Source organism: Natronomonas sp. EA1, from assembly GCF_051195035.1.
Classification (GTDB): domain Archaea; phylum Halobacteriota; class Halobacteria; order Halobacteriales; family Haloarculaceae; genus JBNTJV01.
Window position 1 is genome coordinate 51,753 of sequence record NZ_JBNTJV010000004.1, and the last position, 53,945, is coordinate 105,697.

Here is a 53,945-nt window from a genome sequence, read left to right on the forward strand (position 1 = left end):
CACCGTGGCGGGCGCGGGCGTGCTGGCCGCGACAAACACGAGAAGGCGCTGTATCCCCCCCGGAAGAAGTACGGCTTCAGCCGACCCCAGAAGACGGACACGGTCGTCGAGACCATCAACGTCCGCGAACTCGACGAGGACGCGGTCGTCCTCGCCGCCGAGGGGCTCGCCGAGGAGTCGGACGGTGTCTACCACATCGACGCCCGTGACGTGGTCGAGGACGGCCACGAAGTGGACGTCGTGAAGGTGCTCGGTGCCGGAAGCGTCCACAACGCGCTCGTCGTCACCGCCGACGACTTCTCCGACGAGGCGGAGACGCAGCTGGAGGCCGCAGGCGGCGAGGCCGTCCTCTCCGACCGGGCCGAAGAAGCTACCACGGACGAGCCTGAAGAGGACGAGTAGCAATGAGTTGGAAGGAGACCGCTGAACCAGTACTCACGCGGATGCCCAACGTGGCCCGACCGACGGGGCACGTCCCGTTCCGCCGGAAGCTCGGCTGGACGGGGGGCGTCCTCGTGCTGTACTTCTTCCTGACGAACGTCTTCCTCTACGGGCTGGGGGCGGGGAGTCAGGACGCCTTCGGAGCGTTCCGGACCATCCTCGCGGGTGGGCAAGGTACCATCCTGCAGCTGGGCATCGGGCCGATCGTCACCGCGTCGATCGTCCTGCAACTGCTCGGCGGGGCTGACCTGCTCGGGCTCGACACGTCGAACCCCCGGGACCAGGTGCTGTATCAGGGGCTCCAGAAGCTGCTGGTCGTCGTGATGGTCGTCTTGACCGGCCTGCCGATGGTGTTCGCGAGCGGTTTCCTGCCCGCCGACCCGCAGGTCGCGCAGTCGCTCGGCATCGGCCTCGTCGGTGTGAAGTGGCTGATGTTCATCCAGATCTTCATCGGCGGTCTCCTCATCCTGTTCATGGACGAGGTCATCTCGAAGTGGGGCGTCGGCTCCGGTATCGGGCTGTTCATCGTCGCCGGGATCTCCCAGAGTCTCATCGGGGGGTTCTTCGGCGTCGGTGGCATCACCGGTCAGGACGGGTTCTTCGCCGCCTGGTACGACATCCTCGTGGGGAACACGCAGGTCCAGCCGCTGACGGCCGAGGGGATCCAGACCCTGCTGCTCGGCGAGGGGCAGATCATCGCCCTCATCACGACGGTGCTCATCTTCGCCGTCGTCGTGTACGCCGAGTCGGTGCGCGTCGAGATTCCGCTGTCGCACGCCCGCGTGAAGGGTGCCCGGGGTCGCTTCCCCGTCAAGCTCATCTACGCGAGCGTCCTGCCGATGATTCTCGTCCGCGCGCTGCAGGCGAACATCCAGTTCCTCGGGCGCATCCTGAACGCGCAGTGGCAGAACATGCCCGCGTGGCTCGGGGTCTACCAGACGGGGCAAGGTGGTGCCCAGCCCGTCGCCGGGCTGTTCTACTACTTCGCGCCCATCTACGCCCCCGCGGACTGGATGTGGTGGGCGGGGACGACCACGGCCGAGCCGTGGCAGATCATGCTCCGCATCGGCGTCGACCTGACGTTCATGGTCGTCGGCGGCGCCGTCTTCGCCATCTTCTGGGTCGAGACCACCGGCATGGGGCCGGAGGCGACCGCCCAGCAGATCCAGAACTCCGGGATGCAGATCCCCGGGTTCCGCAAGTCGCCCGGCGTCATCGAGAAAGTGCTCGAGCGGTACATCCCGCAGGTGACGGTCATCGGCGGCGCGCTCGTCGGCGTGCTCGCCGTTCTCGCCAACATGCTCGGCACCATCGGACAGGTCTCCGGCACGGGCCTCCTGCTGACGGTCTCCATCACGTACAAACTGTACGAGGAGATCGCAGAGGAGCAGCTCATGGAGATGCACCCGATGATGCGCCAGATGTTCGGCGATTGAAACTTCCCCGTTTCAACCGCTAGGCGTTAGTTTTGTCCGCCATCCCAATAATTCGTAGAGATCCCGAGGAGCATCTCGATTCAGTGTGTCCGCCTCGACCGGCTCACAATTGACTTCAGGGGGGTACGTCCCCCTCTCACGGTGAGGAGGGTACCGCCGTCTCGACAAGATCCAGAGCGAGCGACGCCCGGGAAGGGGTCGGTGAGGCTCGGTACCGTCAATTTGCAAACAGAATTTCGAGGCCGTGCTGCACACAGAGGGTGTATTCAGCACGAGCATCCGCGCGAGCGAAGCGAGCGCGGTTCCCGGACGGCGAGGCCGGAGGCCGAGCAGTCCGCCTTTTTCATCGACGTTTTTAGCGTCATCAGAACGCTCCGCGTTCTGATTGCCCGTGGAATCGCTCCGCGATTCCACGACGCCGAGTGGTGCGCCGGAGGCGCACCCGAGGCGAAAAAAGGTCGCGCCGTATATTTTGCACGCCGTTCCTATCAGGTTCGACGAAAGTCGCATTCATCTGCTAACTCCGCTGTCGATACTGATCCTCTGTGGTTGTCCTCACCCGCAAGATTTTGGTATTACGGGACGTATTACCACTCGTGAGTCAGAGCACACGCGTGACGGAGAAGGGGCAGACAACGATCCCGAAGGAACTACGCGAGAAGTACGACCTCGACCCGGGCGACGAGGTCGTCTGGATCGACACGGACGAGGGGATCGTCGTGAAAAAGCGCACGCGCACCGGCGCTCGCGGATTGCTCGTGCCCGAGGACACGTCCGACGAGAAGCGAGCGGAGATCGCCGAAGAGCTGAGTCAACGCCTCCGTGATCGCCGCGACCGAAACTACGAGGAAACCTGACGTGGCGACGTACACGGCCGACGCGGTCGCGCTGCTCGTGTACCTCGTCGATAGCCTGCCGGACGGTGCCGATCAGGTGTTCGCCGAAGCCGAGGCCGGTGAGAGCGTCATCCATGCCCCGAGTACAGCACTAGCCGAAGTGATTTATGCCGTCTCTCGGGACAAAGACGTCAGAGGTGTCCAGCTCGCCGGCTCGCCCGAGGAGTCACGGCAGGCGCCCCTGGCCAACGGACCGGTGTCGGTGGCTCCGGTCGGTGAACGGGAGCTTGCCGAGTACGTTCGGGTGGTCGATGCGTTCAACATCCACGACGGGCTCATCGTGGCCAGTCACAACGCCAACGAGACCGAGGCAGTGATTACCTCGGATAGCGCCATCGAGGACGCTGGCGTCGCCACCATCTGGGAATAACTGGCGTTCGAACAACAGTCCCCGAAGGTCAACAGTGGCACTACGCAGTCGATGGGTCCCCAATGGAGCCCATTTAACTAATGATGCGCCAGATGTTCGGCGGCGGCAACTGACCATCCCTCGCGTTCCTCGTTTTTTCACCCGCGTAGCGGCAGCTAAAACAGGTTCGCGATGGGGGCGGGGACGTAGGGTTCGACGGCCCACGATGCCTTCCGGGCCGCGCCGATGAGGTAGTGATTCGCGCTGGAGCGCAGCGGCTGGCGGTGGCCGTGGATGTCGGCGTTCCCGCTCCGGATGGCGTCGACCACGTCCGTGCCCTCCAGGTCGTCGACGGCAGCGACGCCGTCGATGGTGAGTTCGGTGTACGCGCGGCCGATGAACGCCGCGGAGTGGGCGTCGCTGGCGGCGACGCCGGGGTAGTCGTGCCGCTCGGCGAAGCGCTTCGCGCGGCGGTTGCGATACCCGGTAAAGAGCCAGGAGTTGTACACCTCGATGGCGTCGCAGTCGGTGAGCCGGCGTTTGGCGACGCCGTGGCGGGTCCGCTGGAAGGGGTGGGGGACGACGGCGACTCCTCCGAGGTCACGGACGGTCTCGACGGTCTCTGCGAGCGGCCGATGGGGATCGGGCTGTTCGTCGACCCCGATAGCCAGGAGGTGCCCGGCGGCGGTGGAGACCTCGACGCCCGGGATCCCGAGCAGGCCGTACTCCGGGGCGAGCGCGGCCGCGCGACGCGACTCCTCGATGGTGTCGTGGTCGGTCACGACGATCCCGTCCAGGCCGATCTCGGCGGCCTGTTCGAGGAGGAGTTCGACCGGCTCGTGCCCGTCGTACGACCCCTCGGAGTGGACGTGAGGGTCGATACGTACCGAGACCGAGTCCGTCATTGGCCGGGTGTTCGCGCTCCGTGAGTAAAACCCCTTGGCGTCCGTGCCGGTCGGTGTCGCACTCGGAGGAAGATGACCCCTCTGGCGGCCGGCTGTGGAATGGCGTCGTTCGGGCCGGTTCGCCGCCGTCGGCGGACGGTTCTCCACCTGTCAGCGCACACCTGAAATACTCGGCGTGCCTATCTCTGACATGGTTGCTGCCACTTCCACCTACGACGGGGCGGCCTACTGTGTGGACCGTGCCGTCGACCTCGCCCTGCGCGGTGCGCGCGAGGAGGCCGCACAGGCGGTCGTCGACGCCCACCGTCAGGTCGCGGCCTCGCCGTACCCGCATCTGGTTCGGGACTTCCAGACGTACGGGACGGCGGCCGTGGCGGCGATACGGAGCGGCGAGCTGGAGCGGGCGGTGACGTTCCTCTCGCTGTGTCAGCACGTCATCGACGATATGCGGCGGTTCGAGAGCGACGAGCTCGACATGCCGGTGTAAAAAGGGGTCGGTTTAGTCGGGGCTCAGTAGGCGATCTCCTCGTCGACCGCCTGCATCTGCTCCTGATAGCGGTTGCGGATGGTGACGACGGTGACGTCGGCGGCCTCCGCGGCGGCCTGCTGGGTGAGCTTCGGGCCGACGATCCGCGAGGCCGAGTAGAGCGCCGCGGCGGCGAAGCCGGAGGGTGACTTCCCGGAGTGGAGCCCGCGGCTCGTCGTCTCCTCGATGATGCGCTCGGCTTTCAGCTGGATCTCGTCGCTCACGTCGAGTTCGGAGGCGAGCTGCGGGAGATACTGCTTCGGGTCCACGGGCTCTACCGCGAGTTCGAGCTCCTGGGAGATGTAGCGATACGTGCGGCCGATCTCCCGGCGCTCGACCCGGGAGACCGTGGTGAGGTCGTCGAGGCTCCGGGGGATGTTCTCCTGGCGGCAGGCGGCGTGCAGTGACGCGCTCGCGACGCCCTCGATGGAGCGGCCGCGGATGAGGTCACAGTCGAGCGCCTGCCGGTAGATGACGGAGGCCACCTCCCGGACGGAGCGGGGGACGCCCAGCGCCGAGGCCATGCGGTCGACCTCCGAGAGGGCGAACTGGAGGTTCCGCTCGCCGTTCTCCTGCGTGCGGATGCGCTCCTGCCAGGTCCGCAGGCGACGCATCTGGGAGCGCTTCTCCTGTGAGAGGGTACGCCCGTTGGCGTCGCGGTCCTGCCAGTCGATGTCCGTGGTGAGCCCCTTGTCGTGCATCGCCTGCGTCGTGGGGGCACCGACGCGGGATTTCGACTGCTGTTCGGCGTGGTCGAACGCGCGCCACTCGGGGCCGCGGTCGATGTTGTCCTCGTCGACGATGAGGCCGGTTTCCTCGTCGATGAGCTCGCCGTCTTCGGTCCGAACGAGGTTCTCGGGGTCGATGTCGTCGAGCTCGTCGTCGGTGGTCGATTCGGTTCGTCGGTCGTCGCGGCGGGATAGTCGTGTCATGGTCCGGTCGAGGGGATTGTTGTCGACACGTGACACTCGTGGTTAGTCGCCCGAGGCGGGGGAGGCCTCGGGCATGATGCATCCGAGGGCACGGTGGATGCATCGAACCCTGACTGTCACAACGTCTTCAGTTCGGACTGAAGGGACTCCTTCCGTATATACCATGACGTTTACACACGTATGTGTATGTCGACTGTCAAAACAGGGCTGGCAAAACGAGGGGACGCGTCCTCAGCGGCCGAACAGGCGCTCTCTGAGGCTGCGGTCGCGGGCCTTCTCGGCCAGCAGGACGGAACACTCCACGTCGTCGACGACGTTGAGGACGAGCGAGCCGGTGACCATCCGGCGGAGCAGGCCGCGTTCCGTCGCCCCGACGAGGAGGAGCGTGGCGTCCTCGGCGGCCCGTTCGATGGCCTCCTCGATGTCGCCGTGGCCGACCCGGAGGGTGACGTTCGAGAGGTCCTGGTCGTCGGCCCACGACTCGAGGAACGCCTCGCCGGCGGCCTCGTTCTCCGCGACGTGCAGGAGCGTGATCTCCGAGCCGTACTCCTGCTGGAGCAGTTTCGCCACGGCGGCCGAGAGCTCGGAGTCGGGGCCGCCCGCAGTCGGGACGAGGATGTGGTCGGGGTCGAACCCGCGGTCCTTCAAGACGAGGAAGTCACAGGGGACGTCCTCGACCATCTCGTCGAGACCGGACTCGACGCGGGCGTGGCCCTCCTTCCCCCAGCCCATGACGACGAGGTCGGCGTTGTGCGCGCGCGCCGCGTCGAAGATCTCGCCGAACGCGCGGTGGGAGATGATGGTCTTCGTCTCGACGGGGACGCCGAACGTCTCGGCGTCGCGTTTCGCCGACTCCAGCAGCTGTTTCGAGGTGGAGTCGATGTCGTCGACGTGCTCCGCGGCACCGGCGAGGGCGGTCTGGTCCGGCACCTGCACGATGTGGACGGCCTCGACGGTCCCGCCCTTCTGTTTCGCCACCGCGGAGGCGAGCGTGATGAGGTCCGTCTCGTTCTTCGGGTTCGCGAGCGGCACCATCACCCGGTAGTCACCCCCGTCCGGCTGGACGGTGGCGGCGGCGGTGACGGCCGGCTCCGGCATCTCGGCGGCCCGGCGCAGGACGTACCGGCCGAGCACGCCCTGTTTCGTCGTCCGGTCCCGAGCGTAGAAGAGATACCACACGGCGGCGAAGCCGATGATGCCGCCCGTGAGCAGCAGCACCTCCGGCTCGAAGAAGGCGATGAGGGCGAACGAGACGATCGCGCCCGCGACGGGGACGAAGGGGAAAAGCGGGACACGGTAGTCCGGCTGGTAGTCGTCCGGGTCCGCGACGCGCATCACGACCAGCGCGATGTTGAGCAGGCCGTAGATGACGAGGTGGAGCACGCTGCCGGCGGTCGCGAGCAGCTCGACGCTCCCGAGCGCGATGAAAAGCAGGATGAGCCCGCCCGTGATGGCGATGGAGCGGTAGGGCGTCCCGTACCGCGGGTGGATGTCGTTCAGCTCCTGGCTGACGAGCTCGTCGCGCCCCATCGCGAAGTTGATGCGCGAGGAGGCGAGGATGGAGGCGTTCGCCGAGGAGGCGGTCGCGAGCAGGGCGGCGAACAGCATCACGGCGGCCCCCAGCGGGCCGATGAGCATACGAGCCACGTCCACGACGGCGGTGTCGTTGCCCGCGACGAGTTCGTTCGGCACCGCGGCGAGCACGGCGAGCAGGACGAGCGCGTAGATGACGGTGACGATGAGGACGCTCCCGACGACGGCCCGCGGGAGGTTCCGTCCGGGGTCCTTGATCTCCTCGGCGACGCTCGTGATCTGGACGAACCCGAGATAGGAGACGAAGATGAGTCCCGTGACGGGGAGCAGGGGGGTGATCCCCTTATCCGGCGGGACGAACGGCTGGAGCTTCGAGAGGTCGGCGTTCGCGACCCCGAACGCCGTGAAGACGGCGAGGATGGCGACCAGGAGGATGACGATGACGTTCTGGAGCCGGCCGGTCTCCTTCGCCCCGACGTAGTTCACGCCGATGAACAGCGCCGCCCCCAGGAGGGCGATGAGCTTCGCCCACGGGAGCGCGACGGGGCCGAGCGGGATGGGTGTCAGGGTCATCCCGAAGCTTCCGATGAGGAGCTCCTCGATGTAGCGGCCGAAGCCGAACATGTAGAACGCGCTGGCGAAGGCGAGCCCGAGCCAGTTCGACCAGCCGGCGATGGAGCCGAACAGGGGCCCGAGCGCGTGGTTCACGTAGTAGTACGCGCCGCCCGATTTCGGCATCGCCGTCCCCAACTCGGAGGCGGAGAGGGCGGTGAGCAGCGCGAGCCCGCCGCCGATGACGAACGCGGCGACGGCGAGCGGCCCGGCCTGTTTGACGGCCGCGCCGGGGAGGATGAAGATCCCCGCGCCGATCATCGTCCCGACCCCGATGGTCAGGGCGGCGAGGGGGCCGAGGTCCTTCGCGAGCTCCTCGTCGCTCATTCCGCCCCCTGCTCGTCGGTGGTTACCGGCGGTGTCTCGCCGGGCTCACGTACGGCGAGTCCGGTCGCGACGGTCGGTCGGGGCGGGGGGCCGCGGACCCGTCCGCTCGTGGACGGGCGGTCGAGCCCCATCCGTACCCGTTCGATTGGCTGGCGCTCCGCGTGACGGTTCATACACGCATAGAGCGGGCCACCACCCTTAACGGTTGATGCACCGGCTCGATAGTAACCGACTTACCCGCGGAATGTGAGAGTCGGGACATGATTGAGGGTGAACGATGCGCGTAGTCGTCGTGGGTGCCGGCGAGGTCGGCTCCTCGATCGCGGAGAGCCTCGCCGACGTACACGAGGTCGTCGTCATCGACCGGGACCGCTCGCGCGTCGAGTCGCTCACCTACTCGCTGGACGTGCTGGCCGTCCACGGCGACGGCGCGTCGATGAGCACGCTTCGGGAGGCCGGCATCGAGGAGGCGGACATGCTCATCGCGAGCACGGACGACGACGAGACGAACATCGTCACCTGCGGGACGGCCGCCACGGTCTCAAACGCCTTCTCCATCGCCCGCGTGAAGAACCCGCAGTACCTGGAGACGTGGCAGGGGGCGCCGGAACGCGCCTTCGACGTCCACTTCATGGTGTGTACGGTCCTGCTCACCGCCCAGAGCATCGTCCGCGTCATCGGGCTCCCGGCCGCACAGGACGTGGACGCCTTCGCGGAGGGGGCGGTCCGGATGGCGCAGTTCGAGATCCCCCAGGACTCACCCGTCGCGGACCAGACCGTCGCGCAGGCCGACCGGTTCGACTCGCTCACCTTCGCGGCGCTCATCCGCGAGGAGGAGGTCGTCATCCCCTCGGGGGACACGACCATCCACAGCGGCGACGACGTGGTCGTCATCGGCTCACCCGAGTCCGTCCGGAGCTTCGGCGCGGCCATCGCGCCGCGTGAGGGCGGCCCACGCGACATCGTCATCGTCGGCGGCTCGGACGTGGGCTATCAGACCGCCCATCTGCTCGAACAGCGGGGCTTTCACCCCCGGCTCATCGAGCACGACCCCGAGCGCGCCCGCTGGCTCGCCGAACACCTCCCGAAGACGACGGTGATGGAGTCGGACGCCACCGACCGGGAGTTCCTCGAACGCGAGAACGTCGGGGAGGCCGACGTGGTGGTGACCTGTCTCGAACGCGACGAGCAGAACCTGCTGGCTGGGCTGCTCGCGAAGCGCCTGGGTGCCCACCGTACCGTCTCCGTCACGGAGACGGGCGAGTACGTCGAGCTGTTCGAGGCGGTCGGTATCGACGTGGCCGTCAACCCGCGTGAGGCCACCGCCGAGGAGATCACCCGGTTCACCCGCGAGCAGCGCGCGGAGAACGTCGCCATCATCGAGGGGGACCGCGCCGAAGTGCTCGAGATCGAGCTGGACACGGACAGCGTCCTCGCGGGCCGGTCGATCAAGGAGGCCGTCCAGGACCTCCCCGAGGGGGTCGTCATCGGGGCCATCACCCGTGACGGCAAGCACATCACCCCCCGCGGTGACACGATGCTGCAGGTGAACGACCACGTCATCGTCTTCGCACGGGCGGACGTGGTGGACGAGACGACGGCCAAGCTATGACGCTCCGGGTGGACTGGCGCGCCAGCGTCTCGCTCACCGGGCGGGTCATCAAGTACCTCTCCGTCGCGCTGCTGCTCCCGCTCTTCGTCGCCGTCATCTACGGCGAGGACGTCGCCGTCTTCGCGGCGACCATCGTCATCTACGTCCTCATCGGACTGGGGCTCGAACGGCTCGACCCCGACCCGGATCTGGGCGCACGCGAGGGCTTTCTGATGGTCGCGCTCACGTGGCTCGCCGTCGCCGTCGTCGGCACCCTCCCCTATCTCCTGGCGGGGATGAACGGCCCCAGCACCCTGGCGAACCCCGTGAACGCCCTGTTCGAGTCGATGTCCGGGTTCACCACGACGGGCGCGACCGTGATGGGCGAGATCTCCACGGAGCGCCACTCCCACGCGATTCTCATCTGGCGCCAGCTCACCCAGTGGCTCGGCGGGATGGGGATCGTCGTGCTCGCGGTCGCCATCCTCCCCGAGCTGTCGGTGGGGGGCGCACAGCTGATGGACGCGGAGGCCCCGGGACCGGGTATCGAGAAGCTCACCCCGCGTATCGCGGAGACGGCGCGGGCGCTCTGGCTCGCCTACTTCGCGTTCACCGTCGTGCAGTTCGTCCTCCTCTATGGCTTGCATCTCGCCGGGCTGGCCCCGAACATGACGCTGTACAACGCCGTCGCCCACCCACTGACGACGATGCCGACGGGTGGGTTCTCCCCGGAGGCGCGCTCCATCGAGGCCTTTTCGGCGGCGGTCCAGTGGCTCATCATCCCCTTCATGATCGCCGCGGGGACGAACTTCGCGCTGTTCTGGCGTTTCCTCACCGGGGAGCGCGACGCGCTGGTCGACGACGCGGAGTTCCGCTTCTACCTCGGCGTGATGGGCGCGATCACCGCGATCATCACCGGTGGGCTGGTCGTCGGTGGGGTCTCCACCGCGGGTATCGAGGTGCCGGCCCGCTTCGCCGAACAGTACGCTATCGCGGGCGATCTCGAGGCATCGGCCCGTCACGCGGCGTTTCAGGTCGTCTCCATCGTGACGACGACCGGCTACGCGAGTATCGACTTCAACACGTGGTCGCCGACGCTCCAGACGCTCCTGCTGCTCGTGATGTTCGTCGGCGGGAGCGCGGGCTCGACGGGTGGCGCCGTGAAGATCGTCCGCTGGCTCGTCATCCTCAAATCGCTCAAACGGGAGCTGTTCACCACGGTCCACCCCGAGGCGGTCTCCCCGGTCCGGCTCGCGGGTCGCCCCCTCGACGAGCGTGCGATCAGGGGTATCTACGCGTTCACGCTGGTCTACCTGCTCATCTTCGCCGTGGGTGCGGGGCTGCTCATGCTGGACGCCGCCCGCGTCGGCTACTCTATCTCCGTGCTGGAGGGCTTGAGCGCCGCCGCCTCCACCCTCGGCAACGTCGGCCCCGGCTTCGGGGCCATCGGCCCGATGAACTCGTATCTCGGGTTCCCGGCCACCTCGAAGCTGCTCATGGTGTTCCTGATGTGGGTCGGTCGGCTGGAGATCTTCCCGGTCCTCGTCCTGCTCACGAGCGCGTACTGGCGCTCGTAGAACCGCCGACGAGGTGAGAGTTTTTACGGTTCCGCGCCCGTGTTCCGGTATGGGTATCCTTTCGCGCACCTCCTACGTCATCCGGTCGAAGCTCAACGCCATCCTCAATCGGGCGGAGGACCCCTCCGAGACGCTCGACTACTCGTACGAGAAGATGCGAGACGAGCTGCAGGACGTGAAGGCGGGGATCGCCGACCTCACGACCCAGAAGAAGCGCCTGGAGATCCAGAAGCGCCGGCTGGAGGAGAACGTCGAGAAGCACAACGACCAGGCGCGGGAGGCCGTCCGCCAGGACAGAGAGGACCTCGCGCGGAAGGCCCTCGAAAAGAAGAAACAGAAGATGGCGCAGATCGAGGAGCTGGAGACGCAGATCGCCAGCCTGCAGGATACCCAGGACTCGCTCGTCGAGAAGAAAAACGAGCTGCAGTCGCAGATCGAGCGGTTCCGCACGGAGAAGGAGACGATGAAGGCCCGGTACGAGGCCGCGGAGGCCTCGGCACGGGTCTCCGAGGCGATGTCCGGGGTCGGCGACGAGATGGCCGACGTCTCCCGGTCCATCGAGCGGGCCCGCGAGCGCACGGAGGAGATGGAGGCGCGCTCCGCGGCGCTCGACGAGCTCCAGGACTCCGGGGCGTTCGAGGACGCCTTCTCCGACGAGGACGAGATCGACCGCGAGCTCTCCCAGTCACGGACGGACACCGAAATCGAGGCCGAGCTGGAGACGCTCCGCCGGGAGGCCGGCAAGGAGTCGTCGACGGCGGAGTCGACCGAGGGGTCGACGGCGGAGTCGACCGACGTGGCCGACGAGGAGGTCGAAGCCGAGCTGGACGCGCTGCGGGACGAGGAGGGGTCGTCCTGATTTGGTAACACGGCACAAACGCTTTTCGCGGTCGGGCGGATATCTACTGTATGTGTCAACGGACAGCGACGGGGGTTCCGGGGCTGGATGATGTCCTCCACGGCGGGTTTCTGCGAAACAGGGCCTATCTGGTCCGCGGACCTCCCGGTGTCGGGAAGACGCTCCTCGGGTTACACTTCCTGGCCCGCGGCAGCGAGCGGGGGGAACGGTCGATGTTCCTCAACCTCGGTGCGTCCGTGGAGGACATCCGCGAGGACGCCAGGGCGTTCGGCATCGACGTTGAGGAGGTCGGCTTCCTCGATCTCAGTCCGACCTCCGACCGCTTCGTGGGGCAGGACCCCTACGACATCTTCGCCGCGAGCGACATCGAGGGACCGTCGTTCTCGGAGACCATCATGGACGCGGTGGTCGAGGCGGCCCCGGACCGGGTGTTCATCGACCCGCTGACCCAGTTCCGGTATCTCACGTCCGACCTCCACCAGTACCGCGAGCAGGTGCTCGCGTTCCTGCAGTTCCTCAAAGAGCGGGACTGCACCGTGCTGTTCACCTCCCAGCACACGAGTGAGGCCCCCGACGACGACGTGCGATTCCTCTCGGACGGCATCCTCGAGTTGGGATACAACGACAAGGGCCGGGTCATCGAGGTGACGAAGTTCCGCGGCTCGTCGACGGAGGCGGGGACCCACACCGTCACCATCTCGGACGACGGGATGTCGGTCTACCCGATCCTCGTCCCCCGAGAGGTCGCGGAGACGCTGAACCCGGAGGTCCTCTCGTCCGGCAACGACGGCATCGACGGCCTGCTCCACGGCGGGATCGAACGCGGGACGGTCAGCGTCATCTCCGGCCCCTCCGGCGTGGGGAAGACGACGACGGGGACGCTGTTCATGCGGGAGGCGGCCGGCCGCGGCGAGCGGTCGGTGACCTTCCTGTTCGAGGAGGCGAAATCGACGTTCCTCAAGCGCTCCGAAGCTATCGGGCTCCCGGTCCTGGAGATGATCGAGGAGGAGAAACTCGCGGTCTACCCCATCCGGACCCGGCAGTACTCCCCCGACGAGTTCGCGGGTATCGTCCGCGACGAGGTGGAGCACCGCGGGGCCACGGTGGTGATGATCGACGGCATCGACGGCTACAGCGTCTCGCTGCGCGGCAACGAGGCGGAACTCCTCGAAGAACTCCACTCGCTCGGCCACTACCTCCGGGCGCTCGACGTGACGACCATCCTCACCGCAGAGGTCCACGACATCACCGGCGACTTCCGCGTTACGGACCGGCAGGTGAGCTTCCTCGCGGACAACGTGGTGTTCCTCCGGTATCTGGAGATCGACGGCGAGATGCGGAAGGCCATCGGTGTCCTGAAGAAGCGGGCGTCGGACTTCGAGCGGATGCTTCGCCAGCTCGATATCACGAAGGAGGGTGTCGTCGTCGGCGAACCGCTCACTGGGCTCCGGGGGATACTGGAGGGGACGCCCGTCTGGACGGAGCAGCCGGACGACCGATGAGCCGCGAGCCGCGGGGGGGCGGTCGGCTCCCGTTCGACGTGCCGGCCAGTATATGTCTGTCAAGGCCGTACCTCCTAGGATGAACGTTCGGGTTTCGCGTGGACACCCCGGTCGGGGCGGGGGTCCACACGGATGGGATGTACCGACCCGAGAACGGCCGGCCGGGGGGTGGGACTGATGGCCGCGACCGGCCACCCTCCCGAGCGGCTCTCGGAGATGTGCGTGTTGTTGCTGGTCCACCGGCGCAACCGGGAGCTCCTCCAGCAGTGTCTCTCGGGCCACTACACCGTCCGGACACCGGACGACGCGGAGCTCCCCGCGTCGTTCGACCTCTGTATCGTCGACCCGCCGTCGCTCCGGTGCCACCGGGAGGCGCTTCGGGCGAGAAAGGAGGCGGCTGGGGCCGTCTTCCTCCCGTATCTGCTCGTCGTCCGCGAGTCCGAGCGGAGCCGCCTCGGTGCGTCCGTCTGGGAGCAGGTCGACGACCTGCTTTTGACTCCGGTGACTCCCGCGGAGCTCGGTGCCCGTATCCAGAACCTCCTGCGGATCCGTGAGCAGTCGCTCCGGCTGGAGCAGCGCAAGGAGCGGGAGCTCTCCGAACAGCGCGCGTTCATCGAGAGCGCCATCAACGCCATCCCCGACATCTTCTACGTCTACGACCTCGAGGGGTCGTTCCTGCGGTGGAACGACCAGGCGCTCGCGGTGACGGGCTACACCGAGGCGGAGCTTCGGGAGCTGGACCCGACCGATTTCGTCCCGGCGGAGGACGCCCAGTGGCTCGACGCGCAGATGCAGACCGTCGTCGAGACGGGGGTCCCCGTCACCGCCGAGACGGCCATCGTCACGAAAGCGGGCGAGGAGCTCCCCTACGAGCTGAAGGTCGCCCCGCTCGTCGGCCCCGACGGCGAGACGCTGGGGCTCGTCGGTATCGGGCGTGACATCACCGACCGGAAGATGCGCAAGGAGCTCGCCCGCCAGAACGAGCGGCTGGAGAAGTTCGCGTCCATCGTCTCTCACGACCTCCGGAACCCGCTCGGGGTCGCGAACGGCTATCTGACGCTCGCCCAGTCGCAGGTCGACGACGACCACCTCGACGGCATCGAGCAGGCGCTCGACCGGATGGAACGGCTCATCGACGACCTGCTCACGCTCGCTCGCGAAGGGCAGGTCGTCGGCGAGACGGAGGCGGTCACCCTCTCGACCGCCGTCAACAGCGCGTGGACGGAGGCCGGCCCCCCTGAGGGGACGCTCACCGTCGAGGCGGACCTCGATTTCCTCGCCGACGGGAACCGGCTCTGTTCGCTCCTCGAGAACCTGTTCCGCAACGCCCGCGAACACGCCGGCGAGGACGCGACGGTCACCGTCGGCCCCCTCGCAGACGGCTTCTACGTCGCCGACGACGGCCCCGGTATCCCCGCGGAGCACCACGAGAAGGCGTTCGAGTACGGCTACACCTCACGCGAGGGCGGGACGGGGTTCGGCCTCGCCATCGTGAAGGAGATCGCGGAGGCGCACGGCTGGTCGGTGCGGGTGACGGACGGGGAGGAGGGGGGTGCCCGCTTCGAGTTCACGGGCGTGACCCTGATTTGAGCCTACGCGAGGAAGTCCGGCTCGGTCCGCTTTTCGGCGTACTCGTCGTCGAGATGTGACCGGAAGTCGTCGAGTTCCACGTCCTGGGCCTCGCGCTCCTTGCGGTCGCGCACGGAGATGGTGCCGGCCGCCTCCTCGTTCCCGCCGAGCACGAGCATGTAGGGGACGCGGTCCTCCTGTGCTTCCCGGATCTTCCGGCCGAGCGTCCACGAGCGGTCCTCCACGGTGACGCGGTAGTCGTCCAGTTCGTTCTTCACGCGGTGGGCGTACCCCAGCTGATCGTCCGAGATGGGGAGGATGCGTACCTGCTCGGGCGCGAGCCAGAACGGGAACTTCCCGTCGAAGTGCTCGATGAGCACCATGAAGAAGCGCTCGTAGGAGCCGTACAGGGCGCGGTGGATCATCACCGGGCGGTGCTCCTCGTTGTCCTCACCCGTGTAGGTGAGCTCGAACCGCTCGGGCATGTTGAAATCGAGCTGCACGGTGGGGCCGTCCCACTTCCGGCCCAGCGCGTCCTTGAACGCGAAGTCGATCTTCGGGCCGTAGAACGCGCCGTCGCCGGCCTCGATGCCGTAGTCGATGCCGCTCGAATCCAGCACCGAGCGGAGCTGTGACTCCGCCTGCTCCCAGATCTCATCGGAGCCGACGGACTTCTCGGGTCGCGTCGCGAGCGCGACCTCGGCGTCGAGCTCGAAGGTGTCGAACACCTCGAGGATGCTGTCGATGATGAGGTTGATCTCGGCTTCGATCTGGTCGGGGCGGACGAACAGGTGGCCGTCGTCGATGGTGAACGCCCAGACGCGTGAGAGCCCGGAGAGCTCGCCGCGCTGTTCCTTCCGGTACACCTTCCCGTCCTCGAAATATCGCACGGGAAGGTCGCGGTAGGACCACGATTTCTGGTCGAAGATGGTGGCGTGGCCGGGGCAGTTCATCGGCTTCAGGCCGTACTCCTCGTCGTTCACGTCCAAGAGGAACATGTCGTCGACGTAGTTGTCGTAGTGGCCCGACTTCTTCCACAGCTCCGTGCGGAACAGGTGGGGGGTCTCGACGGGGTCGTAGCCCGCATCGAGGTTGAGCTGTTTCGCGTAGTCCGCGAGTTCGTCGAGGATGCGCTTCCCGTTGGGGTGGTACAGCGGGAGGCCGGGGCCGGTCGTCTCGTCGATGGAGAACAGCTCCAGCTCCTGCCCGAGCTTCCGGTGGTCGCGCTCTTTGGCCTCCTCGCGCATCTCGAGGTACTCCTCCAGGTCGGACTGGGAGGGGAACGCCGTCCCGTAGACGCGGGTGAGGGTGTCGTTCTCCTCGTCGCCGCGCCAGTAGGCGGAGGAGATGTTGAGCAGTTTGAACGCGCCGATTTCGCCCGTCGACGCGACGTGCGGGCCGCGACAGAGGTCCTCGAACTCCCCCTGCTGGTAGAAGGAGACGGGGTCCTCGCCCGCGGCCTCGGTCTCGAGGATCTCGCGTTTGTACTCGTTGTCGGCGTACTGTTCGAGTGCGGTCTCGCGGTCCTTCTCGACGCGCTCGATGTCGAGGTCCGCCTCGACGACGTTCTGCATCTCGGCTTCGATCTCCTCCAGATCGTCGGCGTCGAGGTCGACGTTCGTCACGTCGTAGTAGAAGCCGTCGTCGGTCCACGGGCCGATGGTGAGTTTCGCCTCCGGGTAGAGTCGCTGGAGGGCCTGGGCGAAGACGTGGGCCGCGGAGTGGCGAAGCACGTCGAGATACTCCTCCGATCCCTCGGTGACGATGACGACGTCGTCCCCGTCGGAGACCGGGGTGGCCTTGTCGACGAGTTCCCCGTTGATCTTCCCGGCGACCGTATCCTTGCCGAGTCCGGGGCCGATCTCGTAGGCCACGTCCTCGAGCGTGGCTCCCTCCGGCACCGAGAGTTCGGAGCCGTCGGGCAGCGTGACGGTGATATCGCTCATACCACCGAACAGTCGAGGGCGCGGGATAAGTGTTTAGAGACGGTGCCGCGGTGTGTCACAGGGTGCGTCCCCACCCCCCAGTGGGTACGGCCGTGTGGTGGCGGCTCAGTCGTCGCTGGGCATGCCGGCCGGAATCGCGACCGGCTCGGCCTCCTCCGTGAGCGAGTCGAGGTGGTCGGCGACGGTGTAGGTCGTCCCCCCCTCCGTCCGCGGTGCGATGGCCTCGAGCTCCCCGTCGCGGTACTCGACAAGCGTGACCGTCGGCGGCCTGACGACCTCGCGGCTCTCGCCGAGCATCCCGCTCGTCTCGGTCGGCGTGAGCCCCTCCGGGAGCTCGACGCCGTTGACCTCCCCCCACGTGCGGAGTGCCTCGACGTGGTCGCGGATGGCCTTACACCGCGGTGTGTCGGCGGCCGCCCCGTTCAGCGGGATGGCGTCACCCCACACCTCCACGTCGTAGTCGGCGATGGTCCCCCGCTCGGCCAGCGCCGAGAGCCGCTCGATGAGTTCGTCCTGCCGCTCGTGAGCCGCGGTAGGTGAGAGCGAACGCACGAACAGTTCGATGGTGACCGTCTCTTCAGCCGTCATGTTCCCCATGGATAGACGTGTGCCAATCTCGGATAAAAGCCTTGCTCAGGGTGTAACAATACGTCTCGGTATCCGTCTAGAGTGTTATCTTTCAATAAACTCCTAGTACTCTTTCAATCGTTCACTCGTAGCCGAGCTCCTCGTCGAGCGCCATCGAGGACTTCGCGAAGGTGCCGGAGCCGCGCGCGAGCTGGTTCCCCTCGTCGTCGTGGGCGACGGCCTCGGCGATGAGCTGTCTGGGGTGGTCGTTCACCACCTCGCCGACCGCGTGGATGTGCCCCGCCGAGACGGGCCGGGTGAGGTGGATGTTGAAGTTCGTCGTGAGGACGAACACGTCCTCCACGAGGGAGTTCGCGGCGAAGAACGCGGCGTCGTCGAGCGCTTTGAAGTAGACCGAGCCGTGGACGGCGTTCGCTGCGTGGTGGTGTTTCTCCGAGACGGGGACGGTCACCTCCGCGCGTCCCTCCTCGATGGAGATGTCGGCGTCGTAGTGGTCGTTCGTCGGCGCGTCGAGATACATCCGTTCGAGTTTCTCGAAGTGGTCCATCGGTCGGAGTCGGCGAGGGCGACGCAAAAAGCTACTCCCCGCGCGCGGGTGGCCACGCGACCCCTCGCGGGCGCGACTACTCGCGCGGGAACGTCCCCAGTCCGGGTCGGGTCACGTCCGTGAGGTCGATGTGGCCACCCTCGAACGTGGGGCCGCCGTACGGGTCGTCGGCGAGCAGCAGCGACCCGTCGAGGTCGGCGTAGTCGAGCAGCGGCGAGAGATGGACGCCCGCGGCGATGGCGAGGTTCGTCTCGATCATACAGCCGAGCATCGTCTCCAGGCCGTGGGCCTTCGCGGTGTGGAGCAGTTTCACGGCGGGGCGAACCCCCCCGGTCTTCATCAGCTTCGCGTTGGCGATGTCGGCCATCTCCGCGACGCGGGGGATATCCGTGGCCGTGAGACACGACTCGTCGGCCGCGATGGGGAGCGCCGCGCGCTCGTAGACGTACTTGCAGCCCTCGTGGTTCTCGGCGGCGACGGGCTGTTCGACGAACTCCACGTCGTACGCCACCAGCGCCTCGATCTTCGAGACCGCTTCCCGAGGCGACCACGCCTCGTTCGCGTCGACCCGGACGGTGGCGTCGGGTGCCGCGGTACGAATCGCGTCCATGATCTTCAGGTCGTGGCCCGTGCCGAGTTTCACCTTCAGGGTGTCGTAGCCGGCGGCGACGGCGTCCTCGGCCTTCCGCCGCATCGCGGGCGTGTCCGCGAGCCCCACCGTGAACGAGGAGGTGACCGTCTCCGCGGGGTCGAGCCCGAGCAGCCGATAGCCCGGCACCCCGAGCTGTTTCGCCGCGAGGTCGTGGAGCGCGATGTCGACGGCGGCCTTCGCCGCGGGGTTGTCGTTGATGACGTGCGCCATCTCCGCGTGCGCGCGCTCGAACTCGAGGGGGGAGTCGAGCCGGTCGAGGGCCTCGAACAATCGAGGAAGGACGGCCTCGACGGTGTCGGCGGTCTCGCCGTAGTGGGTGGAGGGGGCGGCCGCGCCGAGTCCCACCTCACCGTCGTCCTCGATGCGGACGACGACGTTCTCCACGGTCTCCTGCGTGCCGCGGGCGATGGTGAACGGCTCCTCCAGTTCGAGGGTGTGGCGTTCGAACGTGGCGTTCATAGGATACTCTCGAGGAGGTCGCCCGCGTCACCGCGCACGGGGTCGACGGCGGGCGCGTCGATGGTCTCCGCGTAGGCCTGAATCGCGCGCCGGGCTTCCCCGTCCCCGAGCGACCGGGTGTTGAGCGCGCCGCCGACCACCTCGGTCGGGGCGACCGGCTCCGCGAGCTGTTCGTAGAGCCCGGCGACGTGCGCGGGGTCCGGGATGGGGTACTCCTCGTAGCCGTGGATGGCCTCGCGACCGGCCTCGTGACACATCACGAGCGCGTCCGGCTGGGCGCCGTGGAGGATGCCACAGGTGACGGCGGAGTAGGCGGGGTGGATGATGCTCCCCTGCCCCTCCACGAACAGCACGTCGGCCTCTGCGGCCCGTTCGACGCACATCCGCTCGACGGCGCCCGCGGTGAAATCGGAGACCGTGCGGTCGATGGGGATCCCCCAGTTCTCGATCATGATGCCGGTCTGCCCGGTCGGGATGAACGCGGCGTCGATGCCCTGCTCGCGCGCGGCCTCGTACAGCTCGCGCGTGGTCGTCATCTTCCCCGTCGAGCAGTCCGTGCCGACGGTGAGGACGATCCGTGCATCCAACTCGCGGGCCACTCCCTCCGCGACGGTGAGGTCGGATGGGGGGTTGCGCACGTCCCAGAGGTCACAGCCGTTCGCCTCCGCGCGGCGTGCGAGGTCCGCGTCCTCCGAGAGGAAGTAGTGGAGCCCCGAAATCACGTCCGCGCCGCGGTCGAGGGCGGCCTCGATGTCCGGGCGCCAGGACTCATCGAGCCCACCACCGATGGGCGCGATACCGATGACGAGCGCGTCGAACTCCGGCGCCTCGTCCGTCCGGCCGACGATGGGGGCGTCCTGTACCCCGTCCAGATAGTCGGCGACGCGCGCGTCCGGGTCGGCCTCGGCGATCTCGCGGTCGAGGACGGCCACGACGTCGTAATCGGCGTATCGGAGGACGCCGACGGCGGTCTTCGCACGGTCCGGGAACCCTTCGTGGGCAAGCAATGCCACTCGTTTTGTCATACTCGGAGGGGCAACGCGGGGGGGCTTAAATCCCGTATCTCCGCGTCGTCCAGAACGACCGGTGGGCGTCGTCGAGCGCGGCCTCGGGCTCACCCGTCGCGTCGACGGCCTCCGTGGCCGCCGCGGCGTCGGCGAACTCCCCCAGGAGCGCGTGTTCGCCGACGACGTACAGCGGGCGCACGTCGAGCTCGTCGATGGCCGCGCGACACTTCTCCAGGTGGTCGTGGATCTGCCCGTCGCGGATGCGCTCGAACCGCCCCTGCGAGAACCCGCCCTTGGAGTGTTTGCTCTTCACGTCGGTCGTAAACCCCCGCATCGAGACCCGCTCGCGGCCGTCGTAGGTGCCGAGCGCGAACAGGTCGGAGCGCACGAGCGCGAGCGCGTGGGGGCCCGCGGGCCGGAACCAGTCGCGTTCGACGCGGAAGCGGTCGCCCCACGTCACGAACGGCTCGGGGGCGACGGCGGGGTCGAGTGCCTCGGTGACGAGCGCCTCGTCGTCGGCGTAGACGAGACACGGGGAAGCGCGCTCCACCAGGGGTGTCCGGTCGCCGAACACCGCGCCGACCTCCTCGGGGATGTCGTCCTCGACGTACGCCGAGAGCGCCCCCTCCGGCTCCGTGTGCAGGGAGGTGAGCCGGTCGAGCAGTTCGGTCAGGCGCGTGCCGCGGAGTTCGTCCACGCGTCGGTAGCGGAGACCACCCTCCTCCTTCGCCTTCTTGAGTTTTCCCTGCAACCCGGAGATCTTGTCTTCGAGACGGTTGACCCGCTCTTCGGCCTCCTGTTTGGCGGTCGAGGCCTCGCTCCGGCGGCGCCGCTCGGCACGGAGTTCCCGTTTCGCGTGTTCCAACTCCTCTTCGAGCGCCGCGATGCGCTCTTTCAGGGGCGTGCGCCCGAGCAGGTCGTCCAGCATCGTCCCCAAATGGGGAGGGGCGATTAAAAACCGGTTCCCTCGAAGAACCGCTCCGCGACTTCGGGTTTCGCCAGCAGCACCTCGGAGAGCGTGGGGGCGTTCCGGATGCCCGCCCGTTCGAGGGTCGCCTCGGGGAGCGAGAGGGTGCGCTCCGGCACCTCCGGGGCGCCGAGCACGGGGACGTGCGACTGCCCGACCTTCATCAGCAGGGGGTTGTCGAGTCGCTCGATACCCTCGCCCGTCGCGTAGAGCGCCTCGTTGAGCCGCTCGTGGATGTCTTCGTGGATGACCGCGTGCTCGCTCGCGCCCGGCTCGACGTACAGCCGACCCAGGTAGTAGCCGCTGGAGAACTGTTCGAACATCGTTACGCCACTGTGTGAGTTACTCCCACACATAAGCGTTGTCGGGAAGGCTTATTGTGGCGCGCAAACAATCCACACGGTCATCCCGCCTTCCCGCAACGGTTTTGCGGGTCCCCCACGCCCTGGGAGTGTGAACCCGCTCCCGGAGCGCTACGCGCGCTACTACCTGGAGAACGCGCCGAGTCTCGTCTGGCTCGTCGTCGTGAACGTCACGTTCACCGTGCTCGGCGCGCGGTTCTACGTCGACCGGGGACTTGCCGATATCTCCACCTTCCTCTGGCTCTTCTTCGCCGACTCCCCCACCGCGACGGCGATTGGCGCGCTCTCGCTGGTCACGCTGTGGGCACACGTCGGCGAGCCCATCGAGGATTTCCCTCGCAACCGCGTCCTCGCGTACCTCCACACCTTCGCGTTCGTCTGGCTCGTGAAGTACGGGCTCTGGACCGCGGTGGCGCTTAACGTGGGGTTTAGTGCCTACTTCCCCGAGGCGTACGGCTACTTCGGCGTCATCGTCAGCCACCTCGCGTTCGTGGCGGAAGCGCTCCTCATCCCGTACTACGGGGCGACCACCCGAGGGGCGCTCGCGGCCGCACTGGGCCTCCTCCTGCTCAACGACCTCCTCGACTACGGCCTCGGCTACCACCCGCCGCTCCGGTACGAGCCGGGGCTGTTGCTCGCCGTGGCCACCGTCGCCCTCTCCGTGTTCGCCGTCGGGCTCGCCGCGCGGCTCTTCCCCCGATTAGGGGCACAGAACCGTCTCTAAACGTTCTCGGATGGTTTCAGGCGGTTTCACGGCGGGATGAACGGTTTGAATCACGCGAACGAGCGGCCGGGTTTTTAGCTACGGGCGGAATAAGGGAGGACAGAGATGACGAACCGACTCTTCGCCGTGGTCCTCGTGGTGGCGCTCGCACTCGCCGGTGTGGCACCGGCCGGTGCGGCGCTGGCTCCTGCCGCAGACGGACCGTCGGCGTCGATGCCCGCGGTCCAGGAACAGCCGGGCAACGAGACGAACAACACGACGCAGGCCTCGAACGCCTCCTTCGGCGCCTCCATCTCGGCGTTCATGCAGGCGAGCGCCGCGGACGCCGCGGGTGAGGTGGCCACCGGGATGTTCGCCGCCGCGTTCAACGCGAGCAACGACAGCGAGCGCCGGACCGCGCTCGTCGAGAAGCGCGTGGCGACCATCGAACAGCGAATCGACCGGCTCGAACGCCAGCGCGACCGGCTGCTCGCCTCGAACGCCCCCGAGGTCGTCAAGCGAGCGAAGGCCGCCCGCCTGACGGCCCAGATCAACGCGCTCGAGAGCGCCATCAACCAGACCGAGGAGGCCGCAGCCCGGGCCGGAGTCAACGTGACGACGCTGGATACGCTCCGGACGAACGCGCGCAACCTCACCGGTCCGGAGGTGCGCGAGCTGGCGACGGACCTCGTCGAGGACCGCCGCGAGCTGGCGAAAGAGCGCGCGGAGGAGCGCCGCGAGAACGCCCGTGACCGGGGCCAGCGCGGTACCGGCGCGAACGGCGCGAACGGCGCGAACGCCACGGACACCGAGGGAAACGTGACCGACGCGGCTGAGGACACGCCGGGAAAGAGCGGTGAGGCCCCGGGGAAGAACAAGAAGGGGAACGCCTCGGAGGACGACGGGTCCGGGAACGCCGCCGACCGGTCCGGGAACGCCAATAGCGCCGCGGGGGCCGTCACCACCACTGAGGACCCCGTGGCTGACGACGCCGAGCCCACGACCAACAGCACGGACACCGGCGACGACACCCTGGGCGAATAACCTCGCCGTCCCGTGGAATCGCTGCAGGGCAGCATCCTTTTAGCCGCGTAACGCAAACGAATGGTACGATGGACTCCGCCGCGCTCTTAGACCTCCTCGGGAACGAGAACCGCAGGCGTATCCTCCGCTTGCTCGCGCGCAAGCCCTGCTACGTGACGGAGATCTCCGACTATCTGGGTGTGAGCCCGAAGGCGGTCATCGACCACCTCCGGAAACTGGAGGAGGCGGGGCTGGTGGAGTCGCGCGTCGACGACCACCGCCGGAAGTACTTCTCTATCGCTCGGAACCTCCGGCTGGAGGTGAACGTCTCCCCCTACCAGTTCGGGACCAAATCCGCCTATCCGGCCTCCCCGTCGCTCGATATGACCGGCTGTCGCTATCTCTCCTTGCACGTCGAGCAGGGGGATCCCGAGCCCGCGGGTGAGGACGTGGAGGATCTCACCGCCGAACTCGAACGCCTCGAAGGGCTGGAGAACGAGCTCTCGATGGCCCAGCGGTGGGTCCAGGGCCGGCTCACCGACGTGATGGACCGGCTCAGCGCCCGCTTCGGGGAGAACGGCCGCTTCTACGCAGAGGTGCTCTCCGCGCTCGCCAACGGCGCGCAGACGACGAACCGGGTCGCCCGGAAGGTGGACGCCGCCCCGGACGTCGTCGAGGAGGTGCTCACGTCGCTCGCGGAGTCGGGGCTCGTCGAGCGCGACGGGTCGCGCTGGCAGCTCACAACTCGCGGGTGAGCCCCGCCCGGAGGTCCGTCCCGAAGTAGTAGCCGAGCAGCGCCGCGAGCGCGCCGCCACCCGCGCCGAACAGCGCGAGCGGGACGCCGAACCCACCCAGAAGCGAGACGACGAAGAAATCGAGGAGGACGGTGACGCCGGCCGCCCCCGCCCCGGCCGCCGCGGTCTCGAGGTAGCCGCGCTGGCCCAGGAGGCCCAACAGGAAGGCCGCGGCGAACACCCCCAGAAGGCCCGAGAGGGGGATGGGGAGGCTCCCAGCGAGGAAGATACCGACCGTCGAGAGGGCGAGCGCGACGAGGAAGGCCTTCGGCGAGAACACCCGGCCCGGGGAGAGCCGCGCGCGGAGGCCCGAGCGGGACGTCTGCTGTGGCTCCGCCGGTGCGGTGGACTCCTCGCGTTCCAGTTCGCGAAGCCGTTCGCTCATACTCGGTTCTGGGGAGCGTCACCTATCGGCCTTTCGCCCGGAACGAGTGGATTCAAGTCCGTTCCCGGACCAGTCGTGAGCATGAACGCAGGGGACCGAGTCCGCGTCGCACGCGACGGGACGACCTACGAGGGCGTCCTGATGCCCTCCACGTCGGCCACGCATCTCGTCGTCAAGCTCGACGGCGGCTACAACGTCGGCATCGAGCGCGAGAGCGCCGACGTGGACGTACTGGAGTCGGACGTCTACGACGTCGAGAGCGCACAGGGGGAGACCGGCGAGACCTCCGAGATCGAGTTCGACGAGGAGCTGCCCACCATCTCGCTCATCTCCACGGGGGGGACCATCGCCTCGACCGTCGACTACCGCACCGGCGCGGTGACGGCCCAGTTCGATGCCGAGGACGTGCTCCGCGCCGTCCCCGACCTCGCGGGCCGGGCGAACTACCGCGGCCGGGTCGTCGCCAACATCCTCTCCGAAAACATGGAGGTCCCCATCTGGCAGGACCTCGCCCACGCGGTCCACGAGGAGATCGAGAACGGCGCGGACGGCGTCGTCGTCATGCACGGGACGGACACGATGCAGTACACGGCCAGCGCGATGGCCTTCATGCTCGACCTGCCCGTCCCGGTGGTCTTCACTGGCAGCCAGCGCTCCGCGGACCGGCCCTCCTCGGACAACGTGATGAACGCCGTCTGCGCCGTCGAGGCGGCGAAAAGCGACTGCGCGGAGGTGCTCGTCTGCATGCACGCCTCCGAGAGCGACGACGTCTGTGCCCTCCACCGGGGGACCAGAGTGAGAAAAGGCCACACCTCCCGGCGCGACGCCTTCGAGACGGTGGGCGCGAAGCCGCTCGGCGAAGTGGACTACGACACCGAGACGGTCACGTTCCGTCGCGAGTACACGAGCCGCGGCGAGCACGAGCTCGACATCGCCCCCGACCTCGAGGAGGACGTGGACCTCCTGAAGTTCGCGCCGGGGATGCACGAGGGGATGCTCGACGTGCTCTCCGACAATGCGGGACTCGTCATCGAGGGCACCGGCCTCGGCCACGTCCACACGGACCTCATCCCCACCCTCGAGTCCTACGTTGACGACGGGATGACCGTCGTGATGACGAGCCAGTGTCTGGAGGGGCGGGTCTGCGACCGCGTCTACGACACCGGCCGCGACCTGCTGGACGCCGGTGTCGTGGAGGGTGAGGACATTCTCCCCGGCACGGCGATGGTGAAACTGATGTGGGTGCTCGCCAACGCCGACGACCCTCGTGAGGCGATGCGGAGGAACCTCGCCGGCGAGATCCAGGAACGCTCCGTCCCGTGGGAATGAGGGTCCGACAGGCCACCCTCGACGACTCCGACGACGTGGTCGCGTTCACCGAGAACACGTGGCCCGAGCAGGGCGGCGACTACATCCCCCGCGTGTTCGAGTCGTGGGTCGAGAGCGACGGTCCCACTCAAAGGACGTTCGTCCTCGACGCGGGCGAGGAACTCGCCGGCATCTGTCAGGGCGTCCTCCTCTCCGAGCACGAGGCGTGGGCTCAGGGGATGCGCGTCAACCCCGACTATCGAGGGAAGGGCGTCTCCCCCCAGCTGACGTATGCGCTGTTCGACTGGGCACGCGAGCGGGGGGCCTCGGTCTGCCGGAACATGGTGTTCTCGTGGAACACTCCTGGATTGGGCCAGTCCCGCTCGGTGGGGTTCGAACCGGCCACGGAGTTCCGGTGGGCGACCCCCGAGCCGGACGCGGACGCGGAGTCGCCCCTCCCGGTCACGAACGACCCCGACGCCGCGTGGTCGTTTCTCAAACGAGACGACGGGTTCTCGCACCTCAAGGGCCTCGCGCTCGACCCCGAGGAGACGTACGCGCTCTCGGAGCTCACCCGCGAGCGGCTGCACGACGCGCCCGCGGTGGTCACGGTACAGGACGACGACGGGACCCACGCCGCGGCGTTCCGGGTCCGCACCGTCTCCTACTCCGATGACATCCTCAACGCCGAGTACGGGATCGGCGCGTGGGACTCCCTCGAGGGTGCGCGCTCGCTGCTCGCCGCGGTCGCGCGCGACGCGGCCGATATCGGCGCGGACGAGACGCGCGTCCTGATCCCGGAGACGCCGGGGTACGTCAGCGACGCCGCCTACGCCTGCGGTGGCATCAGCGAGGAGCCCGATTTCGTCCTGGAAAAGGACCTCTCCGCGAGCGACTCCTGAGCTCTCGTCTTACCCCCCGCTCACCGGCGGGAACAGCGCCAGCTCGTCGCCCTCGTCCAGTCTCGTCTCGAACCCCTCGTCCTGCACGAACGGGTTGTGGTCGTTGCGCAGGACGCGGATGTGCTCCTGGATGTTCCCCTCCTCGTCGAGGACCTCCTCGCGGAGTTCGGGGTGGGCATCGAGCAGCGCGTCGAAGGCGTCGCGGAAGGTGTCGCCACCCCCCACGTCGACCTCCACTTCCTTCGTCCCGGCCGTCTCAGCGAGGTTGGCAAACAGTCGCCACTTCATTAGCTATCCTTCCGCATCCGCCCCGTATAGGGGTTTTCCTGCCCGCGGGCGGCATGGCCACTGAACACCAAGATGGAGTATGTGCGACGACTGCCACACCATCGACCGGCGAACGTACCTGACGGCGGCCGGCGTCGGCGCGACGGCCCTCCTCGCGGGGTGTTCCGGCGCGGGCGTTCAACGGGAGTTCGACCCGATCCCGGGGAACGCACAGGGGCCCGCCATCCCGGAGACGGGGTATCTCGTCGACCAGATCGGCCCGCGGCTCCACGTCATCATGGACGGGACGTATCAGGTCGTCTTCCTCGACACCGACGAGGGGGTGGTGCTCCTCGACGCCCCGCCGAGTCTCGGAGACAAGATCCAGCAGGGTATCGCGGAGGTGACCGACCGACCGGTGACGCATTTCATCTACAGCCACGCGCACAACGACCACGTCGGCAACGCCGCGGCGTTCGCGGGCGCGACCTACATCGGCAACGAGCGGACGGCGGCCCTGCTCGACCGCTACGACGACCCGAACCGACCGGTCCCCGACGAGACGTGGGACGAGGAGGAGGAGCTGGAGATCGGCGGACACACCATCCAGCTCTCGTATCGGGGGCAGAGCCACTCCGACGACACGACCTACACCTACTTCGAGGGACAGCGGGCGCTCGTCGTCATCGACATCGTCTATCCGGGGTGGGTACCGTTCCAGGGCTTTGCCGCGTACGTCCCGGGGTTCGTGGACGCCCACGACCACATCCTCGCCTACGAGTTCGACACCTTCGTCGGCGGGCATCTCACCCGACTGGGAACGCGAGAGGACGTGCGGGTCCAGAAACAGTACGTCGGGGACGTGTTCGACGCCGTGCGTGCGGCCGCCCGCGAGGTCTCCTTCGCGGAGGCGACCGAGGGGGTCAACCCCGCGGACCGCTGGGCGAGCACGGGGGCCTACTTCGATGCGGTGACCGAGAACGCCGTGGGGCGCGTAGTCCCCGCGTGGGAGGACAGACTGGGCGGGGTCGCGGCGTTCGCCCCGAGCCACTGTGCCGCGGCGTTCCGGGCGGTGCGGGTGGACTACGGCCGGTAGCTCACTCGTCGATGTCGATGTCCTCGATGACGACATCGTCGCGCGGGGCGTCGTTGCGGCCCGTGGGGACCTTACCGATCTCCTCGACGACGTCCATCCCGTCGATGACGTGGCCGAAGACGGCGTGTTTGTTGTCGAGGTGCGGCGTCGCGTCCAGCGTGATGAAGAACTGCGAGCCGTTCGTGTTCGGGCCGGCGTTCGCCATCGAGAGAATGCCCGCGCTGTCGTGGGTGAGCTCGGGATGGAACTCGTCGTCGAACTGGTAGCCGGGGCCGCCGCGGCCGGTCCCCTGCGGGTCCCCACCCTGGATCATGAAGCCGTCGATGATGCGGTGGAAGACGGCGCCCTTGTACAGCGAGTCGCCCCGCGTCTCGCCGGTCTCGGGGTCCTCCCAGGTGTTCGTGTCGGGCGCGGGCTCGGCGTCCGCGTTGGGGTCGAAGCGGGCCAGCCCGAGGAAGTTCTCGACGGTGCGCGGCGCGCGGTCGGCGAACAGCTCGATGGTGATGTCGCCGTGGTTCGTCTGCAGCGTGACGGTCGGGTTGTCCGGATTGGACACCTCGTGGTTCTCAGCCATGGGTCTCTCTCCGCTCGTCCGACGCAAAAGGGTGGCGTTCACCTCACGCGACGAGCTGCAGCCCGACGAGCAGCCCCGTGGCCGCGAACGGCGGGATGGTGAGGTTGTCGTCGATGATGTACCCGCGAACGGAGAGCTTCACGCCGTCCGCGAGGGTGGCCCCGAGCGCCCCGAGCGCTGCGGCGGGGAGAGCGACGAACGGGACGGCGAGCAGGAGGCAGGTGGCGAACATGCCGAGGAGGACGCGCGGGCGTTTCACGGTCCGAAGTTCGCCCGTCGAGAGCAGGCCGCTCACGGGGTCACCGAGCGAGAGCATCAGGATGGCGGGGACGCCAACCGTGGGCTCGGTGAGCAGCATGACGGTGGTTCCGGAGATGGCGTACAGCGCGTAGCCCGCGAGGTTGTCCCGTTCGTACTCCCGGGTGAGCCGGTCGTAGAGCGCGTGGTCGAACCCCGCGAGCAGCCGCAGGGCCTCCAGGGCGAGCGCGAGCAGGGTGCCGGCGACGGCCACGAGCCGGACCTGCGGCCACGTGGCGACGCCGGCGACGTACGCGAGCGGTAGCAGCGAGCCGGTGGCGTGGACGGCGCGGCGGCCGAGTTCACTCATCGGTCCTCATATTTGGCTCTCCACGGCGAAGGACTTGTGACTGCTGGCTCCGCCACAACGGATTATTGTCCCGGCGTCGAAAGGGGGGTATGAGCGACGAGCCTGTGGAGTCCCCGGACGCGGGGGGAGACGCGACGGACGAGGCGGGTCCCTCCCGTCGCACGCTGTTGAAGGTGGGGGCTGCCGTCGCGGGGCTGGGTGCCGCGGGCGTCATCGGCGGGTCGCTGGTGGACGACGAGGGGCCCGCACCGGGGCCGGGCACCGAAACGCCCTCACCTACGGCGGCCACGCCCACCACGGAGGCGGAGCTGGTCGCGCAGTTCGCGCCGGACCTCCACTTCGGCCGGCTGGAGAAGTGGTTCCCGACCGACCCGCGTCCCTACGTGGTCGAGCGCGACGGCGAGCGCGTCTGTGACGGCTTCCGCGCGCTGAACGACTACTCCAGCGAGTACCTCGAAACGGGGGAGCCGCCCAACCCCATCGCCTTCTACAACGTGGTGGAGGTCACGCCCGAGCTCTCCGTCGTCCAGTACTGGTTCTACTACGCGTTCGACCAGTTCACGGTGAACTTCCACTGGCACGACTGGGAGCTGTTGCAGGTGTTCGTCGATACCAGAACGCGCACGCCGATGCTCCTCTCGGCGTCGTCCCACTCCCGGAAGGTGCCGAACAACGAGTATCTGGACCCGGGTGACGGCGACACCGTGGGGGTGCTCTCGGAGGTGGGGTCACACTCCTCCGCGACGGCCGTCAACGAGGAGGCGACGACGTTCCAGCGCACGGCGTTAGGCGAGGTGACCGCGGACATCACGAACCGCTTTGCCGCCATCGCGAACCGCATCGGCGACTTCCCGCTGGCGTACGGCCTCCCACGCGACGAGGGGGGTCGGCTCCCGTTCGTCCTGCCGGAACTCGACGGGGTCCCCCTCTACGACCACCCGGACGTGACCGTGGGGCCGGAGGCGTTCGTCGACCGCGAGGTGACGGTCCGGAACTTCGCGGACCTCGCCCGCCCGCCGAGTTCGATCCCCAAACGAGAGCACGGCGCGACGTGGACCTACGAGGGGAGCGCTCGGGCGGGGGACGTGGGCTACGCACTCGAACCCATCGAGGCGGTCTCCGATATCGACGCGTTCGTCGGCCCGCAGCTGAGCTTCGAGTTCGCCATCCCGGGGTTCGTGGAGGACCAGTTCGCGAGCCACATCACGACGGCGGGGACGCCGTGGACCCAGTCGCGGTTCGAGGACCCGCTCGCGGACGTGACGGATTCGAGCCACCGGGCGGCGCTCGCAGAGCGCTACGACCTCGAGACGGGCGGGGGACTCGGGGGTGCGGTCGTCGGCGCGGTTGAGACGCTCGCGAGCGGCGTCTCGGGGACCCTCCGGGGAGCCGACGGCTCCGACCCCGCGATTCGGGAGCAGGCGACCGTCTCGTTCACCAGTCCCACGAGTGAGGTCGTCTGTCTCCTCGAGAGCCCCGAGCCCGCGGCCGTCGCGAGCGCGCAGGGGGTCTTCGGCTTCGTCGACGTGGAGCCGCAGGAACACCGGCTCACCGTCAACGGTCCGGGGTTCGCCCCCCGCTCGGAGCGGTTCGAGGTCGGGGACACCCCAGTGCAGGCGGGCGTCGAGGGGAACGTCGGGCTCGTCCACAACGAGGACGCCGTGAAGGTGGCGGCCGACCCCGGGAGTACGCGCATCGCCCGTGCCCGGCTCACCGACGATTTCGCCGGGGCGCTCTACGACGCGAAGCCCGCGACGGACGGCCCGTTCGCTGTCTATGTCCACCGCGACGGGAAGTACACCCTCGAAATCGAGGACGAGAACGGGGAGACGGGGGCATACCGCGTCGAACCGGGGGACGACGACGAGGTCACGCTGACAGTGGAGACCGGACAGGCCTCGCTCGCGGGCTATCTCGTCCCCTATCTCCGTGAGTCGGCACGACTGGCCCGAAAGTTCGAAGGGGAGGACGAGGAAGACGGGGAGACGGCGACGCCCTCCCCGACCCCCACTCCAACGCCGACGCCGACCCCTACCGCTACCCCGACGCCCACGCCGACACCGACACCAACGCAGACCTCGACACCGACCCCGACCCAAGAGCCACGCCGGACGCCCACCCCCACACCGAGCCGTTCGGACGACTCGGACAACAGCCTCGAACGCTTCTCGTTGCAAGCGCGTGAGAGCGTTGCCGCGAAGTTCGACTCCACGCGGAAGGCCGCAGAACGGGCCGCGGAGTTCGCCGCCGCAGGCGACGAGAAACAGGCGAACGAACAGCTCGAAACGGTCATCGAACGGCTCACGTCGCTCATCGAGTTCCTGCGCTCGGGCGAGGAGGAGCGATTCTCGCCCGCGGTCGCGGACCTGCTCATCGGGCGAGCGGAACACGCCCGCGAAAAAGCGGAGAGGGCGATTCGCTGACGGTGAGTTGCTGAGGCGATTCGCGGTTAGAACGCCTGAAGCGATTCGAGCGTCGCGGCCGCCTCGCCATTCTCGATGGCCTCGCGGGCCATCTCCAGCCCCTCGTCGAGGTCCGCACAGTCCTCGCGGGCGAAGATGCGGAACGCGGCGTTGAGGGCGATGGCGTCGGCGAACTGGTCGTCGCGCTCGCCGGTCAGGACCTCCTCGGTGATGGTCGCCGAATCGGCGGCCACGTCGTCGACGCCGAGGTCGGCCTCCTCGAAGTCCATCCCGTACTCGGACGTCTTGATGGTGAAGTCCTCCACCCCGTCGGCCGCCTCGTCCCGACCGGGCTCGTCCGTCCGGTCGGCCCCGCGGTTCCAGACGGCGACGGTCGTGGAGCCGGGACGGATGTCGTCGTATCCTTCCATCCCCTGGAACATGACGACGCGGTCCATCGCCTGCGATTCGGACGCCTGGAAGGTGTCGATGATGCGGATGGCGTACGGGAGGTGATAGAAGCTCCCGAGGTGGACCGAGGCTCCCGCCGGGTTGGCGAGCGTCTCGATGGTGTTGACGAAGGTGCGGACGCCCATCTGGTCGCGGCGGTCCTCTAACCCCGAAAGCTTCGGCGCGAAGTTCGGCTGGTAGTAGAAGCCGAAGCCGACCTCGTCGGTCATGGCCGCGGACTCCTCGGGCGCGAGGTCCGTCTCGACGCCCAGCTCGTCGAGGACGTGCTTGTAGGCGTCCTGTTTCTGCGTCGGGACGCGGTCCCCGGAGTGGGCGACGACCGGCGTGCCGGCCGCGGCCGCGACGAGCCCCGCACCGACACCGAGGATCGCTGTTCTTCCTTTCCCGTCGTAGTTCGCGCCGCAGTCGACGGGGTCGGCGTCGGGCTGGGCCACCGCCACGTCCTCGGCGATGACGTCGACGTAGGCGCCGAGTTCCTCGGGGGTGTTGCGTTTCCAGCGGTTCGCCAGCCAGAAGGCGCCAAGCGTGGTGTGGTCAGGCTCGCCGGCGAGGATGCGCTCCATCGCCTCCGTCGCCTGCTCGCGGGTCATATCTTCCGCCGATTTGTGGCCGGTCCCGACGACTTCGGTCATCAGGCGCTTCAGCGGCCACTCGCCGAATTCGCTCATACCTGATGTGAGAGCGCGCGCGTCAAAAATCGTCCCGTTCCGGTCGTCGATGGGTCAGGGTCAGTCGGCTTCGACGCCGACGAGCTCGGCCGACACCTGCCAGAGCTTCCGGGCGGTCTCGTCGTCGCGCGCGGCCTGCGAAGGGGTCGCCTCCCGTTTCCGGTCGAAGTACGCGCCCGTCGTCCCCGCGACCGCCGGCGAGGCGGCGAGGTGGACGAGGGGGTCGGCCCCGCCCTCCTCGGTCGTCGTGAGCCCCGGCACCAGTCGGAGGGAGCCGAACAGCAGGCGGGAGATGGTCGAGGAGTGGCGGGTGAGCCGTGATCCCGGGATCACCCCCGGGTGGACGGCGTTCGCGGTCTGCCCCTCGGGCAGGCGCCGGGCCAGCTCGCGGGCGAACAGCACGTTCGCGAGCTTCGACTGTGCGTAGGCCGTCACCCCGGAGTAGCCGTCCCCGAGCGTCAGGTCGGCGAAGTTGATGCGCCCGCGGCGGTGGAGTTCGGAGGAGACGGTGACGACCCTGGCGTCGGGCGCGAGCTGGTCGACGAGTTCGTGGGTGAGCAGATAGGGCGCGAGGTGGTTCACGGCGAAGGTGTACTCGACCCCCGCCGTGAGCTCCCGCTCGCCCATCCAGACGCCGGCGTTGTGACAGAGGACGTCGAGGGCGTCCGTCCGGTCGCGGACGCGGGCCGCGAGCTCGCGCACCTGGTCGAAGTCGGCGAAGTCGGCCGCGAGGAACGCGCCCTCCCCCCCGGCGCGCTCGATCTCTCGGACCGTCTCGCCCCCGCGTTCGCCGTCGCGCCCGGTCACGAGCACTGTCGCGCCCCGTTCGCCCAGCTGGACGGCCGCCGCGCGCCCGATGCCGCTCGTCCCGCCCGTGAGCAGGATGGTGGTCCCAGCCATCGACTCCCGCGTCTCGGTCATGGGTTGCCTTCGACCGCCCACGGAATAACGGTGTGCTCGATTCGTGCGGCTGTCCGGGACCGACAGCGAGTAAACCCGCCCCTCCCTAGAAGGGCCAATGAGTTCGCTGGACGACGACTGGCGGGCCGGCCTCGATGAGGTGGACGCGCGGCTCATCGACGAGTACCAGAGCGGCTTCCCCGTCGTCGAACGCCCGTTCGCCGTCCTCGCCGAGGCGCTGGACACCACCGAGGCGGACGTCCTCTCTCGCGTCGAGCGCCTGCGCGAGCGCGGCGTCTTCCGCCGGTTCGGTGCCGTGCTCAACCCACCCGTCATCGGCTCCTCGACGCTCGCGGCCGTGCAGGCCCCCGAGGACCGCTTCGCGGAGGTCGCTGAGGTCATCAATTCGTATCGGCAGGTGAACCACAACTATCGGCGCGCCCACGACTGGAACATGTGGTTCGTCGTCACCGCCGGCTCACGCGAGACGCGCGACCGCATCTTGAAAGAGATCGAGGAGCGCACCGGCTGTGCGGTCCTCAATCTCCCGATGCTGACGGACTACTACATCGATCTGGAGTTCCCCGTCGTCAACGACGACCGGTTCGCCAGGGAGACGCAACCGGGAGGCGCGTCTCCGGATGGACGAGCGGGCGATGCCCGCGAGTCGCGCGAGTCGCTGGCCGAGACGACGGTCTCTGCCACTCGGATTTCGGAGGACGCCACGGCCGACCTCACCGACCTCGACCGCCGGCTCCTCCTCGAGATTCAGGACGGCTTCCCGCTCACGCTCACCCCCTACACCGACGTGGCCGCGGCCATCGGGGCCGACACGGAGGAGGTGCTCGCAGCCATCGAAACCCTCCTCGAAAACGGCTGTATCAAGCGCATCGGCTGCGTCGTGAACCACGTCGTCACGGGGTTCACGAACAACTGCATGGTCGTCTGGAACGTCCCCGACGAGGAGCTGGATTCGCGGGGGGAGGTCGTCGGGAGCCTCCCGTACGTCACCCTCTGTTATCACCGCCCCCGTCGCCCCGAACAGGGCTGGGAGTACAACCTCTTCACGATGGTCCACGGGCGCGAGCAGGAGGCAGTGGACGAGAAGATCGACGAACTCGCCGCCGAGTACCTGCCGTTCCCCCACGAACGGCTGTATTCGACGGAGACGCTGAAACAGACGGGCGCGCAGTACGAGCAGCTGGTCGGTGAGTAGTCGTTTTTGATTCTTCGCTGCCGGTGAGAACGCCTCGAAAGCCCCGATCTGTTGTAGGACAGCGACGGCCGTCAACAACGGGTATTGGGCTACCGGGGCCGTCAACAACACGTAGAAAGCCCCCCGGACGCTCGCGGTCACTGCGCGGGATATCCGCTTCGCGGATAGGGCCCGCGCAGGTGACTCCCCTCCGGCGCGAGCGCCGGGCCCCTTTCAGTCCCACCGGATTGATTGTGGAACAGGCCATCGCGGGTCGGCTGGTGGGTCAGCCGTTGGGGTTCGAAAGTCCGGAAGCTACCGCGGGGTGGGACTGAAAGGGGGCGACTGCGCGGCGGCGGAGCCGTTCACGAGACGCGCCGCGTCTCGTGAGCGCACGAGAACGCTGTTCTCGTGAACGCCGCGACTTGCCGAGGCCGGCTTCGCCGGCCTCGCGCGCGGTCTGCGAACGAGACAACGCGAGACGACCAGCGGGAGTCTCGCGGAACGCAGCCGCCGAGCGCGTCGGGGCTTTCGAGGTGATGTTGGCGGACCCGTTTCCTGCGACTGCCGCTGCGGAACTGACGCTAGCAGGCAAACTTGAACGGACGTGAGAACACGAGAAAGAACGAAATTCGAAGCCTACCGCTTCGCCGTCACGACGAGCATCGGGCCGATGAAGACCAGTGCGATCCCGAGGAACTTGAAGTGGATCGGCTCCAGCGAGTCGGGGGTCAGGATGAACAGCAGGCCGAAGACGACCGTGTTCAGCCCCAGCACCTTCTGCGACTTGAGGGGGAGCGCCGCGAGGGTCGAGAGGATGAACAGGAAGAGGATGGCCTGCCCCGTGTTGTAGTTCAGGATGAAGTTGTCAATGACCTGAAGCGGTAGCGCGAACATCGTTGTTCGAAGTTGGCGGTGATTCGGCCTTAATGGTTCCGTTCGCCGTCGTCCGTCTCGGTGACGCCGTGGTCCGGCGCGAGCTCGAGATCGCGAAACCAGATGAGCCAGACGGCGAACACGGCGCCGCCGTAGCCGATTGCCCAGACGAACGCGCCGAGGCCGCCGTAGCCGAGCTGTGACAGCAGGAAATCGAGGATGCCGGCGGAGACGACGCCCCCGGCGAGGATGGTCATACCGACGGCCCAGCCGGGCAGCCGCTGGAGACGGGACATAGAGGGCGTTGGGAGTCGAGCCGCCTGAATCGTTCGGTCTGGCGTGAGGGGGCTGTCACACTGCCGACGCGGTTTTGTCCCCCCGCGTGCTGCCCTCGGCATGGAGCTCCGCCCGCTTTCGGACGACGAGCTGTTCGTCCGCTACATCCGCTACGCCTTCCGCCCCCAGGACGGGCCCGACCTTCCGGACGACTGGCAGGAGTCGATGGACCCGCCCATCGAGGAGTTCGGGCTCTACGGTGCCGACGAGGCCCCCGTCTCGGTCTGTTCGTACTACACCTTCGACACCCAGCTCCGGGGAGTGCGGTTCGACGTGTCGGGCATCTCCACGGTGGCGACACCCCCCGAACACCGCCGGCAGGGGTACGTCGCCGAGATGCTCCGGCAGCTCGTCGACGCGACGCGGGACACCCACCCCATCTCCGCGCTCTGGCCGTTCGAGTACCCCTTCTATCGGAAGTACGGGTGGGCGCAGTGTAGCACCTACGTGGAGTGGACGGCCCCGCCCGCGGCCCTGCACGCGGCCGCGAGCGACGGTTCCGGGGCGTTCCGCCGGGTCGAGGCCGACGACTGGGCGCTGCTCGATGCGGTCCACGAACGGGCCGTCGCCGACACGGCACTCGGCGTCTCCCACACCGAGGACTGGTGGCGCGAGCGCGTCTTCCGTGGCTGGCGCGAGGACCCCTACGTCTACGTCTACGAGGAGGATGGCGAGCCACGCGCGTACCTCTCCTACAGCGTGCTCGGCGACGAGGAACGGACCCTGCAGGTGCGGACGCACGCGGCCACGGAGGGGTACGTCGGGCAGCTCCTGGGCTTCCTCGCGAACCACGACTCACAGGTCGCGCAGGTCCGGTTCACCACGGCCCGGGAGTTCGACCTCCTCGCGCGCGTCGAGGACCCGCGGGAGCTCACCTGCGAGGTGAAGCCCGGCCCCATGGTTCGGCTGGAAGACGTGCCGCGCACCCTGGACGCCATCGACTACGCGGCGGACGGCTCCGTGACGGTGACACTCTCGGACCCGCTGTTCGACCGCGAGGACACCTACTCGCTCGTCGTGGCCGACGGGCACGCCACCTGTGAGCCCACGGCGGAGCCACCGGACGCGACGCTCGAACTCGGCGCGTTCTCACAGCTCGTCGTCGGCCACCGCGAAGCCGCGACGCTCGCGGACGCTGACGAACTCGATGCCGACCCGGCGACCGTGAAAACCCTCGGCGCGCTGTTCCCCGGGACGGGGCCGTACCTGCGAGAAGGGTTCTAGAGCGACTCCAGCTCGTGCAGCCGGGCGATGAGGTCGTCGATCCCGCGGTTGATCGTCTCGACGTCGCTGGCGATGTCGTCGGTGGGGATAGCCCCCTGCGGCGTCGCCTCGATGAGGCCGTCGTTCTCCAGCATGCGCAGCGAGTACCGGACCTTGTGCTGGGGGACGTCCGTCTCCTGTGCGAGCTTGACGATCCCGATCGGGTGCTCGCGGATGACCGCATCGAGGATCTGCAGGTCACGCTTCTCCTTGCCCAGTTGCCGTTCCAAGCGCTCGATCATTCGGTGGGTCGTACCCGTGGGGCGGTGAAAACACTACCGGACCAGTAACACGTCACGCGAGTGAGAACCGTCGCTCGGAGGGTGACGACCGGCAGAAGTTAGGTGGCTGGGGAGGCGTACCGTTGACCGCGATAGTGGGCCAACGCGGATTTGAACCGCGGACCTCCCGGTTATCAGCCGAGCGCTCATACCTGGCTGAGCTATTGGCCCAGGTCAGCGCGTTTCATCGTACTGCGGTTGGTTGTTTAACGGTTTCGTTTCGGCAGGGGGACGCACGCTGTTCACACGCGCCGCAGTCGGGCGGTTTTCCGGGTCGAAAAGGAGATGTGGATGTGAACGACGGTCTCTGGCTAGGACCGACACTAGGTGCGGAACACGGCTGGGGGTTAAGGCTCGCTAAGAGCACACCGGAGCGCTATAGAGGACTAATCAGAGGTGTTGTCGCTCCGGTCGTCCACGCGCGTGCCCTCCACGTCGATGGTCTCGCCGTCGAAGTCGTCGTCCGGGCCGGGGTCGCTTCCCCCCGCGTCCGCACCGGGGAAGCCACCGGGGCCGCTTCCGTCGCCCGCTCTATCGCCGGGAAACCCGCCGATGTAGACGTTGCCGGAGGCGAATCCGCCCGTCTTCGCGTCCACGTAGGGCGTGATGACGTACGTCTTCGCGAGCTTCCGGAAGACGAGTCTGGTGGGGGGGAGCGCGAACAGCAGGGCGATGGCGTCCGTCACGATACCGGGGGTGAGAAACAGCGCCCCGGCAACGAGGAGAAAGCCCCCGTCGACCAGCTCGTTCGTCGGTGGCTCTCCCTGCGCGAGCTTCCGCTGTATCTTCCCGAGCGTGTGGCGCCCCTCCGCGCGCACGAGGAGCATCCCCAGTAGCGCGGTCAGGACGACGATGAGCACCGTCGGGGCGAAGCCGATGTACCCCGACAGCACGACCAGCAGCATCACGTCGAGCAGAGGGATTAACAACAGCACGCCGATGACCCGCAGGTCCATGATGCTGTGTGAGGGCTACGGTCGTATACGCTTTGTGAGTACGATGGTCGTCTTGATTCGGCTTTCGTGTTTGGTGGGGCGTCGTTCTCGGTGTCGTGAACACCTGGGAAGCCCTCGCTTGGTTCGGTCGTGGGGCCGCAAACACTTGGGAAGCCCTCGCTTGGTTCGGTCGTGGGGCCGCAAACACCTGGGAAGCCCTCGCCCGCTCGTCGCGCCTGTCTCGCTGTGCTCCTCGTCGTTCGCTTCGCTCACTCCTGCGGTGCTTGCGTCGCCAGCCACGACGAGCGGACTCGCCCTTCCCGAGTCCACCAGGAACCGACCCGCACAGCACCGCAGCCCTACCTTTCCCTTGTGGTGCGACCCGTTCGCGTTCGCTCACGGGCACGCACACACAGCCGTGTGGCCGGTCGCGCGTAGCGCGAACAGTCGTGAGCGCGAGCGCGACTTCGGGGGTGAGCCGAACGACAGTGAGGCGAACGTCGTGGGACGAGTGGAACGAGTCCCACGGAAAAGGGCTGGTGCGGTGCGGTTGCGGTGCTGTTGCTGTCCTGGCGGACTTACAAAGGTCTCGTGAACCGGGCGGGATCGAAGGTCCCGCTGGAAGCCGGCGCTACGCGCCGGCGACGAAGTGAGCGAGAGCATGTGAGACGAGCCGAGCGAGTCTCACAGCGGGCGAGCAGTGTGCGGGAGCGTGCGTCAGCAAGCACCGCAGCGGAGCGAGGAGCGTGGTTCGAGAGAGCTCCGCTCTCTCGTCATCACGAAAATCTTCGATTTTCGGACGACAGCGACGCAGGCGACTGCAGACTGTGAGGGCTTTGCAGGTGTTTGCGGTCCCACGACCGAACCAAGCGAGGGCTTCCCAGGTGTCCACGACACCGAAAGCACGGACCAACCCAAACCCAGACACGCACCGGAAGCAGAAAAACAGACCAAAGTGCAAACCCCTAACCACACGCAACCGTACCTCAAATCATGGACGAGTACGCCGCGGAATCGCTGGTCGAGTGGCACGAGTGGGGGCCGGAGCCGTTCGAGATCGCGAGCCGGAAACAGCAGCCGGTCCTCCTCTCGCTGTCCGCGTCGTGGTGTGAGGCCTGTCACGAGATGGACCGAACCACCTACTCGACGCCCCAGATCGCGGCGAACATCGGGGACGGGTTCGTCCCCATCAGAGCCGACGTGGACCAGCACCCGCGGGTGCGCGAACGGTACAACATGGGTGGGTTCCCCTCCACCGTGTTCCTCACGCCGAAGGGGGAGATCATCACGGGCGCGGGGTTCATGAGCCTCGATATGATGCGGCAGGCGCTCGATACCGTCAGAGGAACGTGGGACGCGAAGGGGGTCCAGGCCGGGCGCGTGCCGCGCGCGCTCCGTGACCCCGAGCCCCCGCGCGGGGAGCTCACCGCGGACATCGAGGCGCACTTCGTCGAACAGGTCGCGGCGTCGTTCGACGAGGAGTTCGGCGGGTGGGGTGACGGCGCGAAGTTCCCGCTCCCCCGGACCATCGAGTTCGCGGCCAAGCGGGACCGCGACCGAGCACTGCGAACGCTCGAAGCCGTCGCCGCACACCTGGTGGACACCTACGACGGCGGGTTCTACCGCTACGCCGTCAACCGGGACTGGTCGGAGCTCCACCGCGAGAAGCTGCTCGACGAGAACGCGGCGCTCCTCCGCGCGTTCGCGACGGGGTATCTCTACACGGGTGAGGACTCCTACCGCGACACTGCGGAGGGGGCGATCGAGTACCTGACGACGGACCTGTGGACGGGCGACGCGTTCGCCGGGAGCCAGGCCGGGGGCGACTACTACACCCTCGAACCCACCGAGCGGGAGGCGGCGGACGAGCCGGTCATCGACGACCGGCTCTACGCGGACCGAAACGGACTGGCCGTGGACGCGCTGTTCCGTTACGGCGCGTACAGCGACGACGAGCGGGCCACCCGCTACGCCGAGCGCGCGCTCGACCACACGCTCGACGAGCTGGTCGACGGGGGCGAGATCACCCACTGCGAGGGCGGCGAGACGGACCTCCTCGTCGACAGTGCGCGCCTGCTGACGGGTCTCACGACCGCGGAGCAGGCCGTCGGGGGGTATCTCGACCCGGCCGTCGAGGTGGCGGACCACGCCATCGACGCACTCTGGGAGGACTCGTTCCTCGATGGCCCGCGAGAAGGACCGGGGATGCTGGACCGGCCCCTCCGCCCGCTGGAAACGACGGTCGAACTCGCGGATGCGCTCATCGACCTCGCGGCGCTCACCGGAGAGGATGAGTACCACGACCTCGCGTGCGAGGCCCTCTCGACGTTCGCGGGCGCGGCCGACCGCATGAGCGCGGAGGTGGCGAGCTACGGGGCGGCCTGTGCCCGCGCGCACTACCGCCCGCTCGTCATCGAGACGCCCCCCGCCGAAACGGACCTCCACCGCGCCGCGTGGCGCGTCGCCGACCACGAGAAGGTCGTCGTGCCGGGCGAGCGCGACGACGCCGTCGTCGTCCGCGGCGGCGAACGGGGGAGCCCGGCAGAAACCCCCGACGAGCTCATGTCCCGCGCGGCGGCCGACGACCCCTCCCTGAAATAAACTTCCCGAACCGGTAAACGGGCGATGTGTTTTTCTCCCCCGGGGCTGTGGAACGTGCATGGCTAATCTCAGAGACCTCGGGCTCTCGGAGTACGAAGCGCGTGCGTATCGCGCCCTCCTCCAGAGCGGGCCGACAACGGCCAAGGAGTTGTCTCGCGCGAGCGACGTGCCGATGGGCCGCATCTACGACGTGCTCACGAGCCTCGAACAGTACAACCTCGTGCGCTCACAGAGCGCCTCCCGGCCGAAGAAGTACGTCGCCGTCGAGCCCGCGACGGCGCTGGATCGCTTGCTGGAGGACAAGAAACGCGAACTCGACGCGCGAGCCCAGCAGTACGAGGAGATCGTCGACGACCTCGTCGGCGAACTCGACGCGGCCGAGCCCGTCGAGGAGACGTTCTGGACCGCCGCCGTCGGCCCCGAGGAGACCGTCGACCTGCTCATCGAACGCCTTTCGGCCGCGGACGCCCAGATCGTGATGGTCTTTTCGAGCTACACGAAGGAGTTCTTCGACATGGACGCGGTCGGCACGCTCGTCGTAGACGAGCTCTCGAAGGCGCTCGACCGCGGTGCGGAGGTGAAACTCCTCATGCGCCCGGAGATCGTCCCCGAGCTCCCGGAGAGCATCGGCCGGCGGTACCGGGAGACGCTCGCGGAACACGACGGGTTCGACGTGCGCACGAGCGAGAACGTCTCGGGGACGTTCACCCTGATCGATAGAAACGAGGTCGTCATCGAGGTGCCACACCCACTCAAGAGCGAGGCCGTCTTCGGGATGATCGACCTGAAAGACCTGGAGTTCGCGGAGAGCGTCCGCGGGGAGTTCGACCCCCGGTGGGCCGACGCGGACCCGCTCTCGCTCGATCTTTAGTTCTCGACCGCTAGTTCTCGACCGCTAGTTCTCGCCGTTCAGCTCGGCCTTGAGTTGGCCGAACTCCGCCAGCCGCTCCGCGTGGGCGTTGTGCTGGTGGATGGACTCGTCGTTTGACTGCTCCATGTAGACGACGGCGTCGTCCGGGAGGTCCGGGAACCGGTCGACGACCCCCTCGGCGAGCGCACGCACGCAGTCCTCCACGAACTTCGCGTCGGCGTGGGCGTTGTACGTCATCCAGTCCTCGTCCGGCCGCTTCGCGAGGTTGTAGATGCGCGCGCTCATCGAGTCACGCGCGACCTCGATGAGTTCGTTCAAATCGACCTCGGGGGCGCCGTCGCTCTCGACGGTGAGCGTGGCGTGCCCGCGCTGGCTGTGGCCCGGCTGCGGAACCTCCTCGAGGAAGGCGTCGATGGTCTCCGCGTCGATGTCGAGATCCTCCATCACCATCCGGGCGCGGGACTCCGACATCCCCTGCGAGCAGGGGCAGACCGTCATGCCGACGACGCGTGCGCCGATCTCCTCGCGGGTGCCCTCCGCCGTCGCGGTCGCCGACGCGATGATATCGGCCGTCGCCTGCGTCGGGATGTTCGAGGCGGGCGTCTCCTCGCGGATGATGTACTCGGCTTCCATCCGGACCTCGGCCTTCGTCGTGTAGTCGTGGCGCTCGAGCAGGCGCTCTGCGGCCTCGCCACAGACGTCCTCGACGCGGAGCGCGGGCTTGGCGGTCGCCTCCTCTAAGATCTCGTCGACGACCTCCATGTTGCGGGACATGTCGATCCCCTTCCGCCACGATGGGAGGTCGACGAACACTTCGAACGACGCCATCAGCACGATGGGGCGGTCGTCCTCGCGGGCGATCTTCACGAGCTTTTCGACACCCGTGACGCCGACGCGGTTGAGACCGACGCTGACCTCCGGACTCGATGACTGTACGTCCGGGAGTTGGTGACTCATTGCTCTCGAGGAGGTGACGAAGCCAATTAGCCCTTTCCAAACCGGGGACCTACCCCGCTTTCGGGGTCAGTCGAGCTTCCCGAGCGCCGTGAAAAAGTCGAGTGGTGGCCCGGCGACGCGCACCGGCTCGGGTGCACGCCGGATCTCCACCTGCGTCGGCGGTGAGAGCTCCTCGCGGGTGCGCCCGTCCGCCACGGCGTACGCGAGGTCCGCGCCGTCGATCTGCACCGTGACGGTGCTCTCGGGTGAGACGACGAGCGAGGGCATCGGCCCGTCGGCACACATCTCGGTGACGACGAACCCACCCACCGAGGGGTTGACGAGCGGCCCACCCTCCGAGAGGTTGTACGCCGTCGAGCCGGTGGGGGTCGCGACCAGCACGCCGTCGGCGTGGCTCCCGGTGTAGAGGTCGCCGTCCACCCGCACCTCGATGTCGATACCGTTGCCGTGGCCCCGCTGCGGCCCCAGCACCGCGATCTCGTTCAGTGCGGGCGGGAGCCCCCAGCCGTCGCCCGACGCCGTCACCTGTGGCATCTCCTGGAACTCCGGGTCCGCGGTCGTCCGGAGCCGGTGGACCTCCTCGCGGACCGCCTCCACCGCCTCGCCCGGTGCCGTGACGTTCAGGAAGCCGACCTCCCCGAGGTTCACCCCCATCACGGGCGCGGGCGCGACGGCTCGCGCGGTGTAGAGGAACGTCCCGTCGCCCCCGATGGAGACGACGAGCGAGCAGTCGGCGAGCGCCTCGGGCGGTCGCCCCTCACGATCGAGGGCCGCGGCGGTCGCGCTATCGAGCGTCACCGCGACAGCCGTCTCGGTGAGGGCGCGGCGGATCTCTCCAGCCAACTCGGCAGCGCGGGAGTTCCCCCGCTGGGCGACGATACCGACCTCCATCACCCGCGCTTCTCGGGGCCGGGGCATAAGCCTCCCGACGTCCACCGCAGGAGGTTCCTTCACGACAAGCTTAATCTATCGCCGGACCGACGGCGTAGTATATCCGGCATTCTCGCCGGCCTGGGCTCCCATGAGCGAAAATCCGGACGACGACTGGTTCGAAAGCGGTGTCGAAGGGTCGGACCCCATCGAGGGTGACGACGAGGAGGCGCTCTTCGAGGACGACTTCGCCTCCGCCTTCGAGGGCGGCATGGGTAGTTCCGACTTCGACGAGGACTTCGAGTCCGATATCCCCCGCATCAACCTCGGTATCAAGGGGTTAGACGAGATGATCCAGGGGGGTGTCCCCGAACGCTCGCTCATCGTCGTCATGGGGTCGGCCGGGACGGGGAAGACCACCTTCGGCCTCCAGTTCCTCCACGAGGGGCTCCAGCGCGGGGAACAGACCGTCTTCATCACCTTAGAGGAGAGTCGCGAGGCCATCCTCGACGCCTCCGCCGAGAAGGGGTGGGTGTTCGACGAGTTCGAAGCCGACGACCAGCTCGCTATCGTCGATTTAGACCCCGTCGAGATGGCGAACTCCCTCGGCTCCATCCGCAACGACCTCCCGCGGCTCATCGACGAGTTCGACGCCGACCGCCTCGTGCTCGACTCCGTCTCGCTGCTGGAGATGATGTACCAGGACCAGGCGGAGCGCCGCACCGAGGTGTTCGATTTCACCAAATCGCTGAAGGAGGCGGGCGTCACCACCATGCTCACCTCCGAGGCCAGCAAGGACAACCCCTACGCCTCCCGGCACGGCATCATCGAGTATCTCACCGACGCCGTCGTCGTCCTCCAGTACGTCCGCTCGGAGTTCCGCGAGACCCGCCTCGCCGTCGAGATCCAGAAGATCCGGAACGCCAACCACTCGCGTGAGACGAAGCCCTACGAGATCACGGGCGACGGCATCAGCGTCTACCAGCAGGCGAACATCTTCTGAAGCCACCTTTTTTTGCCTCGGGTGCGCTCCGCGCACCACTCGGCCAAAAAATCTGGACCAAAAAAGCCGCAGGCTCGCTCTGCTCGCCTGCGAGGGATCTCGCGAGGGCGCAGGCGCGCCCTCGCTCGGACATCCCGCCAACTGCCTGTTCGGTCAGTCGTCTCTCAGTTGTCTGTTCGGTCAGTCGGTAAAACAGTACCTCAGTTCCTGAGCGCCTCCTGAATCGCGTCCTCGGCGGCGACGAGCTCGCCGAGGTTCGAGCCGGGGGTGACGGCATCGCCGTCGAGACCGAGGATGCCGTGGGCCGCGAGACAGGGGAGCTGGTCGTCGCGCAGCGAGACGCGGACGTTCCGGACGGCCTGCTCGTCGAGCCGCTCGGGGGGGACGCCCTGCTCGCGGGCGGCGAGCATCCGCGCGAGGGCGTCGAGGCTCAGGCCGCCCGTCTCCGCGACGGCGGTGACGACGGCCCGCGCCCGGTCGTCCGCGAGGACGCGGTAGGCGGCCTGAACCGACAGCTCGGAGTTCACGGCACCCCCCGGGCCGATACGTCCCTGCTGGTCATGTGCCGGGGTGAGGACGCTCCCGGTATAAAGCCCCCGGCTCGGTTGGCGACGCCTCTGACCGAATCGCGAAAAACGGGGGAAAAGCGCGTGTGTGGCGCGTTCTGCGGTCAGTCGTCGTCCGCGGGCGCCTCGATGCCCGGCTCGCTCTCGAGGCCGGGGGCGACGGGGTCGAACGCGTCGTAGTGGACGATCTCGTCGACGGAGCGGCGGAACTTCTCCGGGCCCTCGAGTTCGTCCTCGTCGACGGGGTAGCCGAGGGTGACGAGCATGACCGGCTCGTAGCCGTCGGAGATGTCGAACGCCTCGCGGACGGCGTCGGGGTCGAACCCACCCATCGGGCAGGAGGCGACGCCCTCGTCCCACGCGGCGTTCATGAGGTTCGTCGCGGCGAGCGCGGTGGAGCGGGTCGTCCAGATACGGTTCTCCTCGCGGGGCTGGTCTCGCCAGCTCCGGACGTCCTCGAGCAGGCCGTCGCGGGCCTCCTCGTCCGGGAGATAGCCGCTCTCGAGCCAGTCGTCGAAGACGCGCTCGGCGTGCGCGGCGGGGTCGAGGTTCCCGAGGACGACCACGACGGCGGCCGCGTCGGTGACGTGCTCCTGGCCGAAGGCGGCCTCCTGGAGCGCTTCCTGGTTCGCCTCCTCGGTGAGGACGAGGAACTCCCACGGCTGGAGGTTGTAGCTCGAGGGTGTCTGTCGGACGCTCTCGAAGATCGTCTCGATCGTCTCCTCAGAGAGCGGCTCGTCGGCGTAGCTGTGGACCGACCGGCGACTTCCGATGACTTCGGTGAGTTCCATCACCCGACCGAAGGGGCGTGACGTATAAACGGCCGTCCGCCCCGGCGAGCCGTGCCGGTGCGACCCCCCCTCCGCGCCACCGGGTGACGGCGGCGTCACTGCACAGCCGTGCTGTGAGGCGTGTTACCTGACGACCGTCACCGGGACGGGCGACCGGCGGACCACCTCCTCCGCGACGCTCCCGAGCAGGACGCGAGAGATGCCCGACCGACCGTGGCTCCCCATCACGACGTGATCGATGTCGTTCGCCTCGTCGGCGACGAACTCGACGATGGTCCGGGCTGGCTGGCCCACCTCGACCGCCGTCTCGATGGTCACGGTGTCGGGCGCTCGCTCGCGGGCCTCGTCGAACAGCTCCTCCGCGGCGTTCTCCGCCTCCTCGTACCACTCCTCGGAGAAGGAGGGGAGGCCGGCCTGCGCCCCGTAGCCCGCCCGCGCGGGATTGATGATGTGGAGGAGCGTCACCGTCGCGTCCGGATGCTCACTGAACGCGAACGCGAGCGCCTCGTCGGACTGCTCGGAGCCATCCACGGGAATACAGATGCGTTTGCCCATGTGACCACTTCACAGTCGAGTCGGAAAAGCGTGGCCGCCCTCGGAACCGGGCTCACCCCCTCTCCTCAGTCCCGTCCGTGGCGCGTCACACACTTCGAGAGGCCGACGACCTCCACGGGTTCGGAGTTGTCCGGCGAGTAGACCGCCATCTGGCCCTTCTCGAAGTACGGCACCTTCCCTTCCAGTGTAGATGGGATGTTCACGGACTTGATGGCGTCCTCGTCACCGAGGTTGAGGACGATGGTGGTGTTGATCTGTTTGAACACCGGCTCCGCGATGTCCTGGGGGTCCTGCGTGATGAGGAACAGCCCCAGCCGCTCTTTTCTCCCTTGCTTCGCCGCCTCGGAGAACTTCGAGATGACCCGCCGGGCCTGGACGCTGTCGGCGTCGGTGAGGAAGTTGTGCGCCTCGTCCATCCCCAATACGAGGGGCGTCTCCTTGATGCGCTCGTGGGTGGGGTCGTTCGAGAGCTTCTGGTCGACGAGCAGGGACGCGACGGCCAGGACGACCGTGGTCGTCGCCCGGGAGTCGTTGATGTGATAGGTCGGCACCGTCGTGAGCCCCCCCGGCCGCACGAACTCGTGGACCAGCTCCGTGATGGGCTTGGCGTCCTGGTCGAAGACGTGGGTGAACCCCCGAACGCGGCGACCGACGGCGTCGAAGGTGGCCTCGTGGACCCGCCCCGACTCGTGAAGCTCCTCTTTCAGCGCGGGGTCGTCGATGAAGGAGATGAACTGGGCGTACGTCCCCGACTCCCCGTACTGGCTGAAGAAGCGATAGAGGAGTTCGTTGAGCGCGGCGTACTGGTTGTCGTTCAGCCCCCCGCCCGCGACGAGCCACTCGTTGTCCTTCACCATCGAGAACGGAATCGTGAACTCGACCTGCTCCGCGCGGTGGTGGTCCGCGGCGTAGGTTGCGTCGCCCACCTTCGGGACGAACGCCTTCGTATCCGCATGCCCGCCGTGGGCGACCCCCTCGCGGTCGAGCCGGCGGGCGAACTCCTGATCGAGATCGGGGTTGTCGTCGTGCATCTGCGCGTACTCGTCCTGCGGGTCGAACTGGACGACGGCGGCCTGTACCTCCCGCCCGCCCTCGATGGGGTAGGTCCGCTCCTCGGCGAGATACTGCCGGAGGATGTTCTTCGCGCCGTGGGTCTTCCCCGACCCCGTTCCACCGGCGACGAGCGTGTGCCGGAAGACGAGCGGATCGCCATCCCCGTAGTCGTCCTTCACGCGGTAGTCGATGGTCGGCGGTTCGGCCGCGGTGCGGACCTTCTCGCCCCCGACGGCGAGGTGACCGAGGAACACCCCGGATTCGGGGATCTTGAGTCCCGTTTTGATCTCCGTCGCGTCCTTCGCCTGCCGGACGACCGTCTCGGGTTTCGGCACCCGGTCGGCCATCCGGCGTCTGAGCTCGCCGCGGTCCTCGTAGAGGACGGCGACGGGCTCGAGCGTCGCCATGAACTTGTAGTCCTGCTCGTCGATGCTCGCCTGTCGCATCGCGCGCCGGGCGTGGATCTCGGTGGCGTCGTCCGAGCGGAACTCCTGGGCGTACTCCAGCGCGACGATGCGGCAGAACAGCCGTTCGCTGTCGGGGTACGAGACGATGAGGTACGTTCCGATGCGGACTTCCGTGCGGTTGTTGACGGTGATGTACGCGCGGAGCCGGGTGTCGTCGGGGTCCTCACCGATGGAGAGCCCTTCGGAGGCGGAGAGCGTCCCGATACCCCGGTCGCTGCCGGGGGCGTGGACGGTCACCTCCTCGAAGTCGTCCTCGTCCGCGGCCGTGTCGTCGCCGGAGGGGGAGAAGTCGCCGAGGTCGGTCATAGCCGTACGTTCGGGGCCACCCTAATGGCTGTTCTCCTCGCATCTCACGGTCCGTGCCCGCCGACCCGTGGCGCGCGTTCGATTGCCATTTACGTTTCCCCGGCTTAGTTCCAGTAGATGTTACTCATTCGGGGGCACGCCGGCGGGACGGCCCTGACCGGGACGCTGTACGAACGCGGCGAGCAGCCGCCCACGTACAAGGGCGCGCCCGACGACGGCGCGCCGTACGTCTGGGTCTGCGACGCCTTCTACGAGGTGGAAAGCGGAGGACAGCTTCAGAAAATCGACGGCCGCGAGATCCGCGTCGCCTTCGAGTCGCCCATGCCCCGCGGCTTCGAGACGGCCGAGCAGGCCATCGAGGCCGCGAAGGACCACCTCCGCACCCAGTTCGCCCGTATCGGCGTCGACGAGGAATCGGTCGAAATCGAGGTCATCGAGGACGCCGAACTCCAGTAGTCAGTACTCGACGTCCAGCCAGCGCTTGTCGTCGTACGTCCGCGACCGCTCGGCGTCGAACTGCTGTTCGATGTTCCGGCCGAGCGCGGCCTTCTCGTCGCGGGAGATGCGCGCCAACTCGTCGGCCTTCGCCACGGCCAGCGGCGGCCCGCGCTCGATGGCGACGCCCTTCAGCGCCTGCATCGCGAGGTCCCGCCTGACCGCGTCGTCCTTCGTGAACGCGTAGGGGGCCTCAACCCGGTAGAGCAGGTCTTCCCGCGGGTCGTAGATGACGAAGAACGTCACCTCGTAGTCCGCGGGGTCGAGTCGCCGTTCGACCCCGTGGGCGTCCCCGAGCGTCGAGAGCACGCGGTCGACCCCGCACCGCGAGACGAACCAGTTCGTGAACGTGAGCGCGTCGTCGAGCCGTTCGAACTCCCCGTCCACGCGCTCGCGGCGCTCCAGCACGCGCTTGAAGAACGCCGCGTCGTCCACCCACGGCGCGTTCCCCTTCCGGCGGACCGCCCGCGTGATGGCCTTCGACGAGGAGTTCTTCACGAACCCCATCACGGGCACCTCCCGCGCGACGAACGTCTCCACCAGCTCCACGTAGTTCGCGAGCACGCCCCGCGGGTGTTCGTGCGTCTCCAGCAGCTCCGCCAGCTCCGGGTGGCGGTCGGCCCACCGCAGCAGCCCCTTCGGGTAGACGGGGCCGTCGAGGATGAGCAGGTCCTCGACCACGTCCGCCTGCAACAGCGCGTGCGACGACTCCGCGAGATAGAGGGACAAGGCGTGGACGACGGCCTCCTCGAACCGCGAGACGCGCGGGGCCTGTACCACCTTCCCGCGGGAGTACCCCTCGTCGAACATCGACCACTCCTCCTCGCCGCAGTCGACCGTCGCGTCGTTCGAGTGGACCGTCGCCACCACCGTCCGCGCCCGGTGGAGCTCCAGGTCGGAGGGGACCGCCCCCATCGCCGCCTGCGCCACGTCGAGGACGAGGCCGTTCGAGTACGTCGTCGGGTTGATCGTCCCCGAGTCGAGCCCGTGGCGCGTCGGGAAGCGGTCGTCCATCAGCGCCGCCTGCTCGATGTCGAGTCTCCGGCGTTTCCGCTCGTCGAGCGGTTCGATCACCTTCTCGCCGTCGGCCCACAGCGGGTCGAGGAACTCCTCCCAGACGGTCTCGGCGAACGCCCGGTGGTCCGAGGTGTCGACGCCGGCGGTGATGCGCCCGGCCAGCTCCGCGATTCCGTCGAAATGCACCGGGTCGAGCGTCATGTGCCGTTGGTTCCGTGGTCGAGGTCAAAAAGGCTCCGTGGTCTCTCCGGTGGTTTTGGTGTTTTTGTCGCTCTGTTCGTGTGTTGGGTGTTTCGGGCAGCAACGTGGCTACCGGGTCCGCCAACACCTGCAAAGCCCTCGGGTGCTCGCGGTCGCTGCGCGAGATATCCGCTTGCGCGGATAGGGCTCGCGCAGGCGACTCCCCTCTGGCGCGAGCCCCCTCGCCCTTTGCATGTCCACCAGGAACCGCCCCGCACCGCAGACCTACCTTTCCCTTGTGGTGCGACCTGCTCGCGGGTGCGAGCAGGCACGCACACACAGCCGTGTGGCCGGTCGCGCGTCCCGAGCGAATGCGAGGGCGCGCGGGCCGGGGAAGGGCTGGGCTGTTGCGGTCGCGGTGCTGTTGCTGATCTGGTGGAATCGCAAAGGGCGAACGCTCTGGGCGAAGGCGCGCACCGTCAAGCACCGCAGGAACGAGCGGAGCGAGTGACGAGGAGCGCAGCGGGCGCACCGAGTCGAGAGCGTGAGGGCTTTGCAGGTGTTGCCAGTATCTCTTTCGAAGTACGCGACAACAGCAGAATCAGAACTTCACACAATTCCTGCTAGCACCGAACCGTACTTACGAGCAAGCACCCCACACCCAAATAATGAAAGCGGCGCTCGTCATCCTCGACGGCTGGGGTATCGGCGACCACGACAGACGCGATGCCGTCCGGGCTGCGAACACGCCCACGTTCGACCGGATCAGCGAGCAGGGCGCGGCCACCACGCTCACCACCTTCGGACGCCGGGTCGGCCTCCCGGACGGGCAGATGGGGAACAGCGAGGTCGGGCATCTGAACATCGGGGCGGGGAGGGTCGTCACCCAGGACGCGGCGCGTATCTCCGATGCGGCCACGGAGGGGTCGCTCGCGGAGAACGAGGCGGTTCTCGCGGCGTTCGACCACGCCCGCGAGCACGGGGGGACCGTCCACTTCATGGGGCTCGTCTCGGACGGGGGTGTCCACGCGTTCCAGTCGCATCTCCACGCGCTCATCGACCTCGCCGCGGCGGAGGGGGTGGAGGCGGTCACCCACGCGTTCACCGACGGCCGGGACACGGCGCCCAAGTCGGGCGCGGGGTTCCTCCGGGAGCTGGAAGCCCACGCGGAGGCGGCCGGGACCGGACGGGTCGCCACCGTCACGGGCCGGTACTTCGCGATGGACCGCGACGAGAACTGGGGCCGGACGAAACGCGCGTACGACGCCATCGTGAACCGGGAGGCCGAACACGTCGCGGCCTCGGGTGTGACGGCCGTCGAGCACGCCTACCAGCGCGGCGAGACGGACGAGTTCGTGGAGCCGACGCTCGTGGAAGGGGGGCCGGCGCTCTCCGATGGCGACGCAGCCATTTTTTTCAACTTCCGGTCGGACCGCGCGCGTCAGCTCACCCGGATGCTCGCGGATATCCGGCCGGCGTGGAGGTTCGACACCCATCCCCCGGATGTCCACCTCCTCACGATGACGGAGTACGACGAGACGTTCGACCTCCCCGTCGCGTTCGAGCCGCACCAGCCCGCGGACACGCTGGGGGAGGTCATCGCCGAGGCGGGACTCACCCAGCTCCGGCTCGCGGAGACGGAGAAGTACGCCCACGTCACCTACTTCCTCAACGGGGGGAGAGAAGTGGAGTTCGACGGCGAGCACCGGGAGATCGTCCCCTCCCCCGACGTGCCGACGTACGAGGAGACGCCCGCGATGAGCGCCCCGGAGGTGACGGACACCGCCATCTCCGTCGTCGAGGCCGAGGACCCGGACTTCCTCGTGTTGAACTACGCGAACCCCGACATGGTGGGGCACACGGGCGACTTCGACGCGGCGGTCGCCGCAGTGGAGGCCGTCGACGAGCAGCTGGGTCGTCTGCTCGACGCTCTCCAGCGCGCGGGGGCGCACGTCATCGTCACCGCGGACCACGGCAACGCCGACGACATGGGCACCGAGGAGAACCCGCACACCGCCCACACCACGAACCCCGTCCCGTTCGTCTACCTCGCGCCGGACGGGACGAACGGGGGGCGGACCGCGCGGGCCGACGGCGCGCTCTGTGATATCGCGCCGACGCTCCTCGAACTGATGGGAATCGACCAGCCCGCGGCGATGACCGGCGCGTCGCTGCTGGAGTAGCCACCAGGGGTCGCCCGGCGAGAAATCCGTGTTCGATTACTCCCGGTCGGTCCGGACGGGGTCGGGGCCGTCGCCCCACTCCGCCCGCGCGGTCTCCCCGTCCCCCCGGCTCGCTCGGAAGGCGTCGTCCGGATTCGATTCGGCGAGCACGTAGAGCACGACCGGCGCGAGAACGGCGAAAACCGCGATGAGCATGAAGAGCGCTCCGTCTGGCATATCCCATGCTCACTGGGTGACGTGTTAACTCTTGTGAACGACCGCCCCGTCGACGACGGTCATCGTCACGTCGATCTCCGCGATCTCCTCCCCGGAGAGCTCCCACGGCGACTCCTCCAGGAGCACGAGGTCGGCGCGTTTCCCGGGCTCGATGGTTCCCAGTCGGTCCTCCGCGAAGCCGGCGTAGGCCGCCCCTGAGGTGTAGGCTTGCAGGGCCTCCGTCACCGAGAGTCGCTGGCGGTCGTCGGGGGCGGTAACGGCCTGCGCGACCCCGAGGAGGGGGTCGAGCGGCATGCAGTCCGACCCGAAGGCGAGCGGGACGCCAGCGTCGAGGAGGGCGCCGTACTGGTTCGTCTCCCGCGTGCGCTCGCGCCCAAGCGCCCGCTCGTAGAGCCCGCCCTCGCGGGCCCACTTGAGGAAGTTCGGCTGGACGCTCGCGACCACGTCCTCTTCCGAGAGGCGCTCGATGAGGTCATCCCGCAGGAGCTCGGCGTGTTCGATGCGGTGGCGGCCGGGACGTCCCTCGTAGGCGTCGAGGACGGCCTCGACGGCCTCGTCACCGATGGCGTGGGCACAGAACTGCAGCCCGGCGGAGTGGGCCCGCGCGACGTAGGCTTCGAGCTGGTCGGGGTCGACGACCCACTGACCCGTCCCGCCGTCCTCGTACGCCTCGGAGACTTTCGCCGTTCTTCCCCCAAACGTGCCGTCGGTGTACGTCTTGATGCCCCCCATCTCGACGAGGCCCGAGCCGTGGTTCGTCACCAGCCCCAGCTCCTCCACCGCGTCGAGGTGGGTCGCCCAGTAGTTCAGCCGGACGCGGAGGCCGAGCTCGCCCGCTCTATCGAGTTCGCGGTAGACGCGCGGGGCCTTCGAGTCGCGGACCATGTCGTGGACGGCGGTGACGCCTTTCTTCCAGGCCCGGTCGCGCGCGGCTACGAGGAGTTCGCGCGTCTCGGCCACGTCGGCCTCGGTGGCCTCGTAGAGCACGTCGACGGCCTCCTCCCGGAGGACGCCCGTGGGCTCACCGGCGACGCGCTCGACGCCCTCCTCCGGGAACTCGAGCAGGTCGAGGACGACGCTGTTGACGGAGGCGGTGTGCATGTCCTCGCGGAAGGCGACGACGGGGCGCTCACGGGTGACGGCGTCGAGGTCCTCACGGAAGAGGAACCGATCGTCGTTCCACTGTGTCTCGTCGTAGCCATATCCTAGAATCCACTCGTCGTCCGTCGCGTCGGCGTGGTCAGC

The 53,945-nt window shown here is 67.9% G+C and carries 54 protein-coding genes and 1 tRNA gene (2 of these 55 cut by a window edge); 24 read left to right on the forward strand and 31 right to left on the reverse strand.

Annotated features, from left to right (window positions below; translation table 11 throughout):
• The 4 genes from ACQUQR_RS13675 to ACQUQR_RS13690 form a co-directional block, all read left to right on the forward strand.
• Nucleotides 1-402, forward strand: partial view of an uL15m family ribosomal protein gene (locus ACQUQR_RS13675; protein WP_435197060.1) — the 3' portion only. Its footprint begins 78 nt before the window's first position; the window shows 402 of its 480 coding nt (coding positions 79-480); the start codon falls outside the window, past its left edge; its stop codon occupies nt 400-402.
• A 2-nt stretch (nt 403-404) separates the two neighbouring features.
• Complete coding sequence (secY, locus tag ACQUQR_RS13680) at nt 405-1,877, forward strand: preprotein translocase subunit SecY (RefSeq protein WP_435197061.1); 1,473 nt, start codon at nt 405-407, stop codon at nt 1,875-1,877.
• A gap of 596 nt (nt 1,878-2,473) precedes the next feature.
• The gene (locus ACQUQR_RS13685; protein WP_435197062.1) at nt 2,474-2,734 is read left to right on the forward strand and encodes an AbrB/MazE/SpoVT family DNA-binding domain-containing protein; all 261 of its coding nucleotides are present in this window, start codon (nt 2,474-2,476) and stop codon (nt 2,732-2,734) included.
• Between the two features lies 1 nt (nt 2,735).
• A complete protein-coding gene (locus tag ACQUQR_RS13690) occupies nt 2,736-3,143 on the forward strand; it encodes a hypothetical protein (RefSeq protein ID WP_435197063.1) in 408 nt (135 codons plus the stop codon).
• Nucleotides 3,144-3,298: 155 nt separating this feature from the next.
• Here the strand turns inward: ACQUQR_RS13690 and ACQUQR_RS13695 are convergent, their stop codons facing one another.
• Entirely contained in the window at nt 3,299-4,027 is a 729-nt protein-coding gene (locus tag ACQUQR_RS13695) for a CehA/McbA family metallohydrolase (protein WP_435197065.1), read from the reverse strand.
• Nucleotides 4,028-4,217: 190 nt separating this feature from the next.
• Here ACQUQR_RS13695 and ACQUQR_RS13700 point away from each other — a divergent pair, with 190 nt between their 5' ends.
• Nucleotides 4,218-4,514 (forward strand): hypothetical protein, encoded by a 297-nt coding sequence (locus tag ACQUQR_RS13700; RefSeq protein WP_435197066.1) that lies wholly within the window; start codon nt 4,218-4,220, stop codon nt 4,512-4,514.
• A 23-nt stretch (nt 4,515-4,537) separates the two neighbouring features.
• Here the strand turns inward: ACQUQR_RS13700 and ACQUQR_RS13705 are convergent, their stop codons facing one another.
• The 3 genes from ACQUQR_RS13705 to ACQUQR_RS13715 form a co-directional block, all read right to left on the reverse strand.
• Nucleotides 4,538-5,485 (reverse strand): transcription initiation factor IIB, encoded by a 948-nt coding sequence (locus ACQUQR_RS13705; RefSeq protein ID WP_435197067.1) that lies wholly within the window; start codon nt 5,483-5,485, stop codon nt 4,538-4,540.
• Nucleotides 5,486-5,716: 231 nt separating this feature from the next.
• Nucleotides 5,717-7,957 (reverse strand): amino acid permease, encoded by a 2,241-nt coding sequence (locus ACQUQR_RS13710; protein WP_435197068.1) that lies wholly within the window; start codon nt 7,955-7,957, stop codon nt 5,717-5,719.
• Nucleotides 7,954-8,130 carry a hypothetical protein gene (locus tag ACQUQR_RS13715; RefSeq protein WP_435197069.1) on the reverse strand — a complete coding sequence of 59 codons (177 nt, stop codon included), beginning with the start codon at nt 8,128-8,130 and terminating at the stop codon, nt 7,954-7,956. Before ACQUQR_RS13715 ends, ACQUQR_RS13710 begins: the two co-directional genes overlap by 4 nt.
• Before the next feature lie 104 nt (nt 8,131-8,234).
• Between ACQUQR_RS13715 and trkA the strand changes: the two genes are divergently transcribed.
• From trkA to ACQUQR_RS13740, 5 genes are all read left to right on the forward strand, one after another.
• Complete coding sequence (gene trkA / locus ACQUQR_RS13720) at nt 8,235-9,569, forward strand: Trk system potassium transporter TrkA (RefSeq protein ID WP_435197070.1); 1,335 nt, start codon at nt 8,235-8,237, stop codon at nt 9,567-9,569.
• Entirely contained in the window at nt 9,566-11,125 is a 1,560-nt protein-coding gene (locus ACQUQR_RS13725) for a TrkH family potassium uptake protein (protein ID WP_435197071.1), read from the forward strand. The genes trkA and ACQUQR_RS13725 overlap by 4 nt, the downstream gene beginning before the upstream one ends.
• A gap of 49 nt (nt 11,126-11,174) precedes the next feature.
• Entirely contained in the window at nt 11,175-11,984 is an 810-nt protein-coding gene (locus ACQUQR_RS13730; RefSeq protein WP_435197072.1) for a PspA/IM30 family protein, read from the forward strand.
• A gap of 50 nt (nt 11,985-12,034) precedes the next feature.
• On the forward strand, nt 12,035-13,486 hold the full coding sequence (locus ACQUQR_RS13735) for an ATPase domain-containing protein (RefSeq protein WP_435197073.1): 1,452 nt from the start codon (nt 12,035-12,037) through the stop codon (nt 13,484-13,486).
• Between the two features lie 132 nt (nt 13,487-13,618).
• A complete protein-coding gene (locus tag ACQUQR_RS13740; protein ID WP_435197074.1) occupies nt 13,619-15,076 on the forward strand; it encodes a PAS domain S-box protein in 1,458 nt (485 codons plus the stop codon).
• A 2-nt stretch (nt 15,077-15,078) separates the two neighbouring features.
• On the opposite strand, the gene thrS is transcribed toward ACQUQR_RS13740, so the two are convergent.
• The 7 genes from thrS to ACQUQR_RS13775 all read right to left on the reverse strand — a co-directional run bounded on the left by thrS (nt 15,079) and on the right by ACQUQR_RS13775 (nt 21,544).
• Complete coding sequence (gene thrS, locus ACQUQR_RS13745; RefSeq protein WP_435197075.1) at nt 15,079-17,001, reverse strand: threonine--tRNA ligase; 1,923 nt, start codon at nt 16,999-17,001, stop codon at nt 15,079-15,081.
• Nucleotides 17,002-17,106: 105 nt separating this feature from the next.
• On the reverse strand, nt 17,107-17,598 hold the full coding sequence (locus ACQUQR_RS13750; RefSeq protein WP_435197076.1) for an HTH domain-containing protein: 492 nt from the start codon (nt 17,596-17,598) through the stop codon (nt 17,107-17,109).
• Nucleotides 17,599-17,710: 112 nt separating this feature from the next.
• A complete protein-coding gene (locus ACQUQR_RS13755; RefSeq protein WP_435197077.1) occupies nt 17,711-18,136 on the reverse strand; it encodes a PaaI family thioesterase in 426 nt (141 codons plus the stop codon).
• Nucleotides 18,137-18,212: 76 nt separating this feature from the next.
• A complete protein-coding gene (locus tag ACQUQR_RS13760; protein WP_435197078.1) occupies nt 18,213-19,247 on the reverse strand; it encodes a dipeptide epimerase in 1,035 nt (344 codons plus the stop codon).
• Entirely contained in the window at nt 19,244-20,272 is a 1,029-nt protein-coding gene (locus ACQUQR_RS13765; protein WP_435197079.1) for a DUF1611 domain-containing protein, read from the reverse strand. The genes ACQUQR_RS13760 and ACQUQR_RS13765 overlap by 4 nt, the downstream gene beginning before the upstream one ends.
• Nucleotides 20,273-20,297: 25 nt before the next feature.
• Nucleotides 20,298-21,182: a Vms1/Ankzf1 family peptidyl-tRNA hydrolase gene (locus ACQUQR_RS13770; protein ID WP_435197080.1), complete on the reverse strand. Its 885-nt coding sequence runs from the start codon at nt 21,180-21,182 to the stop codon at nt 20,298-20,300.
• Between the two features lie 23 nt (nt 21,183-21,205).
• Nucleotides 21,206-21,544, reverse strand: a complete 339-nt coding sequence (locus ACQUQR_RS13775) for a DUF5802 family protein (protein ID WP_435197081.1) — start codon at nt 21,542-21,544, stop codon at nt 21,206-21,208.
• A 130-nt stretch (nt 21,545-21,674) separates the two neighbouring features.
• Here ACQUQR_RS13775 and ACQUQR_RS13780 point away from each other — a divergent pair, with 130 nt between their 5' ends.
• From ACQUQR_RS13780 to ACQUQR_RS13790, 3 genes are all read left to right on the forward strand, one after another.
• A complete protein-coding gene (locus ACQUQR_RS13780) occupies nt 21,675-22,307 on the forward strand; it encodes a DUF1405 domain-containing protein (protein ID WP_435197082.1) in 633 nt (210 codons plus the stop codon).
• A gap of 105 nt (nt 22,308-22,412) precedes the next feature.
• A complete protein-coding gene (locus tag ACQUQR_RS13785) occupies nt 22,413-23,330 on the forward strand; it encodes a hypothetical protein (RefSeq protein ID WP_435197083.1) in 918 nt (305 codons plus the stop codon).
• Nucleotides 23,331-23,398: 68 nt separating this feature from the next.
• Entirely contained in the window at nt 23,399-24,064 is a 666-nt protein-coding gene (locus ACQUQR_RS13790) for a metalloregulator ArsR/SmtB family transcription factor (RefSeq protein ID WP_435197084.1), read from the forward strand.
• Here the strand turns inward: ACQUQR_RS13790 and ACQUQR_RS13795 are convergent.
• Complete coding sequence (locus tag ACQUQR_RS13795; protein WP_435197085.1) at nt 24,048-24,488, reverse strand: hypothetical protein; 441 nt, start codon at nt 24,486-24,488, stop codon at nt 24,048-24,050. The genes ACQUQR_RS13790 and ACQUQR_RS13795 overlap by 17 nt on opposite strands.
• A gap of 81 nt (nt 24,489-24,569) precedes the next feature.
• Here ACQUQR_RS13795 and gatD point away from each other — a divergent pair, with 81 nt between their 5' ends.
• Nucleotides 24,570-25,817 carry a Glu-tRNA(Gln) amidotransferase subunit GatD gene (gene gatD / locus ACQUQR_RS13800; RefSeq protein ID WP_435197086.1) on the forward strand — a complete coding sequence of 416 codons (1,248 nt, stop codon included), beginning with the start codon at nt 24,570-24,572 and terminating at the stop codon, nt 25,815-25,817.
• Nucleotides 25,814-26,698, forward strand: a complete 885-nt coding sequence (locus ACQUQR_RS13805) for a GNAT family N-acetyltransferase (protein WP_435197087.1) — start codon at nt 25,814-25,816, stop codon at nt 26,696-26,698. Before gatD ends, ACQUQR_RS13805 begins: the two co-directional genes overlap by 4 nt.
• Before the next feature lie 9 nt (nt 26,699-26,707).
• Here ACQUQR_RS13805 and ACQUQR_RS13810 read toward each other — a convergent pair whose 3' ends face one another.
• A complete protein-coding gene (locus tag ACQUQR_RS13810; RefSeq protein WP_435197088.1) occupies nt 26,708-26,986 on the reverse strand; it encodes a ubiquitin-like small modifier protein 1 in 279 nt (92 codons plus the stop codon).
• A gap of 79 nt (nt 26,987-27,065) precedes the next feature.
• Between ACQUQR_RS13810 and ACQUQR_RS13815 the strand changes: the two genes are divergently transcribed.
• Nucleotides 27,066-28,061, forward strand: coding sequence for an MBL fold metallo-hydrolase (locus ACQUQR_RS13815; RefSeq protein ID WP_435197089.1), 996 nt, complete (start codon nt 27,066-27,068; stop codon nt 28,059-28,061).
• Nucleotide 28,062: 1 nt separating this feature from the next.
• On the opposite strand, the gene ACQUQR_RS13820 is transcribed toward ACQUQR_RS13815, so the two are convergent.
• On the reverse strand, nt 28,063-28,635 hold the full coding sequence (locus ACQUQR_RS13820) for a peptidylprolyl isomerase (protein ID WP_435197090.1): 573 nt from the start codon (nt 28,633-28,635) through the stop codon (nt 28,063-28,065).
• A 43-nt stretch (nt 28,636-28,678) separates the two neighbouring features.
• Nucleotides 28,679-29,242: a dolichol kinase gene (locus tag ACQUQR_RS13825; RefSeq protein WP_435197091.1), complete on the reverse strand. Its 564-nt coding sequence runs from the start codon at nt 29,240-29,242 to the stop codon at nt 28,679-28,681.
• A gap of 89 nt (nt 29,243-29,331) precedes the next feature.
• Between ACQUQR_RS13825 and ACQUQR_RS13830 the strand changes: the two genes are divergently transcribed.
• Nucleotides 29,332-31,665, forward strand: a complete 2,334-nt coding sequence (locus ACQUQR_RS13830; protein ID WP_435197092.1) for a hypothetical protein — start codon at nt 29,332-29,334, stop codon at nt 31,663-31,665.
• Between the two features lie 26 nt (nt 31,666-31,691).
• On the opposite strand, the gene ACQUQR_RS13835 is transcribed toward ACQUQR_RS13830, so the two are convergent.
• Both ACQUQR_RS13835 and ACQUQR_RS13840 read right to left on the reverse strand, forming a co-directional pair.
• Entirely contained in the window at nt 31,692-32,783 is a 1,092-nt protein-coding gene (locus ACQUQR_RS13835) for an anthranilate phosphoribosyltransferase (protein ID WP_435197093.1), read from the reverse strand.
• A 60-nt stretch (nt 32,784-32,843) separates the two neighbouring features.
• The gene (locus tag ACQUQR_RS13840; protein WP_435197094.1) at nt 32,844-33,704 is read right to left on the reverse strand and encodes an SDR family oxidoreductase; all 861 of its coding nucleotides are present in this window, start codon (nt 33,702-33,704) and stop codon (nt 32,844-32,846) included.
• 97 nt (nt 33,705-33,801) lie between these two features.
• On the opposite strand from ACQUQR_RS13840, the gene ahbB reads away from it, so the two are divergent.
• On the forward strand, nt 33,802-34,899 hold the full coding sequence (gene ahbB, locus ACQUQR_RS13845; RefSeq protein ID WP_435197095.1) for a siroheme decarboxylase subunit beta: 1,098 nt from the start codon (nt 33,802-33,804) through the stop codon (nt 34,897-34,899).
• A 618-nt stretch (nt 34,900-35,517) separates the two neighbouring features.
• Here ahbB and ACQUQR_RS13850 read toward each other — a convergent pair.
• Both ACQUQR_RS13850 and ACQUQR_RS13855 read right to left on the reverse strand, forming a co-directional pair.
• On the reverse strand, nt 35,518-35,775 hold the full coding sequence (locus ACQUQR_RS13850) for a hypothetical protein (protein WP_435197096.1): 258 nt from the start codon (nt 35,773-35,775) through the stop codon (nt 35,518-35,520).
• Between the two features lie 29 nt (nt 35,776-35,804).
• The gene (locus ACQUQR_RS13855; protein WP_435197097.1) at nt 35,805-36,050 is read right to left on the reverse strand and encodes a hypothetical protein; all 246 of its coding nucleotides are present in this window, start codon (nt 36,048-36,050) and stop codon (nt 35,805-35,807) included.
• A gap of 100 nt (nt 36,051-36,150) precedes the next feature.
• Between ACQUQR_RS13855 and ACQUQR_RS13860 the strand changes: the two genes are divergently transcribed.
• Entirely contained in the window at nt 36,151-37,314 is a 1,164-nt protein-coding gene (locus tag ACQUQR_RS13860) for a GNAT family N-acetyltransferase (RefSeq protein ID WP_435197098.1), read from the forward strand.
• Here the strand turns inward: ACQUQR_RS13860 and ACQUQR_RS13865 are convergent.
• The 3 genes from ACQUQR_RS13865 to ACQUQR_RS13875 form a co-directional block, all read right to left on the reverse strand.
• Entirely contained in the window at nt 37,311-37,595 is a 285-nt protein-coding gene (locus tag ACQUQR_RS13865) for a winged helix-turn-helix transcriptional regulator (protein ID WP_435197099.1), read from the reverse strand. The genes ACQUQR_RS13860 and ACQUQR_RS13865 overlap by 4 nt on opposite strands.
• Before the next feature lie 135 nt (nt 37,596-37,730).
• A tRNA-Ile gene (locus ACQUQR_RS13870) sits at nt 37,731-37,805 on the reverse strand.
• A gap of 215 nt (nt 37,806-38,020) precedes the next feature.
• Nucleotides 38,021-38,590 (reverse strand): FxsA family protein, encoded by a 570-nt coding sequence (locus ACQUQR_RS13875; protein ID WP_435197100.1) that lies wholly within the window; start codon nt 38,588-38,590, stop codon nt 38,021-38,023.
• 972 nt (nt 38,591-39,562) lie between these two features.
• Between ACQUQR_RS13875 and ACQUQR_RS13880 the strand changes: the two genes are divergently transcribed.
• Both ACQUQR_RS13880 and ACQUQR_RS13885 read left to right on the forward strand, forming a co-directional pair.
• Entirely contained in the window at nt 39,563-41,170 is a 1,608-nt protein-coding gene (locus tag ACQUQR_RS13880) for a DUF255 domain-containing protein (RefSeq protein WP_435197101.1), read from the forward strand.
• Nucleotides 41,171-41,228: 58 nt separating this feature from the next.
• Nucleotides 41,229-42,041, forward strand: coding sequence for a TrmB family transcriptional regulator (locus tag ACQUQR_RS13885; RefSeq protein ID WP_435197102.1), 813 nt, complete (start codon nt 41,229-41,231; stop codon nt 42,039-42,041).
• A 24-nt stretch (nt 42,042-42,065) separates the two neighbouring features.
• Here the strand turns inward: ACQUQR_RS13885 and mptA are convergent, their stop codons facing one another.
• Nucleotides 42,066-42,998 (reverse strand): GTP cyclohydrolase MptA, encoded by a 933-nt coding sequence (mptA, locus tag ACQUQR_RS13890; protein WP_435197103.1) that lies wholly within the window; start codon nt 42,996-42,998, stop codon nt 42,066-42,068.
• Nucleotides 42,999-43,064: 66 nt separating this feature from the next.
• On the reverse strand, nt 43,065-43,889 hold the full coding sequence (locus ACQUQR_RS13895) for an NAD(+)/NADH kinase (protein ID WP_435197104.1): 825 nt from the start codon (nt 43,887-43,889) through the stop codon (nt 43,065-43,067).
• Nucleotides 43,890-43,962: 73 nt separating this feature from the next.
• Here ACQUQR_RS13895 and ACQUQR_RS13900 point away from each other — a divergent pair, with 73 nt between their 5' ends.
• Nucleotides 43,963-44,871, forward strand: coding sequence for a KaiC domain-containing protein (locus ACQUQR_RS13900; protein WP_435197291.1), 909 nt, complete (start codon nt 43,963-43,965; stop codon nt 44,869-44,871).
• Between the two features lie 200 nt (nt 44,872-45,071).
• Here ACQUQR_RS13900 and ACQUQR_RS13905 read toward each other — a convergent pair whose 3' ends face one another.
• From ACQUQR_RS13905 to ACQUQR_RS13920, 4 genes are all read right to left on the reverse strand, one after another.
• A complete protein-coding gene (locus ACQUQR_RS13905; RefSeq protein WP_435197105.1) occupies nt 45,072-45,398 on the reverse strand; it encodes a DUF7344 domain-containing protein in 327 nt (108 codons plus the stop codon).
• 143 nt (nt 45,399-45,541) lie between these two features.
• Nucleotides 45,542-46,228, reverse strand: coding sequence for a nitroreductase family protein (locus tag ACQUQR_RS13910; protein WP_435197106.1), 687 nt, complete (start codon nt 46,226-46,228; stop codon nt 45,542-45,544).
• A 123-nt stretch (nt 46,229-46,351) separates the two neighbouring features.
• Nucleotides 46,352-46,783, reverse strand: a complete 432-nt coding sequence (locus ACQUQR_RS13915) for a universal stress protein (RefSeq protein ID WP_435197107.1) — start codon at nt 46,781-46,783, stop codon at nt 46,352-46,354.
• A gap of 65 nt (nt 46,784-46,848) precedes the next feature.
• Nucleotides 46,849-48,609: an ATP-binding protein gene (locus tag ACQUQR_RS13920; RefSeq protein ID WP_435197108.1), complete on the reverse strand. Its 1,761-nt coding sequence runs from the start codon at nt 48,607-48,609 to the stop codon at nt 46,849-46,851.
• Nucleotides 48,610-48,726: 117 nt separating this feature from the next.
• On the opposite strand from ACQUQR_RS13920, the gene ACQUQR_RS13925 reads away from it, so the two are divergent.
• On the forward strand, nt 48,727-49,065 hold the full coding sequence (locus tag ACQUQR_RS13925; RefSeq protein ID WP_435197109.1) for a DUF7113 family protein: 339 nt from the start codon (nt 48,727-48,729) through the stop codon (nt 49,063-49,065).
• Here the strand turns inward: ACQUQR_RS13925 and ACQUQR_RS13930 are convergent, their stop codons facing one another.
• Complete coding sequence (locus tag ACQUQR_RS13930; RefSeq protein WP_435197110.1) at nt 49,066-50,322, reverse strand: DNA double-strand break repair nuclease NurA; 1,257 nt, start codon at nt 50,320-50,322, stop codon at nt 49,066-49,068.
• 647 nt (nt 50,323-50,969) lie between these two features.
• Between ACQUQR_RS13930 and gpmI the strand changes: the two genes are divergently transcribed.
• On the forward strand, nt 50,970-52,484 hold the full coding sequence (gene gpmI / locus ACQUQR_RS13935; RefSeq protein ID WP_435197111.1) for a 2,3-bisphosphoglycerate-independent phosphoglycerate mutase: 1,515 nt from the start codon (nt 50,970-50,972) through the stop codon (nt 52,482-52,484).
• Between the two features lie 36 nt (nt 52,485-52,520).
• Here gpmI and ACQUQR_RS13940 read toward each other — a convergent pair whose 3' ends face one another.
• Together ACQUQR_RS13940 and ACQUQR_RS13945 are read right to left on the reverse strand one after the other, a co-directional pair.
• Entirely contained in the window at nt 52,521-52,700 is a 180-nt protein-coding gene (locus tag ACQUQR_RS13940) for a hypothetical protein (RefSeq protein ID WP_435197112.1), read from the reverse strand.
• Between the two features lie 24 nt (nt 52,701-52,724).
• Nucleotides 52,725-53,945, reverse strand: the 3' portion of a protein-coding gene (locus tag ACQUQR_RS13945) for an amidohydrolase (protein WP_435197113.1). It continues 288 nt past the right edge of the window; the window shows 1,221 of its 1,509 coding nt (coding positions 289-1,509); its start codon lies off the right edge, out of view — the gene reads right to left on this strand; its stop codon occupies nt 52,725-52,727.

Excerpts from the sequence above, each read along its gene's own strand:
- ACQUQR_RS13925 (WP_435197109.1), top strand. The coding sequence starts at position 48,727 with ATGTTACTCATTCGGGGGCACGCCGGCGGGACGGCCCTGACCGGGACG.
- ACQUQR_RS13920 (WP_435197108.1), bottom strand. The coding sequence starts at position 48,609 with ATGACCGACCTCGGCGACTTCTCCCCCTCCGGCGACGACACGGCCGCG.
- ACQUQR_RS13860 (WP_435197098.1), top strand. The coding sequence starts at position 36,151 with ATGGAGCTCCGCCCGCTTTCGGACGACGAGCTGTTCGTCCGCTACATC.
- ACQUQR_RS13915 (WP_435197107.1), bottom strand. The coding sequence starts at position 46,783 with ATGGGCAAACGCATCTGTATTCCCGTGGATGGCTCCGAGCAGTCCGAC.
- ACQUQR_RS13700 (WP_435197066.1), top strand. The coding sequence starts at position 4,218 with ATGGTTGCTGCCACTTCCACCTACGACGGGGCGGCCTACTGTGTGGAC.
- ACQUQR_RS13740 (WP_435197074.1), top strand. The coding sequence starts at position 13,619 with ATGGGATGTACCGACCCGAGAACGGCCGGCCGGGGGGTGGGACTGATG.
- ACQUQR_RS13790 (WP_435197084.1), top strand. The coding sequence starts at position 23,399 with ATGGACTCCGCCGCGCTCTTAGACCTCCTCGGGAACGAGAACCGCAGG.
- trkA (WP_435197070.1), top strand. The coding sequence starts at position 8,235 with ATGCGCGTAGTCGTCGTGGGTGCCGGCGAGGTCGGCTCCTCGATCGCG.
- secY (WP_435197061.1), top strand. The coding sequence starts at position 405 with ATGAGTTGGAAGGAGACCGCTGAACCAGTACTCACGCGGATGCCCAAC.
- ACQUQR_RS13820 (WP_435197090.1), bottom strand. The coding sequence starts at position 28,635 with ATGGCTGAGAACCACGAGGTGTCCAATCCGGACAACCCGACCGTCACG.
- ACQUQR_RS13930 (WP_435197110.1), bottom strand. The coding sequence starts at position 50,322 with ATGACGCTCGACCCGGTGCATTTCGACGGAATCGCGGAGCTGGCCGGG.
- ACQUQR_RS13730 (WP_435197072.1), top strand. The coding sequence starts at position 11,175 with ATGGGTATCCTTTCGCGCACCTCCTACGTCATCCGGTCGAAGCTCAAC.
- ACQUQR_RS13715 (WP_435197069.1), bottom strand. The coding sequence starts at position 8,130 with ATGAACCGTCACGCGGAGCGCCAGCCAATCGAACGGGTACGGATGGGG.
- ACQUQR_RS13895 (WP_435197104.1), bottom strand. The coding sequence starts at position 43,889 with ATGGAGGTCGGTATCGTCGCCCAGCGGGGGAACTCCCGCGCTGCCGAG.
- ACQUQR_RS13775 (WP_435197081.1), bottom strand. The coding sequence starts at position 21,544 with ATGTTCGAACAGTTCTCCAGCGGCTACTACCTGGGTCGGCTGTACGTC.
- ACQUQR_RS13815 (WP_435197089.1), top strand. The coding sequence starts at position 27,066 with ATGTGCGACGACTGCCACACCATCGACCGGCGAACGTACCTGACGGCG.
- ACQUQR_RS13770 (WP_435197080.1), bottom strand. The coding sequence starts at position 21,182 with ATGCTGGACGACCTGCTCGGGCGCACGCCCCTGAAAGAGCGCATCGCG.
- ACQUQR_RS13850 (WP_435197096.1), bottom strand. The coding sequence starts at position 35,775 with ATGTTCGCGCTACCGCTTCAGGTCATTGACAACTTCATCCTGAACTAC.
- ACQUQR_RS13805 (WP_435197087.1), top strand. The coding sequence starts at position 25,814 with ATGAGGGTCCGACAGGCCACCCTCGACGACTCCGACGACGTGGTCGCG.
- ACQUQR_RS13695 (WP_435197065.1), bottom strand. The coding sequence starts at position 4,027 with ATGACGGACTCGGTCTCGGTACGTATCGACCCTCACGTCCACTCCGAG.
- gpmI (WP_435197111.1), top strand. The coding sequence starts at position 50,970 with ATGAAAGCGGCGCTCGTCATCCTCGACGGCTGGGGTATCGGCGACCAC.
- ACQUQR_RS13865 (WP_435197099.1), bottom strand. The coding sequence starts at position 37,595 with ATGATCGAGCGCTTGGAACGGCAACTGGGCAAGGAGAAGCGTGACCTG.
- ACQUQR_RS13885 (WP_435197102.1), top strand. The coding sequence starts at position 41,229 with ATGGCTAATCTCAGAGACCTCGGGCTCTCGGAGTACGAAGCGCGTGCG.
- ACQUQR_RS13765 (WP_435197079.1), bottom strand. The coding sequence starts at position 20,272 with ATGACAAAACGAGTGGCATTGCTTGCCCACGAAGGGTTCCCGGACCGT.
- ACQUQR_RS13795 (WP_435197085.1), bottom strand. The coding sequence starts at position 24,488 with ATGAGCGAACGGCTTCGCGAACTGGAACGCGAGGAGTCCACCGCACCG.
- thrS (WP_435197075.1), bottom strand. The coding sequence starts at position 17,001 with ATGAGCGATATCACCGTCACGCTGCCCGACGGCTCCGAACTCTCGGTG.
- ACQUQR_RS13735 (WP_435197073.1), top strand. The coding sequence starts at position 12,035 with ATGTGTCAACGGACAGCGACGGGGGTTCCGGGGCTGGATGATGTCCTC.
- ACQUQR_RS13725 (WP_435197071.1), top strand. The coding sequence starts at position 9,566 with ATGACGCTCCGGGTGGACTGGCGCGCCAGCGTCTCGCTCACCGGGCGG.
- ACQUQR_RS13940 (WP_435197112.1), bottom strand. The coding sequence starts at position 52,700 with ATGCCAGACGGAGCGCTCTTCATGCTCATCGCGGTTTTCGCCGTTCTC.
- ACQUQR_RS13910 (WP_435197106.1), bottom strand. The coding sequence starts at position 46,228 with ATGGAACTCACCGAAGTCATCGGAAGTCGCCGGTCGGTCCACAGCTAC.
- ACQUQR_RS13705 (WP_435197067.1), bottom strand. The coding sequence starts at position 5,485 with ATGACACGACTATCCCGCCGCGACGACCGACGAACCGAATCGACCACC.
- ACQUQR_RS13830 (WP_435197092.1), top strand. The coding sequence starts at position 29,332 with ATGAGCGACGAGCCTGTGGAGTCCCCGGACGCGGGGGGAGACGCGACG.
- gatD (WP_435197086.1), top strand. The coding sequence starts at position 24,570 with ATGAACGCAGGGGACCGAGTCCGCGTCGCACGCGACGGGACGACCTAC.
- ACQUQR_RS13755 (WP_435197077.1), bottom strand. The coding sequence starts at position 18,136 with ATGGACCACTTCGAGAAACTCGAACGGATGTATCTCGACGCGCCGACG.
- ACQUQR_RS13825 (WP_435197091.1), bottom strand. The coding sequence starts at position 29,242 with ATGAGTGAACTCGGCCGCCGCGCCGTCCACGCCACCGGCTCGCTGCTA.
- ahbB (WP_435197095.1), top strand. The coding sequence starts at position 33,802 with ATGAGTTCGCTGGACGACGACTGGCGGGCCGGCCTCGATGAGGTGGAC.
- ACQUQR_RS13875 (WP_435197100.1), bottom strand. The coding sequence starts at position 38,590 with ATGGACCTGCGGGTCATCGGCGTGCTGTTGTTAATCCCTCTGCTCGAC.
- ACQUQR_RS13810 (WP_435197088.1), bottom strand. The coding sequence starts at position 26,986 with ATGAAGTGGCGACTGTTTGCCAACCTCGCTGAGACGGCCGGGACGAAG.
- mptA (WP_435197103.1), bottom strand. The coding sequence starts at position 42,998 with ATGAGTCACCAACTCCCGGACGTACAGTCATCGAGTCCGGAGGTCAGC.
- ACQUQR_RS13710 (WP_435197068.1), bottom strand. The coding sequence starts at position 7,957 with ATGAGCGACGAGGAGCTCGCGAAGGACCTCGGCCCCCTCGCCGCCCTG.
- ACQUQR_RS13835 (WP_435197093.1), bottom strand. The coding sequence starts at position 32,783 with ATGAGCGAATTCGGCGAGTGGCCGCTGAAGCGCCTGATGACCGAAGTC.
- ACQUQR_RS13840 (WP_435197094.1), bottom strand. The coding sequence starts at position 33,704 with ATGACCGAGACGCGGGAGTCGATGGCTGGGACCACCATCCTGCTCACG.
- ACQUQR_RS13785 (WP_435197083.1), top strand. The coding sequence starts at position 22,413 with ATGACGAACCGACTCTTCGCCGTGGTCCTCGTGGTGGCGCTCGCACTC.
- ACQUQR_RS13855 (WP_435197097.1), bottom strand. The coding sequence starts at position 36,050 with ATGTCCCGTCTCCAGCGGCTGCCCGGCTGGGCCGTCGGTATGACCATC.
- ACQUQR_RS13880 (WP_435197101.1), top strand. The coding sequence starts at position 39,563 with ATGGACGAGTACGCCGCGGAATCGCTGGTCGAGTGGCACGAGTGGGGG.
- ACQUQR_RS13750 (WP_435197076.1), bottom strand. The coding sequence starts at position 17,598 with ATGGGGAACATGACGGCTGAAGAGACGGTCACCATCGAACTGTTCGTG.
- ACQUQR_RS13760 (WP_435197078.1), bottom strand. The coding sequence starts at position 19,247 with ATGAACGCCACGTTCGAACGCCACACCCTCGAACTGGAGGAGCCGTTC.